Annotated in this window: 43 protein-coding genes, 6 pseudogenes and 1 riboswitch (2 of these 50 only partly in view); of the genes and pseudogenes, 30 read left to right on the top strand and 19 right to left on the bottom strand. The window is 58.3% G+C overall.

All coding sequences use genetic code 11. From position 1 onward, the window contains the following. A protein-coding gene (locus G7016_RS08660) for a glycosyl hydrolase family 28-related protein (RefSeq protein WP_181112792.1) crosses the window boundary here: on the top strand, positions 1 to 1,048 show its 3' portion. 1,091 nt of this gene lie to the left of the window's left edge; the window shows 1,048 of its 2,139 coding nt (coding positions 1,092-2,139); its start codon lies off the left edge, out of view; its stop codon occupies positions 1,046 to 1,048. Between the two features lie 88 nt (positions 1,049 to 1,136). Here the strand turns inward: G7016_RS08660 and G7016_RS25360 are convergent, their stop codons facing one another. Beyond that, complete coding sequence (locus G7016_RS25360) at positions 1,137 to 3,692, bottom strand: M10 family metallopeptidase C-terminal domain-containing protein (protein WP_181112790.1); 2,556 nt, start codon at positions 3,690 to 3,692, stop codon at positions 1,137 to 1,139. Positions 3,693 to 4,083: 391 nt separating this feature from the next. Here G7016_RS25360 and G7016_RS08650 point away from each other — a divergent pair. Next, positions 4,084 to 4,704, top strand: a pseudogene (locus tag G7016_RS08650) (tyrosine-type recombinase/integrase). A gap of 202 nt (positions 4,705 to 4,906) precedes the next feature. Further along, positions 4,907 to 4,979, top strand: a riboswitch (Fluoride riboswitch). Between the two features lie 81 nt (positions 4,980 to 5,060). Continuing rightward, entirely contained in the window at positions 5,061 to 6,389 is a 1,329-nt protein-coding gene (locus G7016_RS08645) for a voltage-gated chloride channel family protein (protein WP_181112788.1), read from the top strand. A gap of 161 nt (positions 6,390 to 6,550) precedes the next feature. Here G7016_RS08645 and G7016_RS08640 read toward each other — a convergent pair whose 3' ends face one another. Further along, on the bottom strand, positions 6,551 to 7,717 hold the full coding sequence (locus tag G7016_RS08640) for a TDT family transporter (protein WP_181112786.1): 1,167 nt from the start codon (positions 7,715 to 7,717) through the stop codon (positions 6,551 to 6,553). Between the two features lie 110 nt (positions 7,718 to 7,827). On the opposite strand from G7016_RS08640, the gene G7016_RS08635 reads away from it, so the two are divergent. Then, positions 7,828 to 8,748, top strand: coding sequence for a LysR family transcriptional regulator (locus tag G7016_RS08635; protein ID WP_181112784.1), 921 nt, complete (start codon positions 7,828 to 7,830; stop codon positions 8,746 to 8,748). Positions 8,749 to 9,175: 427 nt separating this feature from the next. Here the strand turns inward: G7016_RS08635 and G7016_RS25355 are convergent, their stop codons facing one another. Further along, complete coding sequence (locus G7016_RS25355) at positions 9,176 to 11,794, bottom strand: calcium-binding protein (protein ID WP_308812148.1); 2,619 nt, start codon at positions 11,792 to 11,794, stop codon at positions 9,176 to 9,178. A 298-nt stretch (positions 11,795 to 12,092) separates the two neighbouring features. Further along, complete coding sequence (locus tag G7016_RS08625) at positions 12,093 to 13,001, bottom strand: LysR family transcriptional regulator (protein ID WP_181112780.1); 909 nt, start codon at positions 12,999 to 13,001, stop codon at positions 12,093 to 12,095. Between the two features lie 84 nt (positions 13,002 to 13,085). On the opposite strand from G7016_RS08625, the gene G7016_RS08620 reads away from it, so the two are divergent. Further along, complete coding sequence (locus G7016_RS08620; protein ID WP_181112778.1) at positions 13,086 to 13,598, top strand: SRPBCC domain-containing protein; 513 nt, start codon at positions 13,086 to 13,088, stop codon at positions 13,596 to 13,598. Between the two features lie 147 nt (positions 13,599 to 13,745). On the opposite strand, the pseudogene G7016_RS08615 reads toward G7016_RS08620, so the two are convergent. Next, a pseudogene (locus tag G7016_RS08615) lies at positions 13,746 to 14,356 on the bottom strand (LysE family translocator). Between the two features lie 133 nt (positions 14,357 to 14,489). Here G7016_RS08615 and G7016_RS08610 point away from each other — a divergent pair. Continuing rightward, positions 14,490 to 14,942 carry an Lrp/AsnC family transcriptional regulator gene (locus G7016_RS08610; protein ID WP_181112776.1) on the top strand — a complete coding sequence of 151 codons (453 nt, stop codon included), beginning with the start codon at positions 14,490 to 14,492 and terminating at the stop codon, positions 14,940 to 14,942. A 78-nt stretch (positions 14,943 to 15,020) separates the two neighbouring features. Here G7016_RS08610 and G7016_RS08605 read toward each other — a convergent pair whose 3' ends face one another. From G7016_RS08605 to G7016_RS08595, 3 genes are all read right to left on the bottom strand, one after another. Further along, positions 15,021 to 16,241: a GAF domain-containing sensor histidine kinase gene (locus G7016_RS08605; RefSeq protein ID WP_308812147.1), complete on the bottom strand. Its 1,221-nt coding sequence runs from the start codon at positions 16,239 to 16,241 to the stop codon at positions 15,021 to 15,023. Positions 16,242 to 16,579: 338 nt separating this feature from the next. After that, positions 16,580 to 16,984, bottom strand: coding sequence for a nuclear transport factor 2 family protein (locus tag G7016_RS08600; RefSeq protein WP_181112774.1), 405 nt, complete (start codon positions 16,982 to 16,984; stop codon positions 16,580 to 16,582). A gap of 135 nt (positions 16,985 to 17,119) precedes the next feature. Next, positions 17,120 to 18,034 (bottom strand): LysR family transcriptional regulator, encoded by a 915-nt coding sequence (locus tag G7016_RS08595; protein ID WP_181112772.1) that lies wholly within the window; start codon positions 18,032 to 18,034, stop codon positions 17,120 to 17,122. Positions 18,035 to 18,153: 119 nt separating this feature from the next. Between G7016_RS08595 and G7016_RS08590 the strand changes: the two genes are divergently transcribed. After that, positions 18,154 to 18,906, top strand: coding sequence for an SDR family NAD(P)-dependent oxidoreductase (locus tag G7016_RS08590; protein WP_181112770.1), 753 nt, complete (start codon positions 18,154 to 18,156; stop codon positions 18,904 to 18,906). A gap of 273 nt (positions 18,907 to 19,179) precedes the next feature. Next, positions 19,180 to 20,110: pseudogene (locus G7016_RS08585) on the top strand (BCCT family transporter); the annotation flags it as partial. An 89-nt stretch (positions 20,111 to 20,199) separates the two neighbouring features. On the opposite strand, the gene G7016_RS08580 reads toward G7016_RS08585, so the two are convergent. After that, positions 20,200 to 21,342, bottom strand: coding sequence for a mechanosensitive ion channel family protein (locus G7016_RS08580; protein WP_181112768.1), 1,143 nt, complete (start codon positions 21,340 to 21,342; stop codon positions 20,200 to 20,202). A gap of 128 nt (positions 21,343 to 21,470) precedes the next feature. Between G7016_RS08580 and G7016_RS25545 the strand changes: the two genes are divergently transcribed. Then, positions 21,471 to 21,584 (top strand): four-helix bundle copper-binding protein, encoded by a 114-nt coding sequence (locus tag G7016_RS25545; protein ID WP_181112766.1) that lies wholly within the window; start codon positions 21,471 to 21,473, stop codon positions 21,582 to 21,584. Here the strand turns inward: G7016_RS25545 and nhaA are convergent. Next, positions 21,581 to 22,948 (bottom strand): Na+/H+ antiporter NhaA, encoded by a 1,368-nt coding sequence (gene nhaA, locus G7016_RS08570; RefSeq protein WP_181112764.1) that lies wholly within the window; start codon positions 22,946 to 22,948, stop codon positions 21,581 to 21,583. The two genes, G7016_RS25545 and nhaA, sit on opposite strands and share 4 nt — an antisense overlap. 289 nt (positions 22,949 to 23,237) lie before the next feature. Then, complete coding sequence (locus G7016_RS08565) at positions 23,238 to 24,800, bottom strand: putative bifunctional diguanylate cyclase/phosphodiesterase (RefSeq protein WP_181112762.1); 1,563 nt, start codon at positions 24,798 to 24,800, stop codon at positions 23,238 to 23,240. Between the two features lie 561 nt (positions 24,801 to 25,361). Here G7016_RS08565 and G7016_RS08560 point away from each other — a divergent pair. The 4 genes from G7016_RS08560 to G7016_RS08545 all read left to right on the top strand — a co-directional run bounded on the left by G7016_RS08560 (position 25,362) and on the right by G7016_RS08545 (position 30,518). Next, positions 25,362 to 26,333: a DNA-binding protein gene (locus tag G7016_RS08560; protein WP_181112760.1), complete on the top strand. Its 972-nt coding sequence runs from the start codon at positions 25,362 to 25,364 to the stop codon at positions 26,331 to 26,333. Between the two features lie 149 nt (positions 26,334 to 26,482). Then, on the top strand, positions 26,483 to 26,818 hold the full coding sequence (locus tag G7016_RS08555; protein ID WP_181112758.1) for a hypothetical protein: 336 nt from the start codon (positions 26,483 to 26,485) through the stop codon (positions 26,816 to 26,818). 93 nt (positions 26,819 to 26,911) lie between these two features. Then, a complete protein-coding gene (locus G7016_RS08550; RefSeq protein WP_181112756.1) occupies positions 26,912 to 28,804 on the top strand; it encodes an ATP-dependent nuclease in 1,893 nt (630 codons plus the stop codon). Between the two features lie 61 nt (positions 28,805 to 28,865). Further along, a complete protein-coding gene (locus G7016_RS08545; protein WP_258195110.1) occupies positions 28,866 to 30,518 on the top strand; it encodes a UvrD-helicase domain-containing protein in 1,653 nt (550 codons plus the stop codon). 289 nt (positions 30,519 to 30,807) lie between these two features. Here the strand turns inward: G7016_RS08545 and G7016_RS08540 are convergent, their stop codons facing one another. Continuing rightward, the gene (locus G7016_RS08540) at positions 30,808 to 31,740 is read right to left on the bottom strand and encodes a LysR family transcriptional regulator (protein WP_181112754.1); all 933 of its coding nucleotides are present in this window, start codon (positions 31,738 to 31,740) and stop codon (positions 30,808 to 30,810) included. 111 nt (positions 31,741 to 31,851) lie between these two features. Here G7016_RS08540 and G7016_RS08535 point away from each other — a divergent pair, with 111 nt between their 5' ends. Together G7016_RS08535 and G7016_RS08530 are read left to right on the top strand one after the other, a co-directional pair. After that, positions 31,852 to 32,604 (top strand): 3-oxoacyl-ACP reductase family protein, encoded by a 753-nt coding sequence (locus G7016_RS08535; protein WP_181112752.1) that lies wholly within the window; start codon positions 31,852 to 31,854, stop codon positions 32,602 to 32,604. A gap of 11 nt (positions 32,605 to 32,615) precedes the next feature. Further along, on the top strand, positions 32,616 to 33,209 hold the full coding sequence (locus tag G7016_RS08530; protein ID WP_181112750.1) for an NADPH-dependent F420 reductase: 594 nt from the start codon (positions 32,616 to 32,618) through the stop codon (positions 33,207 to 33,209). A gap of 595 nt (positions 33,210 to 33,804) precedes the next feature. On the opposite strand, the pseudogene G7016_RS08525 reads toward G7016_RS08530, so the two are convergent. Continuing rightward, positions 33,805 to 34,089, bottom strand: a pseudogene (locus tag G7016_RS08525) (LexA family protein); the annotation flags it as partial. A gap of 212 nt (positions 34,090 to 34,301) precedes the next feature. Between G7016_RS08525 and G7016_RS25540 the strand changes: the two are divergent. Both G7016_RS25540 and G7016_RS25535 read left to right on the top strand, forming a co-directional pair. After that, positions 34,302 to 34,841 (top strand): annotated as a pseudogene (locus G7016_RS25540) (MCP four helix bundle domain-containing protein); the annotation flags it as partial. Between the two features lie 204 nt (positions 34,842 to 35,045). After that, entirely contained in the window at positions 35,046 to 35,930 is an 885-nt protein-coding gene (locus G7016_RS25535; protein WP_375139244.1) for a methyl-accepting chemotaxis protein, read from the top strand. Positions 35,931 to 36,181: 251 nt separating this feature from the next. On the opposite strand, the gene G7016_RS08515 is transcribed toward G7016_RS25535, so the two are convergent. Beyond that, positions 36,182 to 36,403, bottom strand: a complete 222-nt coding sequence (locus tag G7016_RS08515) for a hypothetical protein (protein WP_181112746.1) — start codon at positions 36,401 to 36,403, stop codon at positions 36,182 to 36,184. Between the two features lie 1,375 nt (positions 36,404 to 37,778). On the opposite strand from G7016_RS08515, the gene G7016_RS08510 reads away from it, so the two are divergent. From G7016_RS08510 to G7016_RS08495, 4 genes are all read left to right on the top strand, one after another. Beyond that, a complete protein-coding gene (locus G7016_RS08510; protein WP_181112744.1) occupies positions 37,779 to 38,786 on the top strand; it encodes a zinc-binding alcohol dehydrogenase family protein in 1,008 nt (335 codons plus the stop codon). Between the two features lie 51 nt (positions 38,787 to 38,837). Beyond that, positions 38,838 to 40,028 (top strand): L-dopachrome tautomerase-related protein, encoded by a 1,191-nt coding sequence (locus G7016_RS08505; RefSeq protein WP_181112743.1) that lies wholly within the window; start codon positions 38,838 to 38,840, stop codon positions 40,026 to 40,028. Positions 40,029 to 40,041: 13 nt separating this feature from the next. Beyond that, entirely contained in the window at positions 40,042 to 40,818 is a 777-nt protein-coding gene (locus tag G7016_RS08500) for a glycine betaine ABC transporter substrate-binding protein (protein ID WP_181112741.1), read from the top strand. Positions 40,819 to 41,037: 219 nt separating this feature from the next. After that, positions 41,038 to 41,355: a putative quinol monooxygenase gene (locus G7016_RS08495; protein ID WP_181112739.1), complete on the top strand. Its 318-nt coding sequence runs from the start codon at positions 41,038 to 41,040 to the stop codon at positions 41,353 to 41,355. A 594-nt stretch (positions 41,356 to 41,949) separates the two neighbouring features. Here G7016_RS08495 and G7016_RS08490 read toward each other — a convergent pair. Beyond that, the gene (locus G7016_RS08490) at positions 41,950 to 42,894 is read right to left on the bottom strand and encodes a GlxA family transcriptional regulator (protein WP_181112737.1); all 945 of its coding nucleotides are present in this window, start codon (positions 42,892 to 42,894) and stop codon (positions 41,950 to 41,952) included. 105 nt (positions 42,895 to 42,999) lie between these two features. Between G7016_RS08490 and G7016_RS08485 the strand changes: the two genes are divergently transcribed. The 4 genes from G7016_RS08485 to G7016_RS08470 all read left to right on the top strand — a co-directional run bounded on the left by G7016_RS08485 (position 43,000) and on the right by G7016_RS08470 (position 46,525). Next, positions 43,000 to 43,797 carry an SDR family NAD(P)-dependent oxidoreductase gene (locus tag G7016_RS08485; RefSeq protein ID WP_181112735.1) on the top strand — a complete coding sequence of 266 codons (798 nt, stop codon included), beginning with the start codon at positions 43,000 to 43,002 and terminating at the stop codon, positions 43,795 to 43,797. A 22-nt stretch (positions 43,798 to 43,819) separates the two neighbouring features. Then, entirely contained in the window at positions 43,820 to 44,584 is a 765-nt protein-coding gene (locus tag G7016_RS08480; RefSeq protein ID WP_181112733.1) for an SDR family oxidoreductase, read from the top strand. Between the two features lie 36 nt (positions 44,585 to 44,620). Then, positions 44,621 to 45,136: a carboxymuconolactone decarboxylase family protein gene (locus G7016_RS08475; protein ID WP_181112731.1), complete on the top strand. Its 516-nt coding sequence runs from the start codon at positions 44,621 to 44,623 to the stop codon at positions 45,134 to 45,136. A 201-nt stretch (positions 45,137 to 45,337) separates the two neighbouring features. After that, complete coding sequence (locus G7016_RS08470; RefSeq protein ID WP_181112727.1) at positions 45,338 to 46,525, top strand: MFS transporter; 1,188 nt, start codon at positions 45,338 to 45,340, stop codon at positions 46,523 to 46,525. Positions 46,526 to 46,593: 68 nt separating this feature from the next. Here G7016_RS08470 and G7016_RS08465 read toward each other — a convergent pair whose 3' ends face one another. Further along, positions 46,594 to 47,502 carry a LysR family transcriptional regulator gene (locus tag G7016_RS08465; protein WP_181112725.1) on the bottom strand — a complete coding sequence of 303 codons (909 nt, stop codon included), beginning with the start codon at positions 47,500 to 47,502 and terminating at the stop codon, positions 46,594 to 46,596. A gap of 202 nt (positions 47,503 to 47,704) precedes the next feature. Between G7016_RS08465 and G7016_RS08460 the strand changes: the two genes are divergently transcribed. The 4 genes and pseudogenes from G7016_RS08460 to G7016_RS08445 all read left to right on the top strand — a co-directional run bounded on the left by G7016_RS08460 (position 47,705) and on the right by G7016_RS08445 (position 52,424). Further along, on the top strand, positions 47,705 to 48,250 hold the full coding sequence (locus G7016_RS08460; protein ID WP_181112723.1) for an ester cyclase: 546 nt from the start codon (positions 47,705 to 47,707) through the stop codon (positions 48,248 to 48,250). Positions 48,251 to 48,502: 252 nt separating this feature from the next. Beyond that, a pseudogene (locus G7016_RS08455) lies at positions 48,503 to 48,877 on the top strand (DoxX family protein); the annotation flags it as partial. A gap of 194 nt (positions 48,878 to 49,071) precedes the next feature. Further along, positions 49,072 to 50,007, top strand: coding sequence for a carbamate kinase (locus G7016_RS08450; protein WP_181112721.1), 936 nt, complete (start codon positions 49,072 to 49,074; stop codon positions 50,005 to 50,007). 35 nt (positions 50,008 to 50,042) lie between these two features. After that, entirely contained in the window at positions 50,043 to 52,424 is a 2,382-nt protein-coding gene (locus tag G7016_RS08445; protein WP_181112719.1) for a phosphoketolase family protein, read from the top strand. A gap of 192 nt (positions 52,425 to 52,616) precedes the next feature. Here G7016_RS08445 and G7016_RS08440 read toward each other — a convergent pair whose 3' ends face one another. Together G7016_RS08440 and G7016_RS08435 are read right to left on the bottom strand one after the other, a co-directional pair. Then, positions 52,617 to 55,388: a cation-translocating P-type ATPase gene (locus G7016_RS08440; protein WP_181112717.1), complete on the bottom strand. Its 2,772-nt coding sequence runs from the start codon at positions 55,386 to 55,388 to the stop codon at positions 52,617 to 52,619. Then, positions 55,385 to 56,290: a universal stress protein gene (locus G7016_RS08435; protein WP_181112715.1), complete on the bottom strand. Its 906-nt coding sequence runs from the start codon at positions 56,288 to 56,290 to the stop codon at positions 55,385 to 55,387. The genes G7016_RS08440 and G7016_RS08435 overlap by 4 nt, the downstream gene beginning before the upstream one ends. A gap of 153 nt (positions 56,291 to 56,443) precedes the next feature. Between G7016_RS08435 and G7016_RS08430 the strand changes: the two genes are divergently transcribed. Beyond that, positions 56,444 to 57,010, top strand: a complete 567-nt coding sequence (locus tag G7016_RS08430) for a GNAT family N-acetyltransferase (protein WP_181112713.1) — start codon at positions 56,444 to 56,446, stop codon at positions 57,008 to 57,010. Positions 57,011 to 57,057: 47 nt separating this feature from the next. Here the strand turns inward: G7016_RS08430 and G7016_RS08425 are convergent, their stop codons facing one another. Beyond that, positions 57,058 to 57,671: the 3' portion of a universal stress protein gene (locus G7016_RS08425; RefSeq protein ID WP_181112711.1), read on the bottom strand. 295 nt of this gene lie beyond the right edge of the window; the window shows 614 of its 909 coding nt (coding positions 296-909); its start codon lies beyond the right edge, outside the window; its stop codon occupies positions 57,058 to 57,060.

Genomic DNA, 57,671 nt, shown 5'->3' with positions numbered 1-57,671 from the left:
TAACCAGGCATTCATTCACCGTTTCGGCACGGCAGCAGCTGACAAACTGACAGGCACGCTCGCGCAAGACCTGCTGGTAGGAGGTACGGGCAACGACCGCCTGGACAGCGGGGACAATAACGACATTCTGGTCGGTGGCGCTGGCCGCGATTACCTCTTGGGCGGGCTTAGTGAGTACCAGCACGGCGACACGTTCCGATTTAGTGCCCTGACCGACAGCTACCGTACGGCAACCACGTCCCATGCTGATGTGATCGGGGATTTCAACCCTGATGACTGGCTCGACCTTACCGAAGTCGGCTTCACCGGCATAGGGGACGGCCACGGCAGCAGCCTCAAGGCCGTGTACAACAAAGCCCACGACCTGACCTACCTGAAAAGCTTTGACGCCGATAGCCATGGCAATCGCTTCGAGCTGGCGCTGCACGGCGACTTCACCGGCAGCACAGCACTGAACTCTGACGACTTTCGCTCACTGGTGAAGGGCGACGCGGCCGCCAACCTGTTGGAAGGTAGCAACTCGGCAGAAACGCTGATCGGGGGCAACGGCGCCGACACGCTTGTGGGCTACCACGGCGAAGACCGGCTCATCGGCGGCGAGGGCGCAGACCGGCTAACCGGCGGCAAGGAGAGCGACACCTTTGTGTATAAAGCCCTGACTGACAGCTGGCGCGGCGATAACGACGTCTTGATACACCGGGACGTTATCCTCGACTTCGACCTCAAGGGGAATGACAGCATTGACGTCAGTGCCCTGGGCTTTACCGGGCTGGGCAATGGCTATAACGGTACCCTGCTGTTCGAGTGGGACCCTGTCCCCGTGGGAATGGTACTTAGATCTATGGAAACCGACGCATTAGGGCGCCATTTCGAAATCAGCTTCAACAACCTCAACATCGAGTCTTTACGCTCCGATACAGCGATCATCTTTGCCCACCCTGACGGCTATGACAGCCAGCCCCTGCCTGATGGACTGTTGGCTCCACCAGAACCGGAGATGCCGCTAACGCTACTGGGCAGTGCAGCGCAAGCAGAGGCCGTGGTGTAACGCAGCTTCGGGCGACAGGGGTGACAAGCCTGTATGGCCTTCCCTGTCGCCCTGCCCGGACGGCTATTAGGTGGAGTCCGGCTTTTTCCTAGGCCACAGCTGCGGGCGGCATGGCACTGTCACCTAGCAACTGGAGCGGCTCGGCAGTGCCGCCATCGGTGAAGAGGATACTGTCGCTGTTCAGGGCATCGGTCTGGTTTGCGGAGAAACGAATCTGGAAGTGCCGCCCCTGCGCGTCGCCGTCAAGGTCGGTCAGGAAGGTCTGGTTGGTGGATTGCTCATAACTCAACCGCAGGGTGTCGGCATGACCATTGCCCAGCCCGGAGAATCCCAGGCGAGACAGGTCAATCACATCCCGAGAGGCTGAAAAGTCGGTGACGGTGTCCACGGACACCTGGCTCCCTGAACGGTAGCTATCGGTGACGCTCGCAAAGCGAAAAGTGTCCGCGCCGGAGCTTCCGACAAGCCGGTCAGCGCCCGTGCCGCCAATCAACAGGTCATCCCCCACACCGCCCGTCAGCCGATCATTGCCGGCGGCCCCTTTTAGCGTGTCATCACCCGAGAGCCCTTTGATCACATCTGCCGCGCTGGTTCCTGTAAGTTGCAGGGCTTCGTTGGGCGCGCTGCTGGTGACCTGGCCCACGGGCGCCTGGGCAAACACTATGTTGGCTGCGCCGAGCTCCGCCAAGGCGTCGCCGCCTATAGCAAGCTCGAAGTGATTGCCTCTGGCGTCCGTATCCAGAGATTTGAGAATCGACCGTGTTCCTGCGTCATTGATGCTCAACTTCAAGGTGCCATTGTGCCCATCACCAAGCCCGGTAAACCCCAGCGCAGAGACGTCGATAAGGTCACCGACCGCGCCATCAAAATCCATCAGGGTGTCGCGCCCTGGGTCGTCGCTTACGCTGGCACTGCGCAGGCTGTCACTCACGCTGCGATAGACAAAGGTGTCCGCGCCTTTGCCGCCCTCAAGCTGATCACCCCCGGCGTCACCGTAAAGAAGATCATCTCCACGGTCGCCCTGGAGATGATCACGCCCTGCAAACCCATGGAGGGTTTCAGCATCGACCGTACCCTTCAAGGTATCGCTGCCCGCCGTACCGATGAACAGGGCTTGCAGGTGGGCATCGGTCAACGCCCGGTAGTCGCCAGCGAGCGCTAGCTCGAAGCGGTCGCCTTGGGCGTCCGGATCAAGGTTTTTAAGGTAGGTGACGTCCTTGACTGCGTCATAGGTGATACCCACCGAGTCGCCGTGTCCGTTCCCGACATGGCTATACCCCAGCGCGGTCAAATCCAGGCGATCGGCGCGAAGGTCGAAGTCAAGTACCCGGTCGGCGTGGCTTTGGGTAGCGGTCCGGTAGCTGTCGTTGAGCGCGGTAAAGCGGAACACATCGCTACCGGCACCGCCGCTGAGTTGATCCGCCCCGGCGCCCCCCACCAGCACGTCGTCATTGCCGGCACCCAGCAGGCGATCAGCGCCTGCGTTCCCCTGCAAGATATCGCGGGTGAGGTCACCATTGAGCACATCGCCTTGGGACGTTCCCCGAATATGCACGAATTCCGTGTTCCCCCGGGCCCGCCCGTAGGGCTCATCCACCCCGACAATGTCGCCAAAGAAGTCATCACCACTGGCAACGTTATCGAACACCTGGATATAGCCGCTGCCAGACGCGTATAGACCGCTATGGTAGGGCTGTTCACCAACGATGATGTTGTCTCTTACCTTTACAGCATAATCGGGGTCAGATGAGGGAGCAGAAATATCACCGCTTTGGATTCTGATTTCAACGTCCGGGGCTTCCAGCGAGTTGCCGTGCACGGTGTTATAAGAAAGGGTGCCCAAGGAGCCGCCGTGAACCGTAATGCCGTAATTCACGTTCCCGTAGATCTCGAGGCCGTTGATCTCGAAGCCATCCACCTCGGTGAGGGCCACACCGTTCTGGTGGTTGCCGTGCACGCTGCCGCCGTCTACCCGCACATTGCCGGAACCTGCCGGTGAGGTCCCTTCGACCACATTGATACCTGCGACTGCATTGTCGTAGGCCTCGCTGTCCAGCAGCTGGACAGGGCCACCCAGGTTGAACCCCGACCCTTGGTTAGTATAAGAAATGGTGTCCTGGATAACCGCGCGTGCCAGGCCATCGGCAATCACGCCGTCGTCCCCGGTTATCGCCGCTATGCAGCCTTGCATGGTCACCTGGCCGCCGGCGTTGCGCAGGTCGAACCCATAGCCGCGGCTCCAGGTGGCTTCTACATCCTTTAGCTGCACATCACTGCTGTCTCCGCTTACCCAGCAGTCGACAGCGCCGAAGGCCTCGTCGCCCAGACCGTTGAGGGTCAGCCCGCTGACACTCACATGGTCGCCACCCCCCCGTAGCATGCCGGCTACATCCCCTTCGCCTTGTGCGAGCTTGATAATCGTCTTGCCCATGCCCACGCCCACCAGGGAGACGTTATCGCCCAGTAACAGGCAGCCACCTTGCGCGTCATCGCTGGCGCTAACCCGATAGGTACCTGCGGTAACGCTCACCGTGCCGCCTCCGGCCGCGGCTGCAGCGTCAATTGCCGCCTGGATGGCTTGCGTATCGTCAGTCACGCCGTCGCCGAGCGCGCCGTAATCCTTCACATCGTAAAATGAGGCCATAACTATCTCCCATGCCGCGAGCCGTTCGCAGTGGGTAGATAAGGCAGGAATGAACGAGCTGGGCAGCCTTGAGGGTAGCAGCGGAACTAGCTGTTTTTTGCATGTAAGACCGCCGGTGAATGAAAGCCGCCTGGTCCTTTTCCTTCAAACCCAACGGAAGACGGTATGGGCAATAGCGCGTGTGAGCCCGGTCAATGACGGGAACTGCGCGGGGTCTACCCTATTGGGTTGCGCAAGCAGCCGTTCAATCGTGGCCGCAGGCAGCGCCCATGCGGCGGTGCTGGCAGGCGCGGGCGTTACCACATCGCCCTCACGAACGGCTGCAATGGGTCGGTTAGCGCCCATGGCTCGCGATGACCATCCTTGTCTTCCCAAAAGAGGAGGACAAGCTATGAAAACGATTACGACCCACGTCCAGGAACCTTGGAACAAAGGAAAATTGGTCGGCCAGAAAGCCCCGCTGCGACTCAAAGATATCTGGGCCATTCGCGTAAGGCTCCAAATCGCGGAGGAAGCTCGTGATTTGGCTCTTTTCAATCTAGCCATCGACAGCAAGCTACGAGCCTGCGATCTGACCAAGCTTCGTGTACGAAACGTGGTTCATGGGCAGCATGTGTCATCGCGAGCAATAGTGATGCAGCAGAAAACCCAGCGACCTGTGCAGTTTGAGATTACGGAGCAAACACGGATTGCTCTGGAGGCATGGATACATCAAGCCCATCTCCACAGTGAGGACTGCCTTTTTCCAAGCCGGCTGCACGCCTCCCAGCATCTCTCCACCCGGCAATACGCTAGGATCGTCAAGGCGTGGATAAAGGCTATTGGCCTTGATCCAGCCCTGTAGGGTACTCACACGATGAGACGCACGAAGGCATCGTTGATCTATCGGAGGACGAAGAACCTGAGAGCGGTTCAGCTCCTGCTCGGGCATACGAAGCTTGAGAGTACCGTGCGATACCTAGGCATTGAGGTCGATGATGCTTTGGAGATGGCAGAGCAGACGGAGGTCTGACACGCTAGCGACAGTGGAGGTACGGCTGTCGCTATCCGACCCATAGCTGCCATTCACAAATGGGCCGCAACCGGCCAGAAGCAGCCGCTCAGATTGATGTATGGGGTGCGACTCGACATTACTGCCGCCCAGAACGATCTCTAGGAACGCGACCAATCATCGCAGTAACAATATTTTACATCTCTGGGAGAGATCTCTATGATCGGGCACTGGAGATGGCATTCCTCCACTTACCAACTGCTGCGCCCATAGCAGCTGATGATGCCTACAGACACCTGATCAAGACAGGGCTGTAGGCGTTCGCGCGTAAAATCCTCTTCTTGGTCAGGCTCACTTTCTTATGTGTGGCTGCCCCCATGTCAAAACTCAGAAAACCTGAACAGCTCGATCTGCTTCCTTACATCGGCAAATGGTTGGTGCTTGCCAGTGCCGTAGCGCTTCTGGCGGGATCGGCATCCGCGCTGTTTCTGTTCTCCCTCGATCACGCGACCCAATGGCGTGAAACCCATCGCTGGGCCATATGGCTGTTGCCCGTGACAGGCTTTGCGGTGGGGCTGGTTTACCACTTGATCGGCAAGCCGGTGGATGCGGGCAACAACCTGCTGATCGACGAGATTCACGACCCCAAAAAAACCGTGCCGTTGCGTATGGTGCCCCTGGTGCTTGCGGGAACTCTGATCTCGCATTTGTTTGGCGCATCGGTTGGACGCGAAGGCACTGCCGTGCAAATGGGTGGCGCGCTGGCCGATCAGATAACTCACCTGTTCCGCCTGCGCCGCGAAGATCGCCGAATCATGCTCATGGCGGGCATCAGCGCAGGCTTCGCTTCGGTCTTCGGCACGCCGCTGGCCGGAGCACTGTTCGGCCTTGAGGTGCTCGCTATCGGTCGCATGCGGTATGACGCGTTGTTCCCGTGCATGGTCGCCGCCATCGTCGCTGATCAAGTCGGGCTGCTCTGGGGCGTCGTGCACACCCACTACGTCATCGGCGAGATCGCGCCCGTGCAGGCCTGGACAGTGATGGCCGTGGTGGTCGCGGGCGTTGTGTTCGGGCTCGCGGGACTGCTGTTCGCCACCGCCACCCATACCCTCGGGGCGTGGATAAAAAAGCTGATTCCCTATTCGCCTTTGCGCCCTGTTCTCGGTGGGATAGTGGTGGCCACGGCGGTGTGGGCACTGGATGCCTATCAGTACGTCGGCCTAGGCATTCCGAGCATCGTCCAGTCCTTTGCAGCGCCCGTTGCGCCATGGGACTGGTTCGGCAAACTCGCGTTTACCGTCGCATCACTCGGCACAGGCTTCAAAGGTGGCGAGGTCACGCCGCTGTTCTACATCGGCGCGACGCTGGGCAACGCGCTTGCGCCGCTGCTACACCTCCCATTCTCGATGCTCGCCGGTATCGGCTTCGTCGCAGTCTTCGCCGGCGCCGCCAACACACCACTGGCGACCATCGTCATGGCCATGGAGCTGTTCGGCCCAGAGATTGCCCCACTTGCCGCGATTGCCTGTATCGCCAGTTATCTGGTGTCCGGCCATACCGGGATCTATCACGCCCAGCGCGTGGGCCACAGCAAATACCGCCATGCCCTACCGACTGATATCCGTCTTTCGGACATCAATAAATTTCACTCTCAGCGCAACGCCGTGAGCGCCTCGAAAAAAGTCGAGGAGGACGAACCAAAATGAGCAAGTCAGACCCCGATTCATGAAGTAACAGGGGGTCACCTAGGCCTGTTCGAAATGCCACACCCGAGCCTGCTTTCAGTGTGTACAAGTCCCAACGCGGCCAAGGCCATCGTTGCGACGCTGTCGCGGGCATCGAGGCGGCTACATGATTTTAATTAACGCTAGGCCTGCTTTGCCTTGAGAGAAGCGATGCAGGGGGATACGAACAGATTCCCTCGGTAAGCACCTATGGTGGTCTTCGCCGCCACCACCAACCACATTACCGCCAACACCAGCACTAAAATCACACCCAGAACGTCGAAAAATGCCAAGTCCAAGATCACGCCTAATTTCAAGGTGGTCACGGCGTAGACGCCTAAAGGAAATGTGAAGCCCCACCAGCCCAGGTTGAATGGAATACCACCTTTCGCATATCGAGCAGTGATAAGCAGTGCCAAAAGCATCCACCACAACCCAAGGCCCCAGAACAAAATGCCAGCGATCAGCCCAATCCCTGCTGCCACGGCTCCAACATTAGCCATGCCGTGAGCGGCAAAGATGGCTGGGGCGTCGCCGCCGATGACCAGCATGCCTAGCGCTCCTGTTCCAATAGGCCCCAGCGATAACCACGATGATGCAGCCATGTTCTCGTGAGGCAGTTTATGAAGCGCCAGGCGTAGCACCAGGATCACCAGAATGCTCAAGGCTACAGGGACGGAATAGGCCCACAGCACGTAGCTGGTAATCAGCATATTGAACTGCGCGCTCGCGTCGGCCAAATGTGGAGCGATCACCCCACCACTGGCGGCAGCGACTTCCGCAGCGACAACGGGAAGTAACCACACAGCAGTCATCTGGTCGATGCTGTGCTCTTGCCGCGTGAACATCATGAATGGAATGAGAACACCGCATGCCAGTGCCATGGCGACATCTAGCCACCACAGGCCATGGGCTAATGGTATTAGGGCATCACCCCAGGTCGGTACGCCATACTGCATCAAGCCGTTGATGATGGTTGCCAGCCCCATCGGGATCGTGCCGAAAAACATAGAGACGGTTGAATGACCGAAGATTTGCTTGGCTTCGTTGAAAAAGAAAACCCAACGTGCCGCGTACATAAGCGTAAAAGCACTGAAAAGCACAATGTTGAACAGCCAAAGTGCTTTTCCCGCGTATGACAGCAGCGCGATATCTCCTGGAAGCTGTCCTAACGCCAGGGCCAGGATGCCCGTACCCATCGTGGCGGCGAACCAGTTCGGGGTGAACTGCCGGATCGCTTCCCTTGGATTTGAGAGCGCCGACAGCGGCTGCCCTCCTTGCATTATTTTTGACAAGCTGATGTCTCGCATGGTGCCTCCACGGCGTACTTCATCGGAGCAGTGCCTACAGAATAGCGGCGTGAATTTATCTAGGAAAACGGGTAATTTCTCTATGTCATACCCACTTAATAGGTAAGTTCGTGAAGCTGACTCTCCGCCAGCTCGACATTTTTCGAGGCATCGCTCAGCTGGGCTCGACGACCCGGGCGAGTCTGTCACTGGCTTTGTCTCAGTCAGCTACGAGCGCTGCCCTCCAGGAGTTGGAAAGCGCGCTGGGCACCCAGTTATTTGATCGGGTCGGCAGACGCCTAGTGCTGAATGACAACGGGCAAACGCTTCTACCTCAGGCCATCCGGCTGCTGGAAGCGGCGGCACAAATTGAAGAAGGTTTTCAAACGGACACGACGGCTCGGATGAGGATCGGTTGCAGCACTACAATTGGCAATTACATCATGCCCCTGCTGATCGAACGTTTGGCTGCGCGAGCGCCGGGCATTCAAGTCGATGTCATCATGGGCAACAGTGCAGATATCGCCAAGCAAGCCGCACAGCTTTCGATTGATATCGGCCTGATTGAGGGGCCGTGCCGCCAACCCGAGCTGACGATTCGTCCATGGTTTGAGGACGAACTAGCGATCATCGCAGCCTCAAATCATCCCCTTGCCGCTCAGGAAAAGGTCACTTCAGACGACCTCAATGCCGCTACCTGGCTGATTCGCGAGGACGGCTCAGGAACTGCTGATGAGGTGCTTCAATGGCTACTTCCCTACCTTGGCGACTGGAGCGACGCTCGCCGGATCGGTAGCTCCGAAGCCATTAAGCGAATGGTCGTTTCCGGAATCGGAATAAGCTGTTTGTCTTACTGGGTAGTGAGCGATGCAATCGCGGAAGGTAAGCTGAGGTTGTTGAATCATGACCTGCCGCCTCATAAGCGACAGCTCCACATCGTGCATCACCGCGAAAAATTTATTTCTCGCTCTCTCGAAGTTTTCTTACGGACTGTGGAAGATTTCGAAGTGAGTGGAGCTGAAAGGCTCGAAATCACCTTCAATTCAATGTGAGTTTGCTGAACGCTTACTATGGTGGAGCGACAGGACACTCCTAACTTCACTGACATCGATATCAACCACTGAAGTCCTAGCCATATTCCCCTCTGCTGAGCCTGTTAAATCTCCTAAAATTCAGCTGACTGAATGGCAGCTATGGGTCGGTAGCGGCCTGTCAGGGCGATGGTAATTGGCCACAGCCCTTGGTGCCGGAACACTAGGTTATCCTTATACCCGCCCTCTGCACGTTGTTAGACCTCCTCCTTACGTCCATCGTCAGGCCAAGGCGGGCCAAGGCCCAGCCAAGCATCCACTCTTTGAAACCTTTGCTTCAACCGAAAGGCCGACCTTCCAGGCGCGTGGCCAGCTAGCGAGCGCCGTTGCACGGCTTGCGCAACCCCTACAGAAGTTTAAGGCGCATGCGGGACATGTCGCGCCGCCCTCAGGCCCCGTGCATACCTTCCATTTCCACTGCTCCTATCAGGGTTTGCACGGGGTGGGCGAATACGAAGTTGCCGGAACCCAACAGGCCGACGAGGTCGCCAAGGGCGGTGATCTCGAAGCGGTGCCCATCTGCGTCGACGTCCAGTGACTTGATGTAGGAGCGGCCGGTGTCGTTGCTGAAGGTGATTTTCACCGTGCCGTCGGTGCCGTCACCGAAGCCAGTGAACCCCAGTGCCGACAGGTCCAGTACATCCTTGGCAGGCAGAAAGTCGGTAATCACGTCATTGGCGCCTCTGTAGCTATCGGCCACGTGGGTGAAGCGGAAGGTATCCGCCCCGCTGCCGCCTGTAAGCTCGTCCCGGCCCGTGCCGCCGTCCAGTACGTCGTTGCCACCGCCGCCCTCGATGGCGTCGTTACCGCCTTTGCCAACAATCACATCAGGTTCACTGAACCCCACCAGCCAGTTGTTCGTGTCGGTACCAACGATTTGTTGCGGCACGCCTTGCACGTGGGCGGACGGCGCGAAGTAAAAGGCATTGGGTAGGTCGCTGCGTTCCGCGGAATCGAGTTCCGGGCCTTCAATACGCAGGGCGAAACGGCTGCCGTCGGCCTCGGCGTGCAGGGATTGCAGCAGGTACCCGCCGCTTGCCTCGGGGGTGAACTTGAGCGTGCCGTTATGGCCGTCGCCCAGGGCGGTATAGCCCAGCGCCGTGAGATCGATACGGTCCATACGGCCAATGCTGTCGTGGTCGGGGTCATCGTAGGGGCCGAAGTCGCGAATGGTGTCCGCTTCCGACACCCCGGTGCGGTCATTGACGAAGCTGTCACTGACCTGCTGATAAATGAAATGATCCGCTCCGGCGTTACCAATCAAAACGTCCGCCCCCGCCCCACCGTAGAGGCGGTCATTGCCACTGCCGCCGACGAGCCGGTCATTGCTGCCCTCGCCACGCAGCACAAGATCTGCGGTGCGGGCGGAATCGTTCAAGGTATCCGTGCCCGCAGACCCTTGGTCCGAGGCGGTGAATTCGTGGCTGCCCAACAAGCCGCGGTAGTCGCCTGCCAACGCCACCTGGAAGCTCTGGCTCGGCCCGGACGTTTCCAGGCTGCGCAGGTAGGTCAGGTTGCTGTCGGCGTTATAGCTTAGCGCGACCGTGCCGTTGAGGCCGTTCCCGATGCCGTACAGGCCGAGCGCGGTAAGGTCGAGCCGGTCTGATTGGGGCAGCAGGTCGGTGATTACATCGAACGTCTGGGCGGAGCCGCTGCGGTGGCTGTCGCTGGCCTTTTCGAACACGAAAGTATCTCGCCCGGCACCCCCGGTAAGGGTGTCGCCCCCCGCGCCGCCGTCCAGGCGGTCACCGCGCGCACCGCCGCTGAGGGTGTCGTTGCCGCCCAGGCCGAACAGCGCCATTGCGCCCGTAGCGCCGCCAAGTGTGTCGTCTGCTTTAGTGCCATAAAGGCGGTTTGGTGCGCTGGAGTTGTAGGCAGTCGTCCCTACGCCGCTGCCAGCGCTGTCGAAACCGCTGAGAGTGTTGTCGTGGATGGTGTGAAATTCCCGTGCGGCGTTTCCGGTTTCGGAAATTCCGACCGTTGCGTTGCTGCCCCCGGTTAATGAATTGCCAGAGATGTGCAGCCGGTTATCGGCGGCATGCGGCTTACCGGCGGCATCGACGTAGTCTGTAGCCTGAATTTCTCCAGCATTTGCGCCCTGAACACCGGCCTGGAGGTTGTTGGCCAGTACGTTATTCTGGATATAGGCGCCCGCCGTACCCTCCAGCAGAATGCCCGCGCCACCATTGTCGTGAATGGCTACCCCGATGAAGTAGGGGATAAGCAGCCGATCCACTATCCCGGCACCTCCATTGCCTGCCACTACCCCGTACTCCAGGGAGCCTTGCGCCGAACGCAGTGCATCGGGGATTTTCTCTAGCACAATGCCGTTGCCGATGTTGTTCAGGGCGTTGTTATTGTAAAGGTCGGCACCCGCAATATGCAGGTCGAAGCCATCCCCGCCGTTTTGCGCGGCGGTGTTGTCGTTAAACGCCGGGCCGCCGGTGTGATCAAAGGGCGTACTGATCAAGCGGGTCGCGAAACCGTCGCCGCCGTTGCCGAGCGCCACGCTGTCCTGAACGTTCAGCCCGAGGGTCTGGCCGCTGACCAACAGGCCATCGCCGCTGCACTGATAGAAGATCACGCCGCTGACGGCCAGGTCACGGGTATGGGCTTCAAGGTCCGCTTCGTTGCCGCTCACCAGGCCATGTACGGTGCCGCTGGTTCTGCTTGAGTTGCCGTCGATGGTCAGGTTCTGGACGCTGGCGCCGAGGGTGTCGTTAGAGGCTGAAGTACGGACGATGCCATCGATGTCCTCGGCGGAGCCGTTCGCCAGGCTCAGCGCAGTGAACGACTGGCCCGCCCCGGCGAGGGTCACATGGCTCCTGAGGGTCAGGCAGGCGCCGTCGACGTTTGCCCCGCTGACGATGTAGGTGCCCTTCGGCAGGTACACCTCGCCGCCGCCGGCCTCGGCCGCCGCGTTGATCGCGCGCTGGATAGCGTGGGTGTCGTTGGTGGTGGCGTCGCCCTTGGCGCCATAGTCGAGCACATTGAAAATCGTGGCCATGACCGTATACCTGCAGAGCCGCAAAGGGCCAGTGAAGGCCCGGCCTCGACCGCCGGGCATTGCCTGCAAGCAGCGTGCGCCTGGCGGCGCTGGGTTTTTCGCCTGGAAGGCGGTGGGCTTACTCTAGAAGAGTTGAGGGGTGGTAGAGGGATACTGGACAAGCGGGGCCGTGGACCGTGGGCTGGCTGGTCCATAGTAAGTCTTCTATTTCGGTCATCAGGCTCGCAGGGTCCAGCGGTACTTGGCGACCTGGCGTTCGTCGGCGGCGACGTCGGGGCGGCGTTACAGCTAAAGGCGATCACCGGAGCAGGGCACAAACCTCTATCAGCAGCGATCGGAGCCACTGATGCCCTGGGTCACGATGCGTGCGTTCATGCCAGGCAACACTTTTACCGAACCCCTGAATGTGCACGGGCGGCTCCATAATGATCAGGTCGTCTCGATCCAACACGAGGCGGCGCGGCACCACGGCAATCAGGTCGCTCACTTTCAGTATCTCCGGGAGCACCAGGAAACTGGTGACCGAAACGGTAACCCGCCGCGTTTTTCCGACCCTGGCGAGCGCTTCATCCGTCACCCCGTGAAAGGCGCCTCCAGCGGGCGATACCAGTACATGGTCCAGTGCGCAGAAGCGCTCGAGCGTGAGTGCTTCTGCTGTGGCGTCCGGGTGGCCGGCCCGCATCACGCAGACATAACGCTCTTCGAACAACGCATGAGCATGCAAGCCATGCCCGGTGACGTCCGGCGTTACCAAGGCCAGATCCACCTCCCCGCGATCGAACTGGGCAAGCAGCGCCTGGTTATCGACCGGTTGAACAGCCACCCGGATGTTGGGTGCCTGCTCCCTTACCGCGCTTAGAAACGGCACCACAACGGCACGCAGCGCATAGTCTGTAGAGGCCAGCGTAACCGTCATCCTCGCAGTTGCCGGATCGAACGCCTGCGGTTGCAGCAGGCTTTCGATGTCGCTCAGCAGACGCTTGACCGGTTCGGCCAGTGCCAAGGCGCGGGTTGTTGGCACCATGCCACGTTGCGCACGCACAAACAAAGGGTCGTCAAAGCTCTCCCTCAGCCGTGTAAGCATGCCGCTGACCGCGGGCTGAGTAAGCGCTAAACGTTCTGCAGCGCGGGTGACGTTGCGCTCGTCGAGCAGCACGTCCAAGGCTTTCAACAGGTTGAAGTCCAGCCGTCTGATATCAGCGTTCATTATAAATGAGATCAAATATGGCGATTAGCGTGATTTCAAGCTACCAGCCACTATGGCGCCAGTCCATCACTACGAGTTACTAGCATGCATGAGATCGTTTGGCCTAAAGGCTACCTGCCGGGCTTCACTGAGAATTTTGTCTCTAACGAAGTGATCGTGGCCGGCTTGAGCGCCGCCGATGTGTGGCCGCTGTTGAGCGTGGCCCCTCGGTGGCCTACGTACTATGCCAATTCAGCAAACGTCCGTTTCCATGAGGGTAAGGGGCCCGAGCTGGCCGAGGGTGTGCGCTTCTACTTCGAAACCTTCGGCTTCCCTGTCGAGGCTCAATGTACTGAATATGTGCCCCCGGCCGATGGTAAGCCCGGCCGCGTGGCTTGGCATGGCTGGGCCGGAGAAGGGGATACGCGCCTAGACGTCCACCACGCCTGGCTGGTCGAGGACCTCTCGGGAGGTCGAGTGCGCATACTCACCCAGGAAACCCAGAAGGGCAAACCTGCCGAAGAGTTGGCCAAGGCCAGGCCCAACCCGATGATCAACGGCCATCAAGACTGGTTGGACGGGCTTGTAGCCGCGGCGCATAAGGGCAAGCTGGCGTAGCAAGGCCGTGAACGGGGAGGGGCAAGAGGCTTGCTCCCTTCGTCCCCTGCTGGCCATCACACCTACCTGACCCCTGACGGGTTATTTTCAGCGCCTTTGATCCTGAACCCGACGCTCAAGCGTGGGAAACGTCATAGGCCTACTTTCTTAAGCCAGCGACTGCCCGATGAGCAAGAGGCCCACCAGGATCATGGCTGCCCCGGAAAAATGGCTTACCAGCAAGGCCGCACGCGGGCGAGCTCGCAGTATCACTTCGGAGCCGAAGCCGACCAGAAGGTAAATCACAGCGCAACTGAAGGTATGCACCAGACCTAACAGGACCATTTGTGCGGGGATAGGCCAGGAAGAGTTTGGCTCCGTAAATTGCGGAAGCAATGCCAGAAACAGCAAAAACACCTTCGGGTTCAGCCCGCTGATACAGGCCCCCTTGATGGCCCACGTAGACCTGAACCCAAGTCATCCGCTCCGGCCTTGGGAACGGATGGATGGCGAAGCACGTTTATGCCGAGCCAAATCAGGTAGCCGGCCCCCATCAGGGTCATCACCACCATGACCCTCGGAAAGCGTGCAATAAGCCCCCCAACGCCCGCCGCAACGATCAGCGTCGCCAGTAGGTGGCCACTTAACAGGCCCCCCACAGCCGGCACAACCAAGCGACCCCGCATGCCGGCAGCAATGGCATAAGCCCAGTCCGCACCAGGTGTGATGACGAAAAGAAACGACACGGCCCAGAAAGCCGCAAAGGTACTAAAGCTCATTCTGCCTTCCGAGAAAACTTCCCGCCGGCCGTTGATGGCTATGGCGAGCCCGGACGAAAGAATATCGAGAATAAACGGGTATTTTCTTTTAAAATCCGTCGTCAAACCTCATCGCATTAGGAGATGTTTCTCCGTGGATAGATTGGATAGAAATATTCTTGCCGAATTGCAGAAGGATGGCCGTCTGTCTCTTACTGATTTGGGCGAGAGGGTAGGGCTGAGCCTATCTCCGTGCCACCGCCGAGTACGGGCGCTGGAGGAATCCGGAGCAATCCGTGGGTATAGGGCCCAACTGGACAATGCTGTGCTGGGGCTCAATTTTTCAGCACTGGTTTTCGCCACCCTGCGCGAAGGGAATCAGGAAGCAGTGGCTGCGTTCGAGGCCTCGCTTATCGACATACCCGAAGTGGTTATCGCGCAGCGATTGTTCGGCGAACCTGATTACCTGTTACACGTTGTAGCTCGTGATCTGCCAGCGTTTCAACAGCTGTATGACGAGGGCCTATCGAGGCTCCCGAACGTGCAGCGGTTAACCTCTACCTTGGTGATGAAACACGTCATTTCAGAGCGAGGGCTGCCCTTGTGAACCTTCCTTTCCAGCACCTACGGCGGTGCCGTCAGTTTGCAGCGCCAATGCCTTGAATGCTTTGGGAGCACGTATCGTTTATGCCCATTGTAACCGGCAAGGAATGGTGGCCACGAATTCGGTGCCTTGCGCATCATCCGACGTGACCTCAAGCATTCCATGGTGACCCACACAGATCTCGTTCGAGATGTAGAGGCCCAGGCCCAACCCGTCTTCCCGATGGCCCACCTCGGGACGCTTGAATGGCTGAAACAGCGAGGGGAGTACATCGGCGGGGATCGCCGCGCCGGTGTTGTGCACTGACAACACCAGGTTCTGGTCGATCGTGTTGACGCGCACCTGAATCGGGGTGCCTTCTGCCCCGTGCGTGATGGCATTCCCGACCAGGTTGGAGAGCAATTGCCCTAATCGATTGGGATCGCAATAGAGCCCGGTAGGAATATCCAACGTTTCCATAATCTGCGCATGCGGGTGCACCACCCGCAGCTCCATGAGCACGGCTTCGAACTGCTCCTGCAGATCATCCGTGAGCAGCGGTTTGACGGGAATCCCTCCGCCCAATTTGCCGCGGGCAAAATCGAGCACATCCTCGATCAGGCTGCTCATGCGCAGCGCGCTTTGGCGGATGGCCCGGACCATTTTTACACTGCGGGGCTCCGCAACCCTTGTCTCCAGCAGCTCGGCACTCAGCCGTACCGCACTTAACGGGGTGCGCAGGTCATGACCCAGCACGGCCACGAATTGCTCGCGTAATACCCCGGCTTCGGTCGCGTCGGCCAGTGCCTGTTCGGACGTGAGTAATCCCTTGTGCAAATCAAGGTTCATCGCAATCAGCTGTGCATAGAGCCCCATGGACTTCAGCACGGTGGATTCGTCGAAGCTGGCGGGCAGTGGGTCGATCGCGCACAGCGTGCCGAAGAAGCCCCCGTCGGCGGTGATGATCGGAATGGAAACGTAGCTTTCCAGACCATACAGCTTAGGCGTGTGGTGCTGCGAGAAGACTGGATGATCGCTCGCGTGGGTGAAGATGACTGGCCTGCGGTTCTGCCGGATCTCATGGCAGATGGTGGTTTCCAGCTCGAGTTGGCTGCCGGGTATCAAGCCGAAATCAATCGAGTCATCGACCGCACAAGTTACCCAGTGCTTCTCCGTCACTCGGGCGACGGCTGCGAACCGCATCCCGGTTACCTGCTTGACCATTTCCAGGATCAACGGTACCGAATCGATCTTCTGAACGGCGGCGATGGCCCCGGAAAAATCCGGCGCGTCGGGCTTTGCGCTAAGGGAGGAGTCAGTCACAGGGCTTTGATCGCTATCCAAAGGCGTATAAGGGACGGGACGCCACCTTAACAGTCAGGACAGCAGGCCATAGACGCAGCGGAGCTCAGGTTAAGCTGCGCTGTATCGCACTGTCCAGTTGAGCGATTGAAAACGCCTTGCTGATGATCGTCAGGTGCTGAACGCCGGGCCCTGGCGCCGCAGCGCCGTACCCGCTGGCAAACGTGATAGGTATCGATCGGTCAAGAAGTGCGGTGATTGAGCTTGTTCATCAACAGTAGCTGATGACGTTGAGCTATTTCGCGGGCGCAAACACGGTCATCTTAGGCTCCTTCAGGAGGATGTTATCCAGGATGCACTCAGGCTGAGTCAGCAGGCGCGAAGGCCTTGGCCGCGGCAACGGTGTCCAAGGACTCGCGAAGCAACTGGATCTTGCCGTCCTTCGCCACCAGGCGACCCGCATACATCTGCCGATAGATACGGCCAGTCGCAGGCACCAACGCCTCGACGCTGTATTCCGCGAACGCTTGGTCGGGGGTATCGATCAGGAACCGTACGCAACGAAATTTGAAGCCAGGTACTTTAGCCAACAGGGAACCAATGAAGGATTCGATGGCATCGTTACCTTGAGCCCGGTGGGCGATGCCCAAGGATTCAAGATAAGGAAGCTCCAGCACGCCATCTTCGGCAAAGAGCGAAGCGGCAGTGCCTGGGGACTGGATGGCGTCCAGGTACATTTGAAAGAGTTCTACGGCGTTTTTCATGAGAGATTGCTCCGAAGCTGATGAGGGTTGGCACGGTGTACCGTGACTTCCAACCCAAATTAAAAGATTCGGTAATCAATCAAAATAGCAATTGTGGAAATGCATCCTTTCATTTCTGTCGCGCCTTTTATGTCGTCATGGCCAGCGCCATCTGGGGTCCGATAGGTGTTTGGCAAAGAAGTCCGATAGCGCCTTGATCTTCACGGGCCGCGTGCGTGCTGATGGGGTCACGAAATACAGGCCGCCGCGCATCATGTGCCATTCAGGTAATAAGGCGACGAGTCGGCCATCTACCAGATATTCGCTGGCAATGAACTCGGGGAGTTCGGCAATGGCCAAGCCGTCCAGCAGGGCAGGCAGCAGGGCGTCAGAGTTGGTCACTCGCAGCGGGCCGTTGGGCACTACGTCTTCCTCGGTGCCGTCGTCATGGGTAAAGCGCCACACCTGGCTGCGCGACCGATACGCATAGCTGAGGCACCTGCGGGCCGCCAGTTCACGGGGATGGGTGAGCTGTCCGTGCTCCTCCAGGTACCCAGGCGAGGCAACCAGGTACTGAGTCACTGCACATATGCGCCGAGCGACCAAGGACGAGTCAGGCAACACCGCGATCCGCAAGGCTGCGTCAAAGCCTTCTGCAATAAGGTCGACCGAGGCGTCGGACAAGTGCAGGTCAATCGACAACTCGGGGTATTGGCGCATCAGTTGCGGCATCAGCGGCGCGACCCAGCGCAAACCGAAGGACATCGGTACCGCCAGGCGTACCTGTCCGCGGGGCTGCACCGACAACTCCTGGGCTTCACTCTCTACTTCTTCGGCCTGCCGGTAAATCTCCCCTGCCTTGGCGGCCATGCTCGCGCCGAACTCCGTCAGCGCCAGTTGCCTGGAGGTGCGGTTGAACAGCCGACCGCCCAAGCGTTCTTCGAGCCGTGCGACAGCCCGAGACACTGTAGGCACTGAGACCCCCATTACCCTTGAAGCCGCCGCGAATGATCCCTCTTCTGCCACCTTGGCAAACATCGCCAACCCTTCGAAATCTGGAAGTCTGCTCATTTCATTTCTGCAATGATGGTTTGCAGGCAATTCTATTTTGAAAAAACCGCGCGGTCGATAAGCTTCTCTCACACCGCAACTCAACCTTACGCAACACTTCAAAACCTGGGAGAAACATCATGGCTAACAAACTCGAAGGCAAAGTAGCACTGGTCACCGGCGGCACCACTGGCATCGGCCTGGCTACCGCCAAACGCTTCGCCGCAGAAGGCGCCCACGTGTACATCACCGGCCGCCGCCAGGCCGAACTCGACGCAGCCGTAGACGCCGTCGGCAATGCCACCGGGGTTCGGGTTGACTCGACGAAGCTTGATCAGCTGGACGCCCTGTATAGCCAGATCGGCGCTGCGCATGGCCGCATCGACGTGCTCTTCGCCAACGCCGGTGGCGGTTCGATGGTGCCGCTGGGCGAAATCAGCGAACAGCACTACGACGACACCTTCGACCGTAACGTTAAAGGCGTGCTGTTCACCGTCCAGAAAGCCCTGCCGCTGCTGGCCCAAAAGGCTTCGGTAATCCTCACCGGTTCCACCGCTGGCAGTGCCGGTACCTCGGCCTTCAGCGTGTACGCCGCTTCGAAAGCCGCCGTGCGCTCCTTCGCTCGCAACTGGATTCTGGACTTGAAGGACCGCCAGGTGCGGATCAACACCATCAGCCCCGGCGCCACTCGCACCCCCGGCCTGGTCGACCTGGCTGGCCCTGATGCCGCCCAGCAACAAGGTTTGCTGGACTACCTGGCTTCGCTCATCCCCATGGGCCGCGTCGGCGAAGCCGAAGAAATCGCCAGCGCCGCACTGTTCCTGGCTTCGGACGACGCCAGCTTCGTCAACGGCATCGAGCTGTTTGTGGACGGCGGGCAGCAGCAGGTGTGAGTGCATAGGTGGGCGGCGCCCGAGCCGCCCACCTACTGGTTCAAGGAAGATAAACAAACGCCATCGCCGTCCTGCGACATCCGGCGCAGCAAGCAGGCAAGCGAGCAGGCAAGCAGGCAGGCATGGAGCGGGGCGGGGCGGGCAATTCCTAGCGTCTAGCCGCTTCTTTCCAAGGTCGCTTGCGAAACGAGCACCGACCCTTGTAGTCAATCGCTCATCCACTATCCCAGCCTTGCGCAACGTAGGGCGCCTTGTCGAGGAGAATCCGAGCCTATGCCTACCGAGGCAGAAACAGCCAAACCATCATCCATCAACGCGCCCGTATTCTGGATATCGGCGGCGGCCCTGCTTGCGCTGGTGCTCTATGCCAGCCTATTTCAGGAGAATGCCCAAGCGGTGTTCACTGACATCCAAGGCTGGATCATCACCAACCTGAGCTGGTTCTACATCCTGGCCGTGGCGATCATCCTGGGAACCGTCGTGTTTCTCGGCTTGAGTCGTTACGGCGATATCAAGCTGGGACCGGATCACAGCACCCCTGACTACAGCAGCACCACCTGGTTCGCCATGCTGTTTTCGGCGGGCATGGGGATAGGGCTGATGTTCTTCGGCGTGGCCGAGCCGGTGATGCATTTTCCCAACCCACCCGTGGGTGACGGCAACACCGTGCAAGCCGCGCGTGAGGCAATGAAGATTACCTTCTTTCACTGGGGGCTCCATGCCTGGGCTATCTATGCCATCGTAGCGCTGATCCTTGCTTGCTTCAGCTACCGGCATGGGCTCCCGCTCACCTTGCGCTCGGTGCTGTACCCGCTCATCGGTTAGCGCATCCACGGCCCTATGGGCCACGCTGTCGATATCTTTGCGATCATCGGCACGGTCTTGGGGGTCGCCACTTCTCTAGGCTTTGGCGTTGCGCAGATCAATACAGGGCTTAACGCACTGTTCGGCGTACCGATCTCCATCCCGGTGCAGATTCTGCTCATCATCGGTACTACCGCATTGGCTACCCTGTCGGTAGTCACAGGTCTGGATATAAGGCGTGCGTCGGCTGTCGGAGCTGAACCTGAGCCTCGCCGTGTTGCTGCTGCTCATGGTGATCGTTCTGGGCCCCACGGTATTGATCCTCCAGACCTTCGTTCAGAACACCGGCGGCTACCTGACCGAGATCGTGAGCCGAACCCTCAACCTCTATGCCTATCAGGGGTAGCCCACACGCGGGGCCGCGCCAGCTGGCTGCGGCCCCTATCCCTTGGCCTTTACCTTGCTACGAAGGTTCTATAAACCATGGTCTCACTGCATGGTTTGCGGCGCCGTGCCACGGGCGGCAGTTTCTTCGCTTCCCGGCCGTGTATCTACTGAGGGGGGGAGCGACGCCACGTAAACCGTTCTGGAGGGGAAGGCGAACTCCACGCCCATGTCGGCGAACGCTTCCATCATCTGCAGGTTGATGGCCTGCTGAACATCCATGTACACGTTGTAGCTAGGGTCCAGCACGATGTACACGGTTTCGAATTCCAAGGCGTTTTCGCCGAAGGCCAGGAAGTGGGAACGGTCAAAGCGTGCCAGCTTTTGCCCGCGGATGATCCGCTCAACCTGCTGCGGTACCGCTTTGACTTGCTCTGGCGAGCAGTTGTAGGTGAGGCGAAACTTGAACACGATGCGGCGCTCTTGCAACCGCTTGTAGTTCTGAATGGTGCTGCCGATCATCTCGGCGTTCGCCATCACGATCTGCTCGCCGCCCAAGCTACGGATACGGGTAGTCTTCAGCCCAACGTGTTCAACAGTACCTGCCAGTGAGCCCACCACGATGAAGTCGCCCACTTCGAACGGCTTGTCCACGGCGATTGATAGCGACGCGAAAACGTCACCGAGTATATTCTGCACCGCCAGCGCAATCGCGATACCACCAACGCCAAGGCTCGCCACGAAGGCGGTGATATTCACACCGAGATTGGACAGCATGGCCAGCACGACCACGGCCCACAGCAACACCTTGGCGCCCCATAACGACAGGGTGCCCAAGGCGCTTCCGGTATATACCTCCGATTGGCTATGCCGTTTGAAATAACGCAACACCGCCAGCGCGATGGCGCGGTTGGCCCATAGGCCGACCTGCAGCGCCACCACAACGAACCACAGGCTGCTGACCCGGGCCGACCAGCGCTCCGGGAGGTCGAGAATGCCGATGCCTATAAGCACCGCGCCCAACAACAACAGCGCATTGCTGGTGCTGGACAGCACCTCGATCGCGATATGGCTGATGTGCGCCTCCGGACGGCTGGCCCGGACACGCAGGTTCTTGAGTACGAAGCCGATGCCGGCACGTGCAATGGTAAAACTTAGCGCGATGGCGCAAGCGGCCAGGCACCAATTGGCGAGTGTGATACCCAGGAATTCGGTTTGCGTAATACCGGTGAGAAAATCCAGATTCACTGTTTACTCCTCTGTTGAACGAAGCGCCTGCAACGCAGCGGCTCCCGCGGACACCACCTCGTGGGCCCGAGCCCGCTTTGTGGGTACCGCGGGTGCTTGTCAGGATTCGAGGCCTTTCGTAGCGGTTTGTGCAGTTTTTTCCCTGCCGCGCTGACGGCGCCCGCTTGTGCACGCTATGCGCGCAGGCCTGCCGAGCGTGCGCCGCCGAATGCCAACCTGACAGCCCCTTGCCCCAGGGCTAAGCCCGCTGGGGCGCGGCGGATTTTCTTACGAACATCGCGGCGCCCCACGCAAGGCCAAGCACGGCCGAACAGCCCGAGCCCACCAACACGGCGAGCTTGGCGATGCCCAACAGGTTGGCATCGTTGAAAGCCAGGCCGGCGATGAAGATGGACATCGTGAAGCCGATCCCGGCCAGCAGGCCGATCAGCACCACGCCGCGCCAAGTGACGCCATCCGGCAGCTCGCAAAGCTTGAGCTTGACGAGGGTCACGCAGGTGAGGATCACACCCACGGGCTTGCCGACGATCAGTGCCAGGGTTACACCTGCAGCCACTGCCCAGGCCGTGGCGCCTTCAAGCGACGTGTCGTTGAAGGCCACGCCGGCGTTGGCCAAGGCGAACAGCGGCATGATTACGTAGGCCACCCAAGGGTGAAGCGCGGTTTGCACCCGCTGAACAGGCGGCAGGATTTCCCGGTGCGCCTTGCGGATCTGCACCAGAGGTTGCTGCACGGCGGCCGTCTCCGGCGTTTCTTTCACCTGGTGCACCAAGTCGCGGACGGCACTGACCAGGGTTTCCATGGGCCGCTCCGGCGCGGGCCGTGAATAGACCGGTGTCATCAGGCCAAGGATGACACCCGCCAACGTGGGATGAACGCCCAGCTTGGCCAGGCCCGCCCAGATGACAATTCCGGGCACGCTATACAACCAGGCGTTAGCAAAGCCCATGCGCTGCATGACCAGCACTAACACGATGCCTAGCAAGGCGAGGGCGGCCCCTGAAGCATCAAGCGAGGTGGTATAGAACACGGCAATGATCAGCACCGCTGCAATGTCATCGATGATCGCCAGCGCCAACAGGAAAATCCTCACCCCAGGGGCGATAGACTTGCCCAGCAAGGCCAGTACCCCAACGGCGAAGGCGATGTCTGTGGCGGTGGGTACGGCCCAGCCCGATAGGGAAGGGTGGCCCAGGTTGGCCGCGCTGTAGATCAACGCAGGCACCATCACGCCGCCAAACGCAGCAGCTACCGGCAGTGTCGCCATGCGCAGGTTGGACAGCGAGCCGTCTTTCATCTCCGAGCGAATTTCCATCCCCACCACCAGGAAGAAAATCGTCATTAACCCATCGTTCACGAGGAAGTGCAGTGAGGCGCCCAGGCTGTAGTCACCGAGCGAGACGCTGAGGCGGGAATGCCAGAAGGATTCGTAGGTTACTCCTGCCGGGCTATTGGCCCAGACCAGCGCCGCAATGGCGGCAATTACCAGTACGATGCCACTGACGGCTTCCACATGGCTGAAGCGCTCCAGGGCAGCCAAGGCTTGATGAGTCATTTGCTGGGCACGCGGCACCAGAGTGGAGGCCGGGGAGTTTGGAGCAGGCATAGGCAATCCCTGCCAGCGGCCCGACTGGCATAAACTTTAACCTGCACCTCGCGACGGCAAAGGCACACCCTGTAACAAATCCTACTGGTTACCCGCTGGGGCTGGCAATCCTTGATAGGTGGAAGGTGTCGCACCTTGCCCGTCCATATTGCCAAGCTGGGCTGGCATGTGGAACTGCATTGACAAGTGGCGGATAGGCCCGAGTTGCTACGCGGCTTTATGTCAATCGAGGGTCTCGAAATTCATCCTACGTCCGGATGTACGACCTGACGCTCATCTGTTGGTGGCATCAACCGTGGTCCGACAAGGGTGCGCTCAACAGCTCGCGGAGTTTGGCCTCCGTTAGAGGTTTGCTGAATAGATACCCTTGCGCCAAGGGACAGCCCGCCTCGATGAGCCATTGCGCTTGGCCTTGGCTTTCAACGCCTTCAGCCACTGCAGGTAACGCCAAACCTTCGCTCAGGTGAATAATGGCTCTGACGATACGGCCATTTTTATCATTTTCCAGTACGGTATTTATGAACGATCGATCAATTTTAAGCTTGTCAAAATTGAGGTTGCCAAGCTGGGCCAAGCTTGAATAGCCCGTTCCGAAATCATCCATTGCAATACGGATTCCCATGCCCCGTAGCGCTTCAAGGTGCTTTCTAGCCAACGCAATGTTACCCACAACCGCTGTTTCCGTGACCTCTAACTCCAGCCTGTTAGGGGCAAGGCCGCTTCGCTGGAGTGCGGTTTGCACTCGTTGTACTAACCATTCATCCCGCAGGTCCAGTGCACTTAAATTGAATGCCAACGATAGGTGTACAGGCCACCCGTGAGCCTCTCTGCAAGCGCGCTCCAGCAAAAGGTTTGTTACATCCCGCATCAAGCCTGAGCGCTCGGCGGCCGGAATAAATATGGAGGGCGGAATGTCCCCATGCAAAGGATGAGTTAGCCTGGCTAAGGCTTCAAAGCCAACAACCCGCTCCCCCTTTACCGTGACGATCGGCTGATAAGCCAGGCTCAGATACCCATTGTCAAGGGCCTCACGTAACAACTGCGTAGCTTGTGATTGCTCCTCCAGGCGGCAATCACGACGCGCGTCAAAGAAACAAATGGTGCCCTTACCATCGTGCTTGCCTTGGTAAAGGGCCAGGTCCGCGCGGCGAAGGAGGCTGCTCAAGCTTTCACCGTCCTTGGGATATTCAGCAACGCCATACGTGCTCGCCGCTACAAGACGTACAGAATCAAACGTCACCGGGCTGGAGAGGAGGGGTGTCAGCTGGGCCAGAAGGCAGCTAGCAGATTCCGGGGTCTTTGCTGACCGGATAATCAAGGCAAATTCATCACCACCCAAGCGACAGGCGAAGTCGCCTTCCGGTAACACCGTGCGTATGCGACAGGCGAGTTCTTGTAAAAGCCTGTCACCAGCGCTGTGCCCGTAGACGTCGTTGACGGATTTAAAACCGTCAAGATCGAACACTACCAGGAAGAAGGGCTCGTTCGGATTCAGTCTTCGAGAATGAAAATTCAGATCCAGCCCCCTGCGGTTGGGCAGTCGCGTCAATGGATCATGAGTAGCCATTTCTAGCGCAGCTTGTTCCGCCAGGCGTCTACTGCGGATTTCTCGCCGCAGCTCGGCTATGCGGCGGATACCAAAGATCAATCCACACCAGCCGACCACAACAAAAGCAAGGAACACTTCATCCGCCTGCCACCGCTCATGTCGGGCGTTGAACTGTGTTAGTACTTCATAAAAATCAAGCTCGATGCAGAGCGTCAGCACACCAGTGCCGAGGAGGGCAATGAAGAGCGAATCGAGCCATGCTTGGTGAAGACCGAGGAAGCGACGCAGGACGAAGGAAGCCATGAGTGGGCATCGTAGTGGCATTTTGGTAACCACTTATCGGCGATCCGGCCATTTTCTTGAAGCCATTTGTCAGTTCGTCAAGACTTGAGCCTTGATCTTATTACCTTTTTTGTTCTTTCGACTTGTCTCGACGAAATCACAATAAAGCGTTTAAAGATAGAGAGCGTTTCTACTTCGGAGATGTTTGCCTCAACGATGAGCTGATTGTTCTCGGAAGATTGGGATAGGGGTATGTTGGCCTGGCTGTTATTTGGAAAAGTTGCATGACAGTCAATGCTGCTACTCAGTGCGGTTCCTCTATTAAATAATATCATTCCTTTACTGAGCTTTAATGACTGTGCCTAAGGGTTGGAGCAGGAGATTAAATTCGTGATATCTGGAGGTAATCACGAATTTTTTATCATGACGATATTTTTCATATCACTTGCAGTAAGGATATAATTATCCTGACTTTCCCCTATTCGGGCCGTTTTGGCCCGTTCGCGGCCCAAAACAGGGGCTTGGCCCTGCAAAACCGGGCTGTTGAAGAAGCTGTTTAATCCGTTCACCTGGAGCACTTTCGTGAATACACCTTCTGCCACCCGCAGCGGCCTGCCGAAAACCCGCGACCTGGTGCGGCATTACGCCGGGCAGCTGCTCGAGGCCGGGGCCGAGGTATCGGTGACGGCGATCCGTGCGCGGATCCTCGAGGACCACGGGGTCAGTGCCTCGCCGAACGTGGTGGGAGATGAGGTGAAGCAGTTCTGGGCGCGCACCGGGCCGCTGCTGAATGCGCGGCTGAAGCGGCCGGGGATTCCCGAGGCGGTCGGTCAGGCGCTCGATGCGGTGTGGGATGTGGCGCTGAACGAAGCGACGCAGGCCTACGCTATCGAGCGCTCGCACTACCAGCAGGTGGCCGAGCAGGCGCAGCGGGAGGCCGCCGAAGCGCGGGTGGAAGCAGAGCAGGCCGCGGGGCGCTTTGCGGATCAGGAACGGCAGATCGCGTTGCTCACCGAGCAGGTGCAGCGGCTCAATGGGCAGCTGGACCGTGGGCAGGGGGAGAACGAAACCCTCAAAGCGGAGTTCGCTGAGCTGAGCGCGCAGCATCAAGCACAGGACCAGCGCCACCGCGAAGAGCTGGACCGGGTCAGCACGGCTCATCAAGCGGAGCAGGAGCGGCTGACGGCCACCCACGCCGCTGAGCTGGCGAGGTTGCAGGCCGTGCACCAGGAAGAAAACGCCGCACTGCGCGCCGAGGTCAGCCGCCAGGCCGATATCTTCGAGAGCACCTCCAACCACCTGATGAAGGAAACCAGCCGGGTGCGCGATGCCGCCAGGCTGGAGACGGATCGACTGACTCGCGAACTGGGGCAGAGTCGCGACATGGTCGATCGGCTACGGGTGCAGCGCTCGGAGGCCAAGGAAGAGAGCGCCGGGTTCCGCGCGCAGGCCGACAGTGCCGCCGCGCAATTGCAGCAGCTGCAGAAAGCCCATGAACGGCTCGAGGCCCGGTATGAGGTGCTGTTGCAAGCGAAAGCGGAAGGGCAGGGGTGAGCTGAGGATTCGGCATGAAGCTGAATACTGTGTAATAAGGAAGCCGCTCGCTGAAGCACCGTTCAACTGAACCTGAAGCAGTCTATGATCCACCGCTGCATGTGCGCCGGCGCTACGCCACGCTCCAGATTTAACACATCGGGACAGCCATGACCGACCTGACCGAAGAAGAAATGCGCCGCGCCCTGTTTGGCGCCGCGGAGGCGCCTGCGCCCACGCATGTACACATCCCCGATCCCATGGAGGCTATTCCGGACGTGGTCATTGTGCCGCCGGCGGCTGCAGCGAAGAAAAGGAAGGTCGAGAAGGCGTTCACGCCCAGACTCAAGGTCACGCTCCGGGTAGGTAATGTCTTTGAAGGCGAGACGCAGGAGCTCCTGCATGAGGCGGATACGCTCAGCACATTGCTGGCGGAGCAGGAGGCCGTGAAGGCGGCGCGGAAGAAATTCCGGTATGTGGACGTGGTGTCGGTCAAGCCCAAATAAGACGTCAGATAGCGACCTGCCTTTCTAAGTTATTTTGCTCAGGCTTAACTGGCTTCGGCCGATAAAGGTGCCATCAAGGATGGGGCCCTACTCATGTACCTAGCTGAACTTACCATAAAAAACTTCCGCAAGTTGCGTGACACCAAGCTGAAATTCCAGCCTGGACTGAACGTTCTTGTCGGCCCTAACAACGTGGGGAAAAGCGCCGTAGTGGATGCTCTCCGGACCCTCTTGGCCGGGCATGAGGAGCCTTATCCCCGTCTCGATATTGCCGACCGTCATCGACCTATAGAGGGTGAACCCGAAGGCGACATTAGCTTCCACTTCATCTTCAAGGATCTCAGTCACGACGACGAAGCCGACTTCATCGCGGCGCTGCAGCCTGGCGCTGAAAACGCCATGGAAGCGCATATCCACGTCAGGTACACCGATGCGGATCAGACCGGCCGCTTCCGTGTGAAACGGTGGTGTGGAGATCACCAGGACATCCCGCTCACCTCGGACATGATGGAAAACCTACGCGGCGTCTACCTACAACCTCTTCGTGACGCTGCCCAAGGGCTGCGTCCAAGCCGCAACAGCCAATTGGCTCGCCTACTTCACCTCCTGACCGATGACGAAGGGCGTGAGGCGATCACCACTGCGTTGAAAGAACTAGATAAGCAGTTGCAGCAGGACAAGGCGATCAAAAGCACCCATGCTGCGATCTCCACGCGGCACGGCTCCATGATGGGTGAGCAGCTGGCGCAGGTACTGGCCGTCGGGCTCAGCGCAACCGATTTCCAGCGCCTCTCCGCCCGCCTCTCCCTGACTGCTCAGTCCATGGAAATTGAGCAAAATGGCCTTGGCTTTAACAACTTGATTTTCATGGCAGTGGTGCTCAGCGAACTGGCTAAAAATCCTGATGCAGCGTACCGAAGCTTGATCGTAGAGGAACCGGAAGCCCACCTACACCCCCAACTGCAGCGTGTTCTTCTGAGCTACTTGGCCGGCATTCCGACCAAAGAAGGTGAAAAGCCGGTTCAATTGTTCGTCACCAGCCACTCGCCGAACTTCGCCAGCAATTCGAAGCTTGAGTCCCTAGTGTGCTTAGTCGAGAACGGAGCCGGTGTGGAGACCTTCTTTCCACGTGATATCCCGTTCTTGAAAGGCAAGCGGGAGAAACTGGAGCGCTACTTGGACGTGACCCGAGCTGAGCTGTTTTTCGCCCGCCGCGTCATTTTCGTAGAGGGCGCCGCAGAACTCATGCTGGTCGACGCGCTTGCGAAGATCTTGGGATTCGACTTGAGGGAATACGGCATCAGTCTCATCAGCGTCGAGGGGCTGAATTTCGACTCGTTCCTGCCGTTGTTTGGAGAGAAGGGGCTGCGAATCCCCGTCTCGGTCATCACCGATGCAGACCCGTTCGAAGAAGAACAGGTACATGAACCCGCTGGGTTTGAGCGACCCGCCGAGGAGATCCAGGAGGAGCTGCTTGCGGAGGCCGCTTACCTCGACGAAGCAGACCCAGAAAATGGGGATGAAGCCGAGCAGCTGGCCGACGAAGGTGGCGAGCCGAAGAAAAAGAAGAAGCTAAAAGCTGCATATCCTGCGCTTGGCGAAGTTGTTCGGATATCTAGCAATACGTTGAAAATGAAGGAATCCGAAGATCAATTTGTGAAGGTACACCACGGGGTGAAGACCCTTGAGTACGATCTGGCGCTACTGGCGGAAAACCGGGACGTCATGCTGAATGCACTGGCCGAGCTTCACCCTAGGATATCGGCGGCGCTGCGGAAAATCGTGGACAGCGCGCCGGACAACACTGCCAAAGCCAAGGCGCTGTTCTGCGGGATGTTCGAGCGCAAAGATACCAGTAGCAATGTGCAGAAGGGCCGCTTCGGTCAAGCGCTTGCCGAACAGGTTGCTCTAACGCCCGGATGCAAGGTTCCAGAGTATCTCGAGCAAGCAATCCGGCACGTTTGCCAGGGTGCGGACAAGGCATGAAGCTATCCGACGAGCAGAAAGCTGTAATCGAAGCACCCTTAGAACCTATGGCGGTCACGGCTTGCGCCGGCAGTGGAAAAACAGCCACAGCTATTCGGCGGCTGCTCGCCATTCGGCAGAAGCTGGCCGATCCCGCGGCCGGGTTGCGCTGTTGTCGTTTTCCAATGTAGCCGTCAACACCTTCAACAAGGGGTACGCAGAGCTCACCATGGATCTGCCGGACGACGCTAATCGCAGGCGTGTAGAAGTAGACACGCTAGACGGATTCTTCACCCAACATGTTCTACGTCCCCATGCCTACCGCACTATGGGCGCCACACGGACTCCCTATCTTGTATCGGGCTCAGAGGCGTTCTTAAGTAGCTTCCAGTACTGGACGAGCAAAACCGAGCGCCCTATCCCGATCAAGGATGTGCAGGTAGGCGTAGAGAATGGAAAGTCCAGCTTCTTCATCGACACTCCCGGGGGGGTCGAGCAGCTTGATCGCGGACGGGCCAGGGATCTAATCGAAAAGCTGGGGCGCACCGGTGCATATACCCATGACCTAGGGCGCTACTGGGTAATTAGAACGCTGCTTCAACAGCCTGCCATTCTAAGGGCATTGGCCACCCGCTATCCGCAGATTCTGATCGACGAATCACAGGATCTGGGTACGATGCACAGAGTGACCTTGGAGTTACTTATCGAGGCGGGTGTGCAGATATCACTGATCGGTGACGTTAACCAAGGCATCTTTGCCTTCGCCGGTGCTGATGGCAGGTTTTTGGAAACCTACGCCAACCGCCCGGGGGTGAAAGCCTACAAACTTACTCGCAACTACCGCTCCCTCCCTCCAATTATCGATATAGCCAACCGCCTCTGCGGCCGAAACGATGAACCAGACAGGCAACTAGGGCAAGGTGGAGCATTTTTCGTAGGGTACAACGACGCCGAGCACCCTAAGCTGATCAGCGCTTTCAAAGTTCGTCTCGACGAACTGGGCATACAGGCAGCAGATGCTGTCATTCTTAGCAGGAACACGGATCGCGCCGCCAAGCTTGCAGGCACTAAAGGCGCCCCAGGGCAGGGAGTTGTGAACCTTTTTGCAGAGGCTGCACTGGCCCGCGATCAACTGCATCGCTATCAGGATGCTTTCCGTCTGGTATGCAACGCTGTTGTGACTCTTATCGACGATGCCCCGCCCGGACTCAGCTCGAAGCTGCAGGGGTCGCCCCATGAAGCCTGGATGCTGGGACTTAGGCGGTTGCTGTGGGCATTTACCCGCGATGCCGAAACTGGGCTGCCGTCTTCTTCGCTCCAAGCCAGAGCACAATGGCATCCGAAGCTGGTCGCTAACCTGCGCGCCTTGCTTACCCAAACTGATCAACTGTTCGCGCTGAAAACAGTTGCTACGTTCGGAAATAAGATGGCCAAGAAGCGCTTGGATGACGTCGCGCTCAGCGGCGCCAAAGCTGGTGACCAGGACCCTCATGGCTTGAGAGTTGAAACTGTTCATCAGGTTAAAGGCGAATCCATCGACGCAGTGCTCTACGTCGCGACCAGGGCCAACATCAGCGCATTGCTGGCCGGCACGGCTACGGAAGACGGTCGAATCGGCTACGTGGCACTGACGAGAGCGAAAAACCTCTTCTGGCTTGCTGTCCCCAACAGCTGCTTGTGTGCAATGCGCGCAGACTTGATCAACGCTGGCTTCATCGAGGCGGCAGCACAGTAACGATGGGATAACCAGGCTCGGTCGATCATGCGTATTTGCACCCACGTGAGCACACGCTTGCATTCGATCTGACTGGAATTTCGCGTGGCTAAGAGGCGAAAGCAGCCATCTACAACCCATAGCAGCCGGCCAAAGCGCGAAGAAATTGGCCGGGAGCCGCCTGTGACGAGCTACGGTAGCTGCTCATAGCCGTAGGTGGCCCGGACGGTCGGTTTACCATAACACCCGTACCTTTTACTGCTCTACTCAATCACTACAAGGTACGAGGGTTAAGCCTTAGCAGGTTTCCTTAACTCAGACGCCGTGCATCCAGCTGATGAGCCCAAGCCTGCTCTCGAGCATGGCTGACTAGGAAATCAACAAATGCTCTGGTTTTAGCAGGCAGCAGTTTTTGGCTTGAGAAATACAGGGAGATTTGCCCTGCGTCTGCATACCAGCCTGGCAAAACCCTTACCAGGGTGCCGGCCTTAAGGAAGGGAAGTATGTCGGGAACAGCAAGCAACGCGACACCCAAGCCCAGGCGTGCACAGTGACTCAGTGCTCCTGGATCGTTGATCAGCATTCTTGGGCGTACCTCCAGGGGGTGCTGTTGCCCATCGGGGCCCTGAAGCATCCAGCTCCTGATCTTGCCGGTGTGTGCCGACCGCATGGCCAAGTGCTCTAGCCCGTTCAACTCCTTGATCTGGTGGATATGACCGTTTTGAGCGAGATATTCTCTTGAGGCGACCAGGATCAGGTGAGCGGGCGCGAGGTTTCTCGCAACCAGGCCCGGTACAAGCTCGAAGCCACCACCGATGGCAGCATCGAACCCTTCGGCAACCAGGTCGACCTGTCGGTTTTCCAGGCTCCATTCAGGGATCACATTGGGAAACCTCTTCAAGAATTCAGGCATTAGTGGCAGCAGGAAGTCTTGCCCAAAGCCAGGAGCAGCCGTAAGGCGAAGTACGCCCGAAGGCTCACCGGCACTGCTGACAACGTCATCGATCGCTGCCTGGACACTCTCGAGCCCCGAACCCAGGTTCCTTAGGAACCGTTCCCCAGCTTCCGTCAGGGTCAACTTGCGTGTGCTGCGTTGAAACAGGCGAACGCCAAGGTTCGCTTCCAGCTGAGCGACGTTGCGACTTACTGCCGCGGGCGTAAGGCTCAGATGACGCGCCGCGGCAGAGAAACTGCCAGCTTCGGCGCTGCGAACAAATGAAAGCAGGTTTCCCAAGGTTTCCATTATCCATACCTTCAAGCATCCATTGAAAGTAATTCTATCTACTTCCTACTACTGGGGAAAGATTCAAAAGCGTCTCATAGGCTCATCTACTTCACAGACCGAGGCGTAACCATGACCACCATCAATCGTCCACTCTCCGGCAAAGTCGCACTGGTTACTGGAGGCTCGCGCAGCATCGGCGCGGCCATTGCCAAGCGGCTGGCAGCAGACGGGGCTACCGTCGCTATCACTTATCATGCGTCGCCTGAACGCGCCGAAGCAGTTGTACAGCAGATTCATGCCGAAGGCGGCCAAGCATTTTCACTGGCAGCTGATGCAGGAAACCCGGAAGCGGTACGTGCCGCCGTTAGTAAGGTCGCTGCGCGCTTCGGGGCGATTGATATCCTCGTCAACAACGCGGGCATCAGTGTGCTAGGTGCGCCGGAAGAGATCGCGTTTGAAGACTTTCAACGCATTCTCGCGGTAAACGTGACGGGTGTATTTGTCGCGACTCAGGAAGCGCTACGGCATATGGGGGAGGGCGGACGCATCATCCATATCGGCAGCTCGATGGTGCAGCACGCCGCGTTCGGCACGGCATCAGCCTACACCCTGACCAAGGGCGCGCTGACGGGTTTCAGCCGCGGCCTCGTCCGAGATCTGGGGCCCCGCGGCATTACCGTGAACACTGTGCACCCTGGTCCTACGGATAGTGACATGAACCCTGCCGATGGCCCGGTGGCTGATTTCGTGCGTCCGAATATCGCCATGGGTCGCTATGGCGAAGGAAAGGACATTGCCAGCGCCGTTGCCTACCTTGCTAGCCCTGAAGCTGGCTTTGTAAGCGGCGCGGAGCTTATGGTCGACGGCGGCTTCACGGCGTAAGGGGATCAGTCATGAACATCAGCATCATTGGAGCAGGCGCGATAGGTACGGCGATCGCACGGTTAGTGGTCGGTGCCGGGTTACCGGTCAGCATCGCCAACAGTCGCGGCCCTGACAGCATGGCGTCGCTGGCTCAGGAATTGGGCCCTCTCCTGCAACCCGTGACGGCGCAGGAAGCTGGCAAAGCAGACATTGTCTTCCTCGCGGTCAATTGGTCGAAGGTTTCAAATGCCATTCGTGATTTGGGGCCCTGGAACAGTCGCATCGTGGTTGATACCACCAATCCGATAGAAGCGCCGCTATTCAGGCCTGTCGACTTGGGCGCAAAGCCCTCCTCAGAGGTCATAGCAGGGCAGGTGCCCGGAGCACATGTGGTCAAGGCCTTCAACCACCTTGCGCCGCCGCTGCTCGCGAACCCGGCCGCTGAGGGCGGAAAGCGTGTGCTGTTTTATTCAGGCGAACATGCCCCCAGCAAAAGACAAGTTGCCGAATTGATCACGCGATTGGGATTTCACGGTATCGATCTTGGAAACCTGCAGCAGGGCCAACTTGCCCAATTTCCAGGTGGACCGTTACCAGGCCTGAATCTGGTCAAGCATGGTTGACCTCTACAAGGTAACCATGGAGTTACAAGCAGATGCTGAAGGCGGACCAGGTGGCCGGCATAACACCATCCTTCTACTAAGGCTCTGCTGGAAAGAGAGCCTATAAATCCGAGGTAAGCCATGTGTGACTTTGATTTAAAAACCCAGCACGAGGGCGAACCTGACTACGATGGCTTGCTCCGTGGCAACCTTGAGCGCGTGTTCAACGAGCGAGATCCGGAACGTCGAGCCTTGGCAATGAGCGAGCTGTTTTCAGCCGCCCCTGTCATGTACGAGCCCGACGGCGTCGTTGAAGGCCGTCTTGCCATCTCCCGCGTCGCGGGTGCGCTACTAGAACAGTTCGGGACAGACTTCTTTTTCAAACCGAACGGAGAAGCGTTGGGGCACCATGGACTGGGCTATTTGCGATGGTCCGCTGGCCCAGTAGGAGGCCCTGTCGTAATCAGTGGCGTCGACATTGTAGAGGTCATCCAGGGACGGATTGGGCGGCTGTGGGTAATGCTAGATCCCCCACTTTCGGCGCCCCGATAAGCTGTGCAAGACGGATGTGCGGCAGATGGAAGTCTAGCCATCGTACGTGAGGTACTGCTTCACCTCAGCTTTCCAGGACGTAGCGTTGGGGGTAGGCAGGGTTTTCGGCTTGCAGAATGACTTCGGTGTCCTTGCAGTACAGCCGCTTGCAAACAGGCTCGCCGTTGAGTGCGGCAATCACGATGTCGCCATGCCGCGCTTCTCGGCCTCGATCCACAAGCACCAGGTCACCGGAAAACAGGCCGGCGCCGGTCATGCTGTCGTCCTCGATCTTCACCAGGTACACATGCGGAGCGCGGATATTGAACAGCTCATCCAGGAAGATGTGTTTTTCCAGGTGATCGGCTGCCGAGGGCTTGAGTCACATAACCCCTTGAAAGTATGGGCTCAAGGCTTGGCCGCGTCTGAAACATTTAGAGATAGGTACATCCCAGAGCCGGTTCATGAACTGCGTCTACAGTTGCATTAGGCCTTCATAGAAGGGCTTTCCTGGACCGTGAGCAGGTTTCACGCCTGGATAACGACCAAAGCATTCCATAACCGTTAGGAAAAACGATTACGATGAGTCTGCGAAATCTCAGTATCGGTCCCCGTTCTGCCCTGTTCTTTGGCCTGGTGTGCGCCATGCTTATCGCCCTTGGGCTTGTCTCCCTTCAGCAAGCCCAGCAGCTGGATGAGGCTGAGCAGTTCGTGGAGCAGAACGTTGTCCCAAGCATCAGGCAATTAGGCATCCTGGAGCGTGAGTTTACGGCCATTCGTGGCAACAATGCTCGAGTACGTAATGCCGCTGAACCAGCACCGGCCCAAGCAAAGGCTGTCCAGGATCTTCAAAAAAGCAGAGCAGCCATTGATGAAGCCCTGACGCGAATGGATGGGCTTATCGTCACGCCCCAAGGGCGCGAAGCACTCGATGCATTGAAAAAGCTCGAGCAGTCCTATGATGTAAAACTCGATCACTACCTTGCCCTCATCACAGCCGGCCAAATAGACGCAGCCATGCAGTTTTCAGCCGATGAGCTGCGCACGAACGCTGAAGCTATCGATGCCATGCTTTCGAACCTTGTTGAAGTCAACCTGAACAAAGCTGCCAGGGCAGGAGAAGGCGCACGCGCGGCGTATAGCCAGGCTGTCGCGACCGTCACAGGCTTTATCATCGTAGGTGTACTGGTCAGTATCCTCCTGGCTTATCTGTTCACCCGAAGCCTCACAGTCCCTATTCGTCAGGCCCTTACCGCGGCCGAAGGCATTGCAGGTAACGATCTTCGTCAGCAGATCCAGGTTGAAGGCCGCGATGAACCTGCCCGCATGATGATGGCCATGTCCAGAATGCAGGACCAGCTACGTGAAGCCATCAGCATGATTGGAGACTCTGCAACGCATTTATCCGCCACAGCGGAAGAGATGCATGCTGTTACTGAAGACGCTTCGCACGGTCTGCAACGGCAGAACAGCGAGATTGAAATGGCCGCCACCGCCGTGACGGAGATGAGCGCAGCGGTAGATGAAGTTGCAGGTAACGCAGCGGCTGCTTCTCAAGCCACCGGTCAATCCAGCGCTGCGGCAGTGGACGGTCGTTTACGCGTCAGTGAAACCGTCGATGCCATCAACCGAATGGTGGCTACGGTCAAATCTACCTCTACAAACGTGGAAAATCTGGCAGAAAACACGCGTGCAATCAGCCAGGTTTTGGAAGTCATAAGAGCCATTGCTGAGCAAACCAACCTGCTGGCACTCAACGCTGCCATTGAGGCTGCGCGGGCTGGGGAAGCCGGTCGGGGCTTTGCTGTGGTGGCTGACGAAGTACGGGCATTAGCACACCGTACCCAGTCGTCGACACTGGAAATCGAGCAGATGGTGGGCCGCATCCAGACCGGTACCGAGGACGCTGTCAATTCAATGCACCACACCAATACACAAGCTCAGCAAACGCTCCAAAAGGCCCAGGATGCTGGCCAAGCACTCAACGTCATTACCGAATCCATCGAGCAGATCAACGAGCGCAATCTACTGATCGCTACGGCAGCCGAGGAGCAAGCCCAGGTGGCGCGTGAGGTGGACCAGAGCCTGGTCAGCATCCGCGACCTGTCCGGTCAAACGTCTGAGGGCTCACGTCAAACAACGATCGCCACTGCCGAGCTTTCGAAGCTGGCCGTGAACCTAAGCCAGCTAGTAGGGCGCTTCAAGATCTGACTCTTATGCTCCACGGGGAAGCAACCTGTGGAGCTACCTCTCATCCGATCCTCTGGTGCTTGGACTGGCAACAAGCCATATGTTCATGGTTGCCTGTTGGCCTGCAGTAAAGGGCTGGCTTTGCGCGCGTCTCAGTTGCGAAGCCTGCTTGCGGGATCACCGCTTTGGTGCTGAGCTTGGCAAGATCGATCGGCGCGACACCAAACGGTAAGCGCACCCTGAGTTACGCCAAGTCGTGGTGCATGAGCGGCCTACACCTTGCCCCATAACACCCCAGTGATACGAACGCCCAGCCTGTCTAGGTACATCTCATAAGTGGCGTCGCCTTTGGAATTTTTTTCCATGAGGGCTTCGCCTTTGGCTTCAAGTTTGCGGAATAAAAGCTCGGAAGCATCAAGGCGTTCGGGTGACTCTCCTTCCGTCATATGCCGGCGGTTTTGCTTATCGGTGTAGGTAATGTTGTACCAGTGCATGCTGGGTTTCTGGATCCATGAGTTAGCGGGCCGCTATTTGATACCCACTCTTTCACTTTTTTTCAACAGGTCGAGATGCGGGTGGTAAGCATGGCATGCCATATCTGCGCCAGCCGGCGCCAGACGTTGACCAAAGCAGCACGTCCGGCCTATCGCAAGGTCAAGGGTCTAATCACTTTCGGAGTAGGAATAGCGAGTCTGACCAGATGGAAGCCACGCACTTAGGCGATGGGCACCAGCAGGCTAAGCTCCAAGCCAACAGCAGAGACCAGGAGTGGCCGGGGCTCCGGCCGTGGTGGACGCCCCTGGCGACGTAAGTGCAAAGAGATCCTGCAACGTGATCTCTACACCTACCAGTGCTGCCACTTGGCAACCCTTGGCTTGAGGTCACCACATCCTCAACAAGGGGCAAGGTGGAACGGATGATGATTCGACCTGCAAAGCCTCTGCATCCCGTACCACAGGCTGAAGACAGCCTTGGAGTCGCACGCAGGTTGCTGCTGACCTAAGTGCCAAACGAGAACGACGTCGCTGCGCGGGCTGAATGGAGCCAGTTTCCGCCAAAATCTGCTGGATCGAAGAATGAATGCGATCGAACAGCCGGGCAATGGTTTGGAGAGTCACCCGCCCGCCAACGGTCCCAGATCAGAACCTTCTGCGTGTCGGTGTAGTAGATCTGAGGCCGTTGCTTCACTAGAAACACTCCTCGTGTGGGGTTACCTTTAGACCGTTGCATCCACCGGTTGAATCCACAGTCGATTGCTGCCTGTCACGAGCGACAACAATGAGCGGTCGGGATACTCGGTTTACCATAACAAACGCTATAAAAACTTCGCCTAAAAAAAGCTGCCAACAGCGCCTCCTCCCTTACGTCACAGCAAGCCGCCCAGAGCAGCACCTACCAGACCACCTTGAACGGTGCCAACGCTAAGCGGCAGCGGTCTATCAGGCCAGCGGATTGAACCTAGTTGCCGCTGCCATCGTGCTGCGGGCTACGGTCCACCGGTGCGGCCAACCCAAGAGCTGACTGAAGCCGGAAACCGATGAATACCGCCTGTATCAGTATCTGTCGCCGTTAGGCTGGAAGCACATCACCCTGATCGGCAATTAGCTCAAGCGGCACGGGCGCAAGCTCGAAGATGGAAAAATCAAGCCGCTACGCGAGCTTGGAAACCCCCTGCGTACGTTCTTATCCGAATTCTTTAGGCTCCCCCATCAAGCTTATGACCTACGGCTGACAGCGATTAAACACTCCAAGATCTTCCGAAAATTAGTGAAAGTGTTAGCGAATTCCACCGGTTTTTCTCCGTCGAGGCGAAGAACATCCTAGGCCCAACGACCTACGTTTGCCCTTTACCGTTACGGAGTGCCCACTATGAAAGCCATCGCCTACACCCAGCAAGGACTGCCTATCGAAGATCCCCGTTCGCTGATGGACATGGATCTGCCCAAACCGACCCCCGGCCCGCGGGACCTGCTGGTCGAGGTTCAAGCCATCTCGGTCAATCCGGTAGATACCAAGGTTCGCGCCCGGTCTGCTGCCACTGACCCTAAGGTGTTGGGCTGGGACGCGGTCGGCATCGTTCGTGAAACCGGCAGCGAGGTCAGTCTGTTCAAAGCGGGTGATGCAGTGTTCTACGCGGGCTCCCTGGCACGTCCTGGGAGTTACAGTGAGTTTCATGTGGTTGACGAACGTATTGTTGGCCGCAAGCCCAAGTCCCTGGACAATGCCCATGCCGCCGCACTACCGCTGACTACTATCACCGCCTGGGAACTGTTGTTTGATCGTCTTGGCGTTGCGCAGGGTGGCGGCGAAGGCGAAAGCCTGCTCATCATCGGCGCGGGTGGCGGCGTGGGTTCCATCCTGGTGCAACTCGCGCGTCAGCTGACCAAACTTACTGTCATCGGCACCGCCTCCCGAGATCAGACGCGTGACTGGGTCAAAGGCTTGGGTGCGCACCACGTGATCGACCACAGCCAACCGCTGGTCCAGCAACTGGAGACGATCGGCGTTGGCCAAGTGAGTCATGTCGCCAGCCTGACTCACACCGGTACCTACCTGCCCCAGATCGTAGAGGCGCTCCGCCCCCAGGGCCAACTGGCAGTCATCGACGATCCGGATGGGTTGGATGTCATGCCCCTGAAGCGCAAATCGCTGTCGCTGCACTGGGAACTGATGTTCACCCGCTCGCTGTACGAAACACCGGACATGATTGAACAGCATCATCTGCTCAACCGCGTTGCCGACCTGATCGACCAAGGCGTTCTGAAAACCACGCTGGGCGAGCATTTCGGCACCATCAATGCCGAAAACCTCCGTCGCGCCCATGCTCTGATCGAAAGCGGCAAGGCTACCGGCAAGCTCGTTCTCGAAGGCTTCTGACCTTTCAACATCATTCAACTCGCCTGCTTCGGCAGGTCAGCGAGCATTTCCATGTCCAAGAAAAACCGCTTTTATTTGGGTACCGCTCTTGCCGTCGCCGTAGCCGCCGCGAGCCAGAACAGCTTCGCAGCCGATACTCAGCCGCTGCCTATCGATGCTCCAGCGGAGAAACCTGTCGGCCAGCTGGAACAGGTATTTACCTTCCATGACGCAATGCCGACAGGCGTCACAGTCACTGAAAACGGTCGCATCTTTGTCAACTACCCGAAATGGGGAGATGACGTGCCGTTCACGGTCGGTGAAATTCGCGAGGGTAAGGTTGTCGCCTATCCCAATCCGGCATTCAACAAAGAGGACGCAAAGAACCCAGCCAAAGGGCTGATCAGCGTCCAAAGTGTTGTCGCCGATGGTAAGGGTCGCGTGTGGCTACTGGATACCGCAGCCCCCGGTTTCGCAGCGCCCAAACGGGGCGGCGCCAAGCTGGTCGCGGTAGACCTGGCTAGCAACAAGATCGTCAGGACACTGGTATTTCCGTCCAACGTGATTTTGCCGACCACCTATGTCAACGACATGCGCTTCGACTTCCGCGTCGGCAAGGAAGGCACGGTGTATGTTACGGACTCATCCATATCGGGTCCCGGCGCGATCATCGTGATGGACGTTGCCAGTGGCAAGGCAGTCCGCAGGCTGCATGGCGACAAATCGACGTCTCCGGATCCTGACTTCATTCCTGTGGTGGAAGGGAAGCAGGCGCTGATCACCAAAGGCCCGGACGGTTCGGCGAAAACACTGACCGTGGCATCCGATGGCATTGCCCTGTCAGCCGACGGGAAGACATTGTATTTCTGCCCGCTGTCCAGCCGTCATCTCTACTCGGTTCCGACCGACCTGCTGCGTGATCCAAATGTCAGCGAAGCTCAGTTGGCAGCTGTCGTGAAGGACCTGGGTGAGAAAGGCGCATCGGACGGACTTGAGGCTGACGCGAACGGCGCTGTGTATGCCGGTGACTACGAGCACAACAGCATCCGCAAGCGCCTGGCTAATGGAAGCTGGCAGACCATAGTCCACGATCCGCGTGTGCTGTGGCCAGACACCCTGTCCGTTGGGCCGGACGGATATTTGTATTTCACTGCAAACCAGCTCCAGCGTCAGGCCGGATTCCAGAACGGGAAGGATCTTCGCGACAAGCCCTACAGCTTGCTGCGGGTGAAGATCGACGCTGCGCCCGCGCCGACTTATTGATCCGGAGGCGACCATGAAACCTTTGATTCGTCTGGGCCACATTGATCTGAGCTTTCACGCTGCCAGCGCGGCTGTGGTGCAGCGCATTCTGGAACGTCACGGGTACACCGTGACACCCAGCGCCTCGCCTCATGAAAAGATGTTCCAGCGCTACGGCGCGGGGGAAGTGGACATGCTGGTTTCTGCCTGGCTGCCAGCCAGCCACGGCGGCTATCTAGCGCCATTTGCAGATGCGACCCGCCAGCTGGGCGTGCTCTATCAACCCTATTGCATTTGGGGTGTGCCTGAGTACGTGCCGGTTGAACGGGTGGCCAGTGTTAGCGACCTACTGCGCCCGGACGTCGCCACGAAGATGAGCCCTCTGATCCAGGGCATCAATCCCGGCGCGGGCATTAGTCGCTTCTCCCGGACCATCATCGAGCAATACGGCTTGGACATCGCTGGGTATCATTTTGAAAATGGCACACAGGAAGCATGTTTCACGCGTTTCGAGAACGCGGTGGAGCACCGCGAGTGGGTTGTCGTGCCTCTCTGGCATCCGCAGTTCCTGCACCACAGATATGATATTCGTGCATTAGCGGAGCCTACAGGGCTGCTAGGAGGTGAGGACAACGCCACGCTCATCGTGAAAGAGAGCGTGGCGCAACAGCTGCCCTCTGCTCTCCTGGACCAACTGACACGGCTTACGCTCGGAAATAATGTAGTCAGCGAGCTAGACCATCTGATCTGTCGAGAAGGCTTGTCTCCGCTGGAGGCCGCAGACCGCTGGCTGCTCCGAGGTTTCATGTAGTCCGGTCAATCTTGTTTAAAAAACTGCTACCAGTAGCCGCAAATTTTAACCAATGCCTTCCCTTTAGTTTCTTTCTTTCCTAACATGCCTGCTATTGCAAAGCCAATAAACTTAGGGAGCACATAGAAACCTTCGTCGCAGCGGGGAGAATCAGTGTACTAAAGTTCGGTATGCAATATGCAATAAAACGACTCAGCTATCTTTCTATAGGCTATTCTCATGAGCAATAACATCGGCATCTCAGCACCGCTTTATCTCGCTGCCACATTGAAGGCGACACAGGGCCATGAAGATAAATTGCTGGAAGCTTTGCAAGCATTGGTACCGCCATCAAGAGCGGAGGTTGGCTGTATCAAGTACGATTTGCATGTAGATACAACCCAATCAGCAATTTTTGTTGTGTATGAGATCTGGAAGAACCAGCAAGCCCTCGATCAACACGCATCTTCAAATCACTTTCAAACATTCCTGCAAGCGGCCGAGCCTCTTCTAGCAGCCCCGTTGGAGGTGAGAGTGCTGAAGCGGATCGACGCTTGAATGTAGGCTCCATCCACAGCGTCGGGGCGGGACGCTATGGATCGTAAGAACTCCAGCTTGGAAGCTGCCCATGCATGTTGGTGCTGCATAAGCGCGTGATGGGCTTGTCGTCGAAGCATTATCGGGAAAGAGCAACTCCCCACTCAGCCGCGAGCTTTTCTGAGCCGGTGATCAGCTTTGACCCTGATGCTCCCTGGCAAAACCGGAAACTCAGAAAGGTTTCAAAGGTATTTTTGCCCTTTCGTACGCGCTGTAGACGTGAATGCCGCGCAGACCGTTGTGAACAAATCCGAGGTCAGTTTTCTTTAATCCGAAGAAACTCTTCCTGCCCTACGTGGCTTCTGAGCCTTCTTTGGCGCGCCAGAATCGGGGCACCCTTGATCAAATACACCCAGAGGATTAGCCATGCATGCTCCCTGCCACCACATCAGCCGAATCAGGCATCTTGGGAATGCGATCAGTGCAGCTCTACTCATTGCATGGGAGCTGCAGAGTCGCTATCACTTCGGAGCTCGAAACATACACCAAGGTGGTGCAAGGGGGTCGACGAAACGAGGCGATGCTGAATTTCGTGAACGGATTTAGATAGCCTTTCTATCCAACCCGCCTCGCATCCCTGCGTATGGCTTGAGGGGGAACACCGAAGCCGCGAATAAACACCTCCCGCATATGCCGGCGATCTCTGAATCCGGTTTCCTGAGCCACTGTGTCCAGGCTGTGTCGGCTTTGCTCGATCATCAAACGCGCGGCCTCGAGGCGAAGATTTTCGACCGCCTTGGCAGGGGACTGTCCCGTTTCTGCGGTGAACACGCGAGTGAATTGCCTTGGGCTCAGGTGTACGACGTCAGCAAGCTCTTCCACACTCAGAGACCGATTCAAGTGCTTTCGCGCATAGTCCAGAGCGCTCTGGATGCGGTCTGACTTGGGCGACATCGACAGCAGCTCGGAATGCTGTGACTGGCCCCCTGAGCGGTGCTGGTGCATTACCAGCTTGTGGGCTACCGAGCGGGCAAGCTCTGTGCCCAGATCCTTTTCAACCATTCCCAGGGCCATATCAAGCCCTGCAGTCATGCCCGCCGAAGTCCATATAGGCCCGTCCACAATGAAGATTCGATCCTCCTCCACTTCGATGCTTGGATGCGACATCTTGAGTGCCTTGGCATAGGCCCAATGAGTGGTTGCACGCCTGTTATCTAACACCCCTGCCTGAGCCAGTACAAAACCACCCGTACAGATCCCGGCAACTCGTCGAGCGTTCTTAACAAACCCACGTACGCTGTTCAACACCTCATTGTCGGGTGGCGTCAGAGGCGTGAGCGTTCCTGCGACCATCCAGCTGTCAGCCAGGCCTGCGGACTCCAATGCGAGCGTTTCGACATGCATGCCAAGGGAAGAGCGAACGATGCCCCCTGCGTAGGAGAAATTCTGAATCCTGTAGACCTGTTCGCCAGCCACCATGTTGGCGAACTCAAACACTGCCTGGGTGGCGAGCGACATTACTTGAAAGCCGTCGGTTACCAAATAGCCCACTCGATGCATCAATACACTCCTTTCATCAATGTCCTAAAATAGCACCTTATACGTCGTTTAAGACAAATGGAATTTTACGCATCATGGCTCCACACCAAACGACGGAGTTGGACCATGACTCAGGAATACAAAGGCACCGCGCTGATTACAGGCGCTTCAACCGGCATCGGCTCGATCTACGCAGAGCGTCTGGCGCGACGCGGCTATGACTTGATACTGGTCGCTCGAAACCGAGACCGCCTCAATGCGCTAGCGAGCCGTATCACCACCGGCACCCAGCGCAGCGTGGAAGTTTTTCAGGCGGACCTGGCAAACACTACGGAACTGGCACGAGTGGAGCGCAAGCTGCGTGAGGATGCCAGCATCAATTTGCTGGTAAACAACGCGGGTATCGGTACACACACCCCTCTGCTTGAAAGCGATGTCGAGCGCATGGTCGAGATGATCAACCTCAACGTCGTTGCCCTGACCCGACTGACGTATGCCGCTGTTCCAGGCTTTGTCGCTCGCAAACAGGGCGCGGTGATCAACATTTCCTCCATCGTCAGCCTGGCCCCGGAACTGCTGAATGGCGTGTATGGCGGCACTAAAGCCTACGTCACCGCTTTCACGCAATCTCTGCACAAAGAGCTGTCCGGTCACGGCATCAGGATTCAGGCAGTGCTTCCCGGAGCAACCGCAACCGACTTCTGGCAGATCGGGGGCTTGCCGGTGGAGAACCTGGACCCCGGCATCGTGATGTCGGCCACCGATCTGGTAGATGGCGCCCTGAAGGATTTCGACGACGACGTGCTGATTTCCATCCCGTCGATGCATGACCTCGAGCAGTTCAAGCACTACGAAACCAGCCGGCAGGCGCTGTTCAATCACCTGTCCAGCAACCAGCTCGCTCCGCGTTATAACGCCAACTGATCAACCAGAAAGGATACGGATCATGAAAACCAGCGCTAACACCATCTTTATCACCGGCGGCACTTCGGGTATCGGCCGGGCCTTGGCCGAAGCATTCCACCAGCGGGGCAACACGGTGATCATCGCCGGCCGCCGTAAAGCGCTGCTCGATGAAATTGCCCAAGCCAACCCTGGCATCGACACTGTCCAGCTCGATATCAATGATGCCCAACAGATCAAGGATGTCGCCGCCCAGATCATCCGCCGTCACCCGTCACTTAACGTGGTCATCAACAACGCCGGCATCATGCCCTTTGACAACCCGGCCTCCGGTGATTACGACGATGAACAGGCGGTAGGTCTTCTGCAGACGAACCTGCTTGGCCCGGTACGGGTCAGCGCAGCCTTCGTGGAGCATCTCAAGCGCCAGCCCGAGGCGTACATCATCAACAACAGCTCCGTGCTGGCCTATCTGCCACTCGCCGCTACAGCCCTGTACTCGGCTACCAAGGCCGCCATTCATTCGTACTCGCTCTCGCAACGCTTCGCGCTGCGCGATACCAGTGTGAAGGTGCTGGAGATCGCGCCGCCATGGGTGGACACCGACCTGATCCATAAAAGTGGTGATGAACGCGCCATGCCACTGGATGAGTTCATTCAGGAAACGTTGGAAAAACTCGAAACGGCAACGACTGAAGTGCTGGTCGATCGCATCGTGCCTTTGCGTGCCAACCAAGGCCCGAACGAGCATGCCCTGATCAATCAATTCAACCAGTCCCTGGTTGAGAACCCGATCCCGGTTGCTTGAGTACACCACCACAGCCGATTTCAAAGGAACCAACTCATGACTCGCATTACCGCTCTGACCGTTGATCAAGCACCGGCGGCCGCCCGCTCTGCCCTGCAAGGTGTCGAAAAAAACCTGGGTTTCATCCCCAATGCGTTTGCGACACTGGCTCATTCACCTGCAGCCTTGGGGGGATACTTCGCCCTGGCCCAAGCCATGAACAAAAGCAGCCTGAGCCCCGCGGAGCGTGAAGCGACGGCGTTAGCAGCTTCCGAAGTCAATGGATGTGATTACTGTGTGGCCGCCCATAGCTATTTCGGGCATAAAGCAGGGCTGGACGCTGATCAGCTATTGGCGGCACGGGCCGGGACGCTCGATGGCGTCTCAGCCTTGGCCCGAGCAGTCACCCTGAACCGTGGGCAGCTCAATGATGAGCACCTCTCTACAGCAAGAGAGGCCGGGCTGGATGATGCCAAGATCGTTGATGTCATTGCCCAGGTGGCGTTGCTCACGCTGACCAACTACCTGAACAACGTAGCGAAAACGGACATCGATTTCCCGCCTAGAGCTTGATGGGCTTCGTTCGATGCTTGAGTCCTGCGGCAGGGTTTTTGAAACAGCGGCCTTGACCCCATCCAAATGCGGCCGCTTCACGTTCTGTTGCAGGACATGCGCTGCACAACTCATCTTCATCACCCCATCTTGTCGCTTGATGCCCTCGCAGCCTTTCTCCGGTTGATTGCAGGCATCAAGTCTTTTCCTGGAACGGACAAAATGAACACGCCTATTCCATCTTCGTCATTGCTCGCCTTGCGCTTACTAAGCCTGGCGTATTTTGTTCAGGCGGTTGGTGCTCTGTCGGTGGTGGGGAGCTTGGAAGCGATCTCCCAGGAATGGGCGCTCACTGCCTCTGAAGGCGCCTATCTGATCACCGTGTTCGGGATCACCTTCGCAGTGGCAGCGCCATTGCTGCAGGTAGCATTGGGGCACTTGCGGCGGCGTCAGCAGCTGTTGCTCGGGTTGTCCCTGTTTAGCATGGCTTCCATACTCTTCGCGTGCGCGCCTGACTACGAAGTACTGTTAGGGGCAAGGATTTTGATGGGCGTCGGTGCCGGCTTCATTGGCCCGGTGCTAGGTGCCTTGGGATCGAATCTTGTCGAGCGCGATCAGCAGGGCAGTGCCATTGCAATCGTTCTACTCGGCCTCAGCGTCGCCGGCTTGGCCGGGATGCCCATCACGGCCTGGCTGGCACAGGTGTGGGGCGCCCGCAACCTGTTTTTTGGCATTGGTCTCACGGGCATCGCAACGGCGCTCCTGGTCATCTGGTTGGTGCCGGATAAAGTCTCGGGGCAACGCGTGGTACCACGCGAGCTGCTTGCTCTTCTCACCGACGTCGGCTCGTTTTGCGCATTGTTGGTCGTGTTCTTCATGGCCATGGCAGTCTTCTCCACGTACGCTTTTCTCACCCCTATCATCCGCAATGACTACGCCGGCGACGCGGACGATGTTGCACTGGCCCTGACGGTACTTGGCGTTGCGGGCGTATTGGGAAACGTCTTCGTTACTCGCGCAGCTCGCTACCACAGTGCCTCCAGGATGCTATTGACTGGAATAGGGCTACTCGCCGCTGTTGTTTTCTACCTCTGGATCGCGCCTATGCGCCTCGCCTGGCTGATTGTCGCACTGGTTCCTTGGGCATTCGCGACCGATATCGTCTGGCCAAGCCAACAGAGACGAATGGTAGAGCTACGGCCAGATCAGCGGGGTATTGCACTGGCCCTGACGGCGTCCTTCCTGTTTTGCGGTATTGGACTTGGGTCAGCGATCGCTGGCTGGCTCTATCCTCTGTACGGCTATGCAGGCCTGTTGTGCGCCTCACTTTCATGCCTTGGGCTGGCATTGGTTTGCCTAACGTTATCGGAGCGTCATGCCAGGCTTTCTTCCAAAGGCGCGATAGCGTAGCCAAGCAGAGCCGCTATATGCGGATGAGTGCTGGCTATTCGAGGACAAACTTGCCAGTTCTCGCCGCATCACGCAGGCATTGTTGGAAACCTCGCTTGCAAGGTATCAAGACGACTACGCAGCATGCCATGCAACGCTTGCACTGCCGGCGAATACTGCTTGCGATGAGGGCACACCAGGTTCAACGGTGTGGGCTCGGTCGCATAGCCGGGCAGCAGGACCTCCAACCGTCCCATTTCGATATCGTCGTGTACATCCAGCCAGGATTTGTAGGCAACGCCTTCGCCCGCAACAGCCCAGCGCCGCACGATCTCCGCATCACTGCTGAACAAGGCGCCAGCAACTTCCACCGTTTGCTTACCCAGCCGCCAGCGGTCATACACGCGCCCATTGAGCGGGTAGAGCAGGCAGGCGTGCCGACGCAAGTCGGCCGGTACCTCAGGCCTGCCATTACGCGCCAGATACGCAGGCGCCGCCACCAGGACGCGATGGTTCCAAGGCGCAAGTGGCAAGGCTACATAGCTTGCGTCGTCGAACACGCCATAACGTAGCGCGACGTCGACCGGATCACGAAACACATCGGCTACCTGATCGGAGATCAGCAAGCGTAGGTTAAGGGCAGGGTGCTGACTGCGAAACTCCGATATCCAGGGCAACAGCAGGTTACGTCCCAGATCCGAAGGTGCAGAAATCTGCAGTACGCCTTGCAGTTGGGTACTTTCCCGACGCACTCGGTCCTGGCCTTCCTGCAGCGTCTCCAGCACCTCACGAGCAAACGGCAGGTACTGCTCACCCTCTGCAGTCAGGCGCAGGCTGCGCGTGGAACGAGCAAACAGACGAACATCCACATCACGTTCAAGACGCTTCACCGCAGCCGCGACCTGGCCCGGGAGAAGCCCAACTTCCCGAGCAACGTTGGAGAAGCTTCCCAGCGCAGCAGTGCGTACGAACAATTGTAGGTCTTCGAAACGAACCATTTGCACTCCATGAGTGAAAGTATTAGTGAATTTTGCGTCTTTTTCTCGAAATGAGGGTAGCGCAGAGTGGGCTCGCGTTTCGCTTCTAAGCCGTGGTTGCTACCGCACTTTTGATCGCCTGGACACCTGGTTGCACGCGTTCTGGAGGCAGTCACGCAATGCACAATCCCCATCAATATCACTACAGCAATGGAGAACTCACATGCACAGAACCCTGTCGGGAATTGTGGTTGCTTTTGCCTTGGCTACTGCTACAACGACTGCCATAGCTGCTGAGCCAACGTTGATTGAGCCCAATGTTCTTATTGCCGATCGAGCATTAACCACAGCGCAGGTAAAGGAGAGAATCCTACCAGCGCGCCGCTACGCCACCTTTTGGTCAAGCGGCGACGAGGCCTTGGCTACCAATGCGCTTTCGCCTGACTTTGTGGATCGGACACTACCTTCTGGTCGCTTACCCGGCGTGGCGGGAGCACTGGCAGCCTCCAGATCGTTTCGCGCCGCCGTCCCTGACTTGAAGTGTGAGGTTCAGCAGATGATCCTGAGTAGCGATCGAGTAATCTCACATTTGCGGTTCACAGGGCACTTCACCGGCACCTTCAACGGCGCCCATGGAAAAGGGCAGGCTGTAAACTTCATAGCAACCGACATCTACCGAATAGAGAAGGGCCGCATTGCTGAAAACTGGCACCTGGAAGACAACCTGACGTTTATGCAACAGATCGGGATGGTTTCGCCATCCGCATAGGGTCGAGCCCGCGAATGAGCAGCGATACCCGTTCGCGGGTTTCATGATCAGTGGCCGAAATGGGGCAGATGCAGACTTTCCCGAGCCCCCTGCAATACCCCGACAGGATTCAACATAACGCCCGATCTCACTATCCACCCCGCTTCGAACCCGCGTACTGTCTGCAGGTACCGAAGCCGCGAACGAGCCCTTCCACATATGGAGAAGATCGCTGGATCAGCATAGAACACCCTCACGACCGGCACGCTTTCCGCCTCGGCTGCGCTAACAGGCCGTGTTCTGTTGAGTGCCAGTTTTCTGCCCTCTGGCATCAGTAAGCTCAGCGCGCCGGCTGGCATGATCGGCTACATCGAATCGGTCGGCCTGCCATTCCCCACGCTGCCATTGGCGATTGCCATTTTGGTTGAAGCGGTCGGTAGCATCGCCCTGATCCTGGGATATTGCACACGTCTGGTAGCAGCCGGGCTTGCCGTCTTCAGCGTGGCCACCGCGCTCGCGTTCCACAATTAGCTGAGCGACCAGAACCAGTTCATCAACTTCTTCAAGAACCCGGCCATGGCGGGCGGGTTGCTGCAGGTCGCCGCCTTCGGCGCCGGGCGTTTCAGCCTGGATGCGCGTCGCGCCTAGTACCCTGAATTCCGTCCAATGCCTGACGCTGACTCCCTTGCTAGCGCACCAAGTCGCGGTGAAGGATGAAAGCGATTCGCGTAGCCCAGTAAGCATCGAAAGCTTTTCTGATCTGGATTAAGTTCGCCTCTAGGTTGAACGCTAAAGTCCTTGAGCCTTCACGGGTCTCCGTGGGCCATACAAGGAAAGCGATGATGCGAATTCTGATCGCCCTTGGTGGGAATGCGCTGCTTCGGCGAGGGCAGCCCATCAGCCTTCCTGCCCAACAAGCCAATGTTCAGCAGGCAATGGCGCGCATCGCTACCATCGTTGCCGACCATGAGCTCGTGATCACCTATGGTAACGGCCCGCAGATTGGACTCCTGGCGACCCAAACCGAAGGCATCGATGGCTTGGATGGTTACAGCCTTGACCTGCTCGGCGCCCTGACCGATGGCATGCTTGGCTACCTTATCGAGCAGGCGCTAGGTAATGAACTCAAGGCCACTCGGCCGTGCGCCACGTTACTCACCCGAGTGCTGGTGGAGAGTGGCGATCCGGCGTTTCAGCAGCCTGACAAGCCTATCGGCGCGGTGTACTCGCTACCTGAAGCGCAGCGCTTGGCGACAGTGAAGCACTGGGTTATCGCGCCGGATGGCAATGGCTACCGACGCGTGGTCGCCAGCCCGACACCCACCGAAATCCCTGAACTGCGCCCCATACGCTGGCTATTGAGCGAAGGCTGCATAGTGATATGCGCCGGTGGTGGGGGTATCCCGGTAATACGCGACCTCGAAGGGCGACTCAGCGGCGTGCAGGCCGTCGTGGACAAGGACCGCTGCTCCGCCTTGCTGGCTTCGCAACTGGACGCTGACCTGCTGATTTTAGCCACCGATGTGAGCAACGTTTATACCGACTGGGGTACACCCAGCGCGGTGGCCATCGGCCCTATCCACCCGCAGCGGCTGGAGCGGTTGCCGTTCGCCGCCGGATCCATGGCGCCGAAGGTTCAAGCCGCGTGCCAATTCGCCCGGTGCGGTAAAACCGCCGTTATTGGCTCGATTTCGGAAATCGAACAGCTGGTCTCGGGTTGCGCGGGTACACGTGTGAGCCTCGCTGCACAAGCGGATGCAGGCAGCCTCGATCGATAGAAACCTGCGTATGCCTACCCACAGGAGCACCCGCCATGAGTGATGTGTTGAGCTTGGACCTGTTGACCAAAATGGACGCCTATTGGCGCGCTGCAAATTATCTTTCGGTCGGGCAAATCTACCTGCAAGACAACCCTTTGTTGGATGAGCCGCTGAGCCTTGCTCACGTCAAGCCGCGCTTGCTCGGGCATTGGGGTACCACGCCGGGCTTGAATCTGCTGTATGTGCACCTCAATAGACTGATCAAGGCGCATGGCCTGAACATGATCCAGGTGGTAGGTCCCGGCCATGGCGGGCCAGGCCTGGTAGCCAATGCTTATCTGGAAGGTAGCTATAGCGAGCGCTACCCAGCCATCGAGCAGAACCGGCACGGTTTATACCGCTTGTTCAGGCAGTTCTCCTGGCCCTACGGCATTCCTAGCCATGTTGGCCCACAAACACCGGGCTCCATCCATGAGGGCGGTGAGTTGGGCTATTCCCTCGCCCACGCTTATGGCGCTGCGCTGGACAATCCGGACCTCCTTGTGACGTGTGTCATCGGTGACGGTGAGGCGGAAACTGCCGCGCTGGCAACCAGCTGGCACTCTAACAAGTTCCTGAATCCGGTGAGCGATGGCGCGGTCTTGCCTATCCTCCATCTTAATGGCTACAAAATCGCAAATCCTAGCCTACTGAGCCGTATCAGCCATGAGGAACTGGGCCATCTGATGCGTGGCTATGGTTACGAGCCGCACTTTGTCTCGGGGAGCGATCCCGCATTGGTTCATCGGCAACTGGCATCGACCCTGGACGCGATATTGTTGCGGATCAAGGATATTCAGGATCGGGCGCGGTCCTGCGCGGACAAGCAGCCTGACCGGCCCAGATGGCCGATGCTGGTACTGACCACCCCGAAGGGCTGGACAGGCCCTGCGGTGGTTGATGGACTGCAGGTGGAAGGGACTTGGCGGGCCCATCAGGTGCCCTTGTCTCGCCTTGATGAACCTGAGCACTTGGCGCAATTGGAGCGATGGTTGCTGAGCTACCGGCCCAAGGAGCTGTTTGACCACAACGGTCGGCTATGGCCGGAATTGGCGGAGCTTGCTCCAACCGGCCATCACCGTATGAGCGCAAATCCCTGTGCCAATGGCGGCACGTTGCTCAAGCCGCTGGCAATGCCAAGCCTTCATACGCATGCGCTCACTGTCAGACACCCTGGCGAAGCTCGTGATCAGGCCACCGTGAGGCTAGGCCGCTTTCTGGCTGAGGTGATGGTCCTGAACGAGGGAGATAGTAATTTCCGGTTGTTTGGCCCTGACGAAACGGCTTCCAACCGGCTCGACGCCGTGTTTGAAGTGACGGACAAACAGTGGATGGGCTCGATACAGGAGCAGGATATACATCTGTATCCAGAAGGGCGGGTGATGGAAGTGCTCAGCGAGCACTTGTGCCAAGGCTGGCTGGAGGGGTACCTGCTGACAGGGCGGCATGGCTTATTTGCCTGCTACGAGGCCTTCATTCCTATTGTCGATTCCATGGTCAACCAGCACGCCAAGTGGCTGAAGGGCTGTAATGAAGTGCCTTGGCGCGTGCCTGTGGCTTCGCTCAATTACCTGCTCACGTCTCATTTGTGGCGACAGGACCACAATGGTTTCTCCCACCAGGACCCCGGCTTTCTTGATCATGTCGCCAGCAAGAAAGCGGACGTGGCTCGGCTTTACCTGCCGCCGGATGCCAATTGCTTGTTGGCTGTCGCCTCCCATTGCCTGCGTAGCCGCAACATGATCAATGTCATAGTCGCAGGCAAGCAGCCGGAGTGGCAGTGGTTAGGCATGGATGCGGCGGTCATGCATTGCATGGCAGGGGCCAGCGTGTGGGAGTGGGCAAGCAATGGGCACCTGGAACCTGATGTGGTGATGGCGTGTGCCGGCGACGTACCCACATTGGAAACCTTGGCCGCCGTGACGCTCCTACGCCAGCAGGCGCCCGGCTTGCGGATCCGGGTCGTCAATGTAGTGGACCTGATGGTGCTTCAGGGCCGCCATGAACATCCTCACGGATTGGACGATGCCGCATTTGAGTCGCTGTTCACGCGACATCAACCCGTTATCTTTGCTTTTCACGGTTATCCCACGTTGGTGCATCGGCTGATTCACCGCAGGCCTAATGCTCAGAACTTCCATGTCCATGGCTACCAGGAGGAAGGTACCACAACGACTCCGTTCGACATGGCCGTGCTCAACGAGCTGGACCGCTTCCGGCTAGCGCTCGATGCCATCGAGCGGGTGTACGCCACCGGAGTAACTGTGGAGCAGGCTCGAGACTGGTACTGGGCTGCCCTGCAGCGTCACTCCCACTACATAGCCGAGCACGGCTGCGACATGCCCGAAATCGAAGGCTGGCGCTGGACAGCGAGGGACACTCGAGGTCAGCCATGAAGTCTAGTGAAGTACCCAACGCAGCGAGTGGCGGCGAGGAGGCGTATTGGTCTGTACCCATCAAAACTTTGTGGCGGACCTTCCAGAGTTCAGCCGATGGGCTGAGTTCTGAAGAGGCGGCTGCCCGCCAGGCAGGGTTGAGGACTGGGATATGCAGTGACTGCACAAGGCGACAAACATGCGTTTACAAGGTCAGCGTGTCCGCCTGTGGTGTTGAGCCAGCTTCACCGTTTCTATGACAGCAATCGGATACCCGGCGCAAACGGCAATCAGTAACCAATCCTGCATATTGAGCGCAACCGTGCGCAAAAACTGCTGTAGAGCAGGCACATAAACTGCGGCGATCTGCATCAGCGTGCAGCCTATGACGGCGCTCCAAAGCCACAGGTTGATGCTCGACAAACCGAAGGCAGATCGCGTGCGTGATCGAGCATTGAACGTGTGCACAATCTGCACCAGGGCTAATGTAGTGAAGGCGATGGTCATGGCGTGGGAGAGGCCCTCGGCATCGGCACCATAGAGCGCCAGCGCCGAACCAAAGGCCACCAGCGCAGCGCTTGCCAATACCACTGCCTGCCAGATGATAAGCCAGGCAAAGGCCGGGGTTACCAGAGGCTCCGCGGGGTTCCGCGGCTTGAGGCGCATGACGCCGGGTGCTGCGGGTTCAAGCGCGAGCGCAAGTGCCGGAAAGATATCCGTGAACATGTTCAGCCATAGCAGTTGCAACGCCAGCAGCGGCAACGGCCAGCCAAGGGCCAGCGTAGCGCTTACCAACAGTATTTCGGCCAGGTTGCAGGAAAACAGGTAATGAACAAAGCGGCTGATATTGGCGTAAACGATGCGGCCCTGTTCAACCGCGCCGACAATCGTTGCGAAGTTATCATCGGTAATGACCATATCCGCCGCTTCCTTGGCCAACTCACAACCTTTCTGTCCCATGGCTACGCCGATATCCGCTCGTTTCAAGGCTGGCGCGTCATTTATCCCGTCGCCCGTCACGGCCACTATGGCACCTTGGGTCTGGAGATTTTCGACGATCCGCAACTTGTGCAATGCCGACACTCGAGCAAATACCGAAGCGCGACCCAGGACGCTGCGCCATCCTTCTGGATCCAGCTCGTCCAAGTCCTTTGCATGAATGGTCCGCGCTCCAGCATCTTCGGCTGAGACCATTCCCAATTGGGTAGCAATCCGAGCGGCGGTGGGCTGCTGATCGCCAGTCATCATGAGGATGCGGATTCCTGCATCACTACACGTCTGGATCGCCGGTTTGGCCTCGTCGCGTAAAGGGTCGGTCATCCCGACCAAGCCTACGAAGATCAAGCCCTCGATAGGCCCTGGCCTTTCTTCAGTCGCCACTATGTTCGCTGCCCGTTCGGTATAGGCCAAGCCTAATACCCTAAGGCCTGTCTGTGCCAAGTGCACGTTGGTCTGCTCCCATCGCGCCCGCTCCCTATGACCCAGAAGCGCGATACCCGAAGCTGTAAATTGCCACCCGCAAAGGGCCAGTAGCGTACCGGGCGAGCCTTTGACGCAGACAAGCCGCTGGTTGCACGCGGTCTTATGGACGGTGGCCATGTACTTGTAGTCGCTGGAAAACGGTATCTCGGCCACACGGGGAAGGGTTGCTCTAGCGGCTTGGGGGCCTATCTTGCTGCGTTCTGCCCAAAGCAGCAGCGCCCCCTCGGTAGGGTCTCCCGATGCTAAAAGCTGGCCGTGGCTTTCGTAGACGGCCGCGTCATTGCACAGCAGCGCCACCTGCAGGGCCTTGTTCAACTCGGGATGGTGGGCGGCTTCAGCAAACGGCAGGCTATGTTCGCCACCGTCCAGCCGAGCCTGGTCGCCCTGCGCAGTAAATGACCATTGGCCCGCATGGGAAACGAGCGTTGTCACGGTCATTTCGTTCCGCGTCAGGGTGCCGGTTTTGTCTGTGCAAATGACCGTTGTGGCGCCTAAGGTCTCCACCGCGTCCAGGCGCTTGAGCACCGCGCCGCGCTTTGCCATGCGTTGCATGCCGATGGCCAGTGTCATGGTAGCGACAGCGGGCAGGCCTTCCGGCACTGCGGCAATAGCCAAGGCAATGGCCACTTCTAGCACATACAGGGCGTCATAGCCTCTGAGCCATCCACCCAGGGCAACAAGCGAGCAGATGCCCAATACCACCAATACCAAGAGCTTGCCCAGTTGATCCAGTTGCAGTTGCAGGGGCGTAGGTCGATCCTCCGCGGACTTCATGAGCGCGCCGATACGGCCCATCTCAGTGAAGCTGGCGGTTTCGGTAATCAGCATCTGTCCGCGGCCCTGCAGCACGATGGTCCCCAGGTAGGCCATGTTGCAGCGATCACCCAGCGGGGTGCGCAGTGCCAATTGCACGGTGCTTTGCTTGGAGGAGGGGACAGATTCACCCGTCAGGGTGGCCTCCTCGATAGTCAACCGGTTGCTGGCCACGATACGTCCGTCGGCAGGAACCTTGTCCCCCTCCGTGAGGACCACAAGGTCCCCCGGGACAAGCGTCGAAGCAGGAAGGCTTTGTTCCTGTCCGTCGCGTATCACCCGCGCCACGGGCACCTGAAGATCCCGAAGGGCGTCCAAGGTGGAGCGCGCTTTCCATTGAGTGAAAAAGCCAATCAAGCCGTTGAACACCACGACTATCGCGACGGCACCGCCCTCGACGATATCTCCCATGGCCCACGAGACCGTGGCCGCCGTGATGAGCAATACGACAACCAGGCTCTTGAACTGCTGGGCGAATAACACCAGCAAAGGTGTCGTCCCCTGGCCGGGCAGCGTATTGGGGCCGTATTGTTCCAACCTTGCAACGGCGTGTGGCGTGCTCAGGCCTTCATTGAGGTCGGTTACCAGCCTGGCGCTGACCTCGCCTGGATCCTGCGCATGCCAAGGCGCAGGAAGCGGCGGCTCCTGAATGTCCCTCTTACTGGCCGACTGCTGATCTGCCTGGCTCACACGCTGAGCGTACTCTCGGGCGCTTTATACAGCACAAACTCTGCGGTACCTCCGAGCCATTTTTCCAGGCCATGGCGATGGGTCCGGCCGATGACGACGATATCCATCTCCTGCTCGGTCGCGAAATGGCAGATCACACTCCCCGGGTGGCCTGTCAGGAAGTGGCAATGAACGGGCGCGATGCTGTACTGCTCGGCGATTTCATCAAACGCAGCCCGTTCCTTGGCCTGCAGTTTTTCGAACAGGTCCGTGGCATACGCGATGTCGGTCATGCCATAGCCCCACTCGCTGACTTCCGGCGAATAGAAATTATGAGCGTGCAACAGGTGAAGTTCGGCACCGCACTGCAGCGCCAGGTTCGCCGCCTCTGTGATTACCCTATGGTTGGCGGCCCGGGTTGCATCGTCTGGACGGGAAACGTCGACGGTCGCCAGGATACGCCTGGGTAACGGATGGTACGCATGGCTGACGAAGTGAACCGGACAAGGGCTTTCCCTCAACAGCTTGATGTCCCGGGTAGTGAACAGCGCACGCTTGATGGTGGACTCCACCTCCAGGTCTTTGATCAGTAACGTGGCAGGCAATTCCCGTGCGTGAACCAAGGCTTCTGTCAGAGCGTCCTGGCCCCATAACACCTCGACAGTGACCTGTATGCCACCCTGACGGAGGTCTCCGGCCTGGGTGTCCAGCCACTTGCGGTGGCGTTCTAGATACCCTTTCCGGATCTGATCCTGAGCGTCCGAGTCGATCAGGGCTGCGGTGGCAAGGTCAGGCAAGTAGTCAAAGGCAACCAAATGAAGCGAAGCACCCGTGGCGGTCGCCAGGGCCATGGCTCGATGCAAGGCCGGGGTGGCTTTCATTTGCCTCGGAGCGATGAACAAGATGCGCGGTTGGGTGGTCATGGGATCGGCTCCTTGTACAAGGCTCCGCGGTTCGAAGCCATGTGCCAAGTGTGCATACGGTAACTCCAGCACGATTGATCCAGATCAGACCCCACCCTCACAGGTGGCTTAAAACGGATCAGGCAGTTGTTACTCACCCCAGGGAGCGATGCTATGTCTACCGCCAGCCAGAATCAGGATTCGATATCAAAACTGAGCCATGCCCAGACAGGTGAGCACTGGATCGAGGCATTGGCTCACCATCGGCATGCCTTGATCCGTCCGCTCACGCCCGAGGATAGGGAACGGGAGTTTCAATTCATCCGCCACCTGTCACCGGAGTCGAAGCGGGGAAGGTTCCTTGGCACAGTGAGCGATCCAAGCCCCAGCCTGATGCAGCAAATGATGGAAGTGGATCACGCTCAGCGCGAAGCCTATGTGGCCCTGGCCTATGTTGACGGCGAATTGCGCGAGGTGGGGATCGCCCGATATGCCGGTCAATTCCCGGACCCGAGCTGTGAATGCGCAGTGACAGTGGCTGATGCCTGGCAACGGTGTGGCTTGGGGCATCAGCTGATGGTCCACCTCATGGAAGCCGCGCGGCGAAACGGTTTCACCCGCATGGTTTCCGTTGATCTGGCCAATAATGTGCCGGCTGATCGGCTGTTCAGGCGGCTGGGGTTCAGCCGAAAATTCGCTGAAGGCTCGTATCAGGAAGTCGTGCACGAGATCCAGTTGTAGGTGTCGCTGCCCCGCAGCGCACCGGGGAACCGGTCGCTGCGGTACTTTCAGCGGATCGATAGCAAGCTGGAGCCCATTCGGGTCATGACATGATCCACTGTACTGCCCAGCCAGGTATGGGACACGTCCTGGTCGGTTCGTCCCATCACAATGACGTCAGCCCCCTCCGACTCGGCGAAGCGTAGCAGGGCCTGCTTGGGGCTACCCACCAGCATATGCCTATGCTCAAGATCGACGCCGTGACGGCCGGCAAATGCCTCAAAGCTCTCTTGAAGCGCAGTGTACATTTCCTCGGCTAGGAGCGCCGCGGGCACCATCATGCCGCCCCCGTGCCCCCACTGTATGGGGTCCGCCAGAGCAAGGCCGTACGCAAAGACCACATGGACTTCGGCGTTGCACTGCATACCGAGCCGTAACCCCTCATGAACGAGACGGTCATTGAGCCCGGAGGCTTTCCCTTCCTGAGGATTGATGTCCACTGCAACCATGATTTGCCGAGGCAGGGCATTGATGACTCCTGATACCAGATGCAGCCGCCCCGGATAGCGGTGCAGCAGGTGCAGGTCGGTGGAGGTGAACATCACGCGTGCCAACAATGGCTCTCGGTGCACGTCCTTGATCAGCCAGTCGGGTTTTGATTCAGCCACGTAATCAAGAATGG

Source organism: Pseudomonas japonica, from assembly GCF_013522925.1.
In the GTDB taxonomy this organism is placed as follows: Bacteria; Pseudomonadota; Gammaproteobacteria; order Pseudomonadales; family Pseudomonadaceae; genus Aquipseudomonas; species Aquipseudomonas japonica_A.
The sequence above is the reverse complement of the archived record's forward strand: the minus strand, read 5'-3'. Positions and strand labels throughout refer to the sequence as shown.

Coding starts and splice junctions, on each gene's coding strand:
- G7016_RS25360 (WP_181112790.1), bottom strand. CDS start 3,692: ATGGCCTCATTTTACGATGTGAAGGATTACGGCGCGCTCGGCGACGGC.
- G7016_RS08645 (WP_181112788.1), top strand. CDS start 5,061: ATGTCAAAACTCAGAAAACCTGAACAGCTCGATCTGCTTCCTTACATC.
- G7016_RS08640 (WP_181112786.1), bottom strand. CDS start 7,717: ATGCGAGACATCAGCTTGTCAAAAATAATGCAAGGAGGGCAGCCGCTG.
- G7016_RS25355 (WP_308812148.1), bottom strand. CDS start 11,794: ATGGCCACGATTTTCAATGTGCTCGACTATGGCGCCAAGGGCGACGCC.
- G7016_RS08625 (WP_181112780.1), bottom strand. CDS start 13,001: ATGAACGCTGATATCAGACGGCTGGACTTCAACCTGTTGAAAGCCTTG.
- G7016_RS08620 (WP_181112778.1), top strand. CDS start 13,086: ATGCATGAGATCGTTTGGCCTAAAGGCTACCTGCCGGGCTTCACTGAG.
- G7016_RS08600 (WP_181112774.1), bottom strand. CDS start 16,984: ATGAAAAACGCCGTAGAACTCTTTCAAATGTACCTGGACGCCATCCAG.
- G7016_RS08595 (WP_181112772.1), bottom strand. CDS start 18,034: ATGAGCAGACTTCCAGATTTCGAAGGGTTGGCGATGTTTGCCAAGGTG.
- G7016_RS08590 (WP_181112770.1), top strand. CDS start 18,154: ATGGCTAACAAACTCGAAGGCAAAGTAGCACTGGTCACCGGCGGCACC.
- nhaA (WP_181112764.1), bottom strand. CDS start 22,948: ATGCCTGCTCCAAACTCCCCGGCCTCCACTCTGGTGCCGCGTGCCCAG.
- G7016_RS08565 (WP_181112762.1), bottom strand. CDS start 24,800: ATGGCTTCCTTCGTCCTGCGTCGCTTCCTCGGTCTTCACCAAGCATGG.
- G7016_RS08555 (WP_181112758.1), top strand. CDS start 26,483: ATGACCGACCTGACCGAAGAAGAAATGCGCCGCGCCCTGTTTGGCGCC.
- G7016_RS08550 (WP_181112756.1), top strand. CDS start 26,912: ATGTACCTAGCTGAACTTACCATAAAAAACTTCCGCAAGTTGCGTGAC.
- G7016_RS08540 (WP_181112754.1), bottom strand. CDS start 31,740: ATGGAAACCTTGGGAAACCTGCTTTCATTTGTTCGCAGCGCCGAAGCT.
- G7016_RS08535 (WP_181112752.1), top strand. CDS start 31,852: ATGACCACCATCAATCGTCCACTCTCCGGCAAAGTCGCACTGGTTACT.
- G7016_RS08530 (WP_181112750.1), top strand. CDS start 32,616: ATGAACATCAGCATCATTGGAGCAGGCGCGATAGGTACGGCGATCGCA.
- G7016_RS25535 (WP_375139244.1), top strand. CDS start 35,046: ATGATGATGGCCATGTCCAGAATGCAGGACCAGCTACGTGAAGCCATC.
- G7016_RS08515 (WP_181112746.1), bottom strand. CDS start 36,403: ATGCACTGGTACAACATTACCTACACCGATAAGCAAAACCGCCGGCAT.
- G7016_RS08510 (WP_181112744.1), top strand. CDS start 37,779: ATGAAAGCCATCGCCTACACCCAGCAAGGACTGCCTATCGAAGATCCC.
- G7016_RS08505 (WP_181112743.1), top strand. CDS start 38,838: ATGTCCAAGAAAAACCGCTTTTATTTGGGTACCGCTCTTGCCGTCGCC.
- G7016_RS08500 (WP_181112741.1), top strand. CDS start 40,042: ATGAAACCTTTGATTCGTCTGGGCCACATTGATCTGAGCTTTCACGCT.
- G7016_RS08495 (WP_181112739.1), top strand. CDS start 41,038: ATGAGCAATAACATCGGCATCTCAGCACCGCTTTATCTCGCTGCCACA.
- G7016_RS08490 (WP_181112737.1), bottom strand. CDS start 42,894: ATGCATCGAGTGGGCTATTTGGTAACCGACGGCTTTCAAGTAATGTCG.
- G7016_RS08485 (WP_181112735.1), top strand. CDS start 43,000: ATGACTCAGGAATACAAAGGCACCGCGCTGATTACAGGCGCTTCAACC.
- G7016_RS08480 (WP_181112733.1), top strand. CDS start 43,820: ATGAAAACCAGCGCTAACACCATCTTTATCACCGGCGGCACTTCGGGT.
- G7016_RS08475 (WP_181112731.1), top strand. CDS start 44,621: ATGACTCGCATTACCGCTCTGACCGTTGATCAAGCACCGGCGGCCGCC.
- G7016_RS08470 (WP_181112727.1), top strand. CDS start 45,338: ATGAACACGCCTATTCCATCTTCGTCATTGCTCGCCTTGCGCTTACTA.
- G7016_RS08465 (WP_181112725.1), bottom strand. CDS start 47,502: ATGGTTCGTTTCGAAGACCTACAATTGTTCGTACGCACTGCTGCGCTG.
- G7016_RS08460 (WP_181112723.1), top strand. CDS start 47,705: ATGCACAGAACCCTGTCGGGAATTGTGGTTGCTTTTGCCTTGGCTACT.
- G7016_RS08450 (WP_181112721.1), top strand. CDS start 49,072: ATGCGAATTCTGATCGCCCTTGGTGGGAATGCGCTGCTTCGGCGAGGG.
- G7016_RS08445 (WP_181112719.1), top strand. CDS start 50,043: ATGAGTGATGTGTTGAGCTTGGACCTGTTGACCAAAATGGACGCCTAT.
- G7016_RS08435 (WP_181112715.1), bottom strand. CDS start 56,290: ATGACCACCCAACCGCGCATCTTGTTCATCGCTCCGAGGCAAATGAAA.
- G7016_RS08430 (WP_181112713.1), top strand. CDS start 56,444: ATGTCTACCGCCAGCCAGAATCAGGATTCGATATCAAAACTGAGCCAT.